We start from the raw sequence: 55,692 nt of genomic DNA, 5'->3' as shown, positions 1-55,692 counted from the left end.
GGCCGGCATGGTGTCGGTGTTCTCGCGCCGCGCCGACGTCGACGGCCCCGATGGCTACGTGTGGTTCGCCGCCGAGAGCAGCCACCCCGCGTACAAGCTGATCGGCAACGTCGTGCACGGCCAGATGTACGTGAGCAACTTCCGGCTCGAGGACTATCCGGTCCGCGAGGAAGACATCCTCTGCACCGGCCCCGACGCCTTCTCGGTGGCGTTGAACACCGTCAACGTCGGCAAGTTCAATCTGTGCACCGCGTCAATCGGCATGTGCGAGCACGCGTTCTACGAGGCGATCACCCACTCCAACAACCGGATCCTCTACGGCAATCCGGTGACCGACTTCCCGCACGTGCGAGCGAGTTTCGTCGAGGCCTACGTCCGGCTGGTGGCGATGAAGCTGTTCAGTGACCGCGCCATCGACTACTTCCGCAGCGCCAGCCTGCAGGACCGGCGCTATCTGCTGTTCAACCCCGTCACCAAGGCGAAGGTGACCTCCGAGGGTGAAGTGGTGGTTCGGCTGCTGTGGGATGTGTTGGCGGCCAAGGGTTTCGAGCGCAACACCTACTTCGCCGAAGTGGCGCGGCTCATCGGTGCGCTGCCCCGTCTGGAGGGAACTGTGCACGTCAACGTGGCACAGATCCTGAAGTTCATGCCGAACTACCTGTTCAACCCTGCCGACTACCCGGCGATCGGCACCCGAGACGACCCCGCCGACGACGTGTTCTTCTGGTCCCAGGGGCTGGCCGGCGGTGCGTCCAAAGTGCAGTTCGCCGACTGGACCCCCGCCTACGAGAAGTTCTCGGGGGTGCCGAACGTGGCACGGTTCTTCGAACAGGCCAAGGCGCTGCAGCATCTGTTCGCCACGGCCGCACCGGATGCCGATCAACTGCGCGACCTTGATTTCATGCTCGTGGTCGGGCACCTGTTCACCCTGGTGGTCTACGGTCAGCTCATCCTGGAGCAGGCCGACCTGCGTGAGATCGACCTCGACGTCATCGACCAGATCTTCGACGTTCAGGTCCGCGACTTTTCGGCGTATGCCGTTGCCCTGCACGGTAAGACGAGCTCGACTCAGGCTCAGCAAGACTGGGCCTTGGCCGCGGTGCGCAAACCGTTGACCGACACCGATCGTTTCGATCGGATGTGGGAACAGGTCAAGAGCTACGACGGCGCCTACACGATGCGGCCCTAGCTGACCGACACCTCGGCGGTGAAGGTCCAGGCGTTCTTCTGTCCCCCGGGCCAGGGCTGGCCATAGCTGGTCGTGACGGTCGCCGCACCGGGTGCCTCAGCCTCGAACGTCCATTCTTCGGTTCCGGACGCACCCGGCGGCCCGCCGGTCGGGGCCACGGCGCGGTGGCCGGCCTGGGTCAGCACGGCGCCGTTGCTGATCTGTGCCTGCCCCGCCCACTGGTAGCCGGTCGACGGGTTGGCGGCCAGGGAGACCTTCAGGGTGTCGCCGACGCGCAGGCTGGCCTGGCGGGTGATGTTCTTCTGGCTCAGCAGGTCGTCGTAGGACACCGATACCGTCACGGTCTGGTGCGCTGGGGTATCGGCACGGCTGCAGGCCGACACGACGCCGGCCGCCGCCAGTGCGGCAGCCAGGGTCAGCACCGGTATCCGGTAGACGGCGATGTCAGTCGACAAAGGGGGTGAACTTCCTGCTGCGCCACAGATAGGACACCAGCCGCCGGGCAGGTACCGACCGGGGCCAGTCGTCGGAGCGGAAATAGGCATCCGATCCGCCGTCGACGAAAATGACGCTGCCACAAAGGAATTCAGCGGAATCGGACAGCATGAACAACACCCAGTCGGCCAGCTGTCCCGGGTCGCCGAAACCACCGATTGGGACCGGGAAGGCCCGGATCAGCTTGGCCTCCTTCGGGGTGGCCAGTTGCCGCTCGAGCAGCGGCGTCAGGATGGCGCCGGGAGCAAGGGCGTTGAGGCGGATGCCGGCCCCTGCCCAGTCCCGGGTCACCGCGTGCCTGCGCACCCACCGGCTCACCGCGATCTTGGAGGCCGCATACGCCATCGACGGGGCATTGCGGCCGAACAGGCGCACGGCCCGCACCGCCTTGTCGCTGTCGCCGGCCAGCAGGGCGGCGACAGCGCGCTTGGGCACCGCCGGCACCGTCGTCGTCGAGTTGCTGGAGAAGACGACGACCTTGGCCTTGTCGGCGGCGGCCAGCGCGGTGCGCCACGCCTGCAGAAGGTCCACCACACCGAAGTAGTTGACCTGGGCGATCAGACGCGCCCGATCGGTACCGGGAGTGGGGCCCAGACCGGCGGCCAACACCGCGCCGTCGAGCCGGCCGCCGCTGGCGGCGAGCACCGCGTCGGCGGCGGTGCGCCGTCCGGTCGCGGTGGACAGGTCTGCTACCACCTCGGCTTCTTTGATGTCGACGCCGATGACGGTGTGGCCTTCGGCGCGAAGTTTGGCCACGACCGCCTGGCCCATCCCGGACGCGGACCCGGTGACTGCGTAGGTACCCACGTGTGCACCTTATGCGCAGGGCAGTCGCGTACTGTCCGCTGCGTGTACGTCGATGTGATGACCTCGGCCCTTCCCCTCGGCCAGATCGGTGCCCTCGCCGCCCGCACACAGGCCGCAGGGTTCTCCGGGATGCTGTTCACCGAGACCGGCCGCACCCCGTATCTCAACGCCGCGGTGGCTTCGCAGGCCGCGCCTGGCCTTGAGCTGTCGACCGGTGTGGCAGTGGCCTTCCCGCGAAGTCCGTTCATCACGGCGGCCACTGCGTGGGAACTGCAGGAAGCCACCGCGGGCAGATTCCGGCTGGGACTGGGCACCCAGGTCCGCACCCATGTGGTGCGGCGCTACGGCTCGGCGTTCGAACGGCCGGGTCCGCGTCTGCGCGACTACGTCCTGGCGGTCAAAGCTTGTTTCGCGGCGTTCCGCACCGGCACGCTCGATCACCACGGCGAGTTCTACGACCTGGACTTCATCACCCCGCAATGGAGTGCGGGCCCCATCGATGCCCCCGATCCCAAGGTCGACATCGCGGCGGTGAACCCGTGGATGCTGCGGATGGCCGGTGAGGTGGCCGACGGTGTGCACGTCCATCCCATCGGGGAGCCCGGCTACATCGCCCGGCACGTGGTGCCGAAAGTAGCTGAGGGGGCGGCGAAGTCGGACCGGTCAGCCTCCGAAATCGCACTGATCGTCCCGGTGCTGACGGTTGTCGGTGACACCGACGAGGAACGCGACGCCGACCGGGAACTGGTGCGGGCCAGCATGAGCTTCTACGGCAGCACTCCCAACTACGCCTTCATCTGGGACGAGGCCGGCTTCGAGGGCACCACGGCCCGGATCCGCGAGAAGCAGAAGGCCGGCGACGTCAAAGGCATGGCCGCGCAGATCACCGACGAGCACATCGCCACCTTCGCCACCGAATCCACCTGGGACGGCCTGGCCGACGCGCTGGCCGCCAGGTACGCGGGCGTCGCGACCCGCGTCGTGCTGTACAACGCGGCAAGCGCCAGCGAGGAGCGGTTCCGGCGCTACGGTGACGTCGCCCGGCGCCTCTCGGCGGGGTGATCCGATGACCGCGCATCTGACCGTCCTCGCCACGCTGGCGCTGGCGATTCTGTTCAGCCCCGAGACGCTGATCGTCGGGCTGATCATCGCCAGCGACAAGAAGGTTCCCAGGCAGGCGTCGCTGGCGTTCAGCCTCGGTGCCGTCGTCGGCATCGTCTTCGCCACCGGCATCGGCATGTGGATCGCCGCTCTGACCGGGATGTCGGAGGCGCCGCATCACCCGTCCTGGCCCGGGTTCATCGTGCGGGTGGTGATCGCGGTGGCGCTCCTGGCGATCGGCCTCTACCGGGCGGTGGCGGCGCTGCGCCACAAGCCCATCGCCGACCCGACCGAACCCGGATACACCCCCAGCCGGCTGCGGGAGGCGCTCGCCGAGCGCTTCCCGGGTCTGGCGCGCCGCCTTAATCCCGAAGTCGATCTGCCAGTGCGACAACGCATCGGCCGGGCCGGGCTGATCGGGTTCGTCGTCGGCGGCCTGCACCCCAAGGTGTTCCCGATCGCCATCGCGGCGGGCCACCAGCTGTTGGCGATCTCCGATCGCTCAGATCGGTTGGTGGGCATCGTCGTGTTCGCCGGAATCGCCCTCGTGCCTGCCGTGGCACCCACCGTGATCGAACTGGTTCGACCGGGCGCTGCCGGCCGCATCAAGGAAGGATACGAACGGCTGATGAAGGTGCACGGACGCTGGCTCGTCGCCGTGCTCCTGATCGCGGCGGCCGCGTTTGTGGGCCACAATGCGTTCGACCACATGCCGAGGTGATGATCGCGTGAGCCTGTCCAGTTCCGACACCGATTCGGTGCGGCTGGGCGGACTGCTCAGTGGCGTCCTGGTCACCCAGATCGTCAACAGTGCAGTGCATCTGGCGCAGCCGCTGCTGGTTGCCGACATGTCCGGATCGCTGGGCAACGCCGCATTCTTCTCGGCGTTCGGCACCGGCGTACACATGCTCGGGACCTACCTCGCCGGCTGGCCCACCGACCGGTTCGGCGCCCGCCTTGTGTTGGTGTTCTCGACGCTGCTGCGCGGTGTGGTCCTCGCAGGTATCCCGATCGCCATGGCTTTCGGTGTGGCCAGCCTGCCGTGGGTGATGGTCTGCTACACACTCGAGGCGCTGATCCGCGGCTACGTCGACACCTCGGTGCATACCGTCCCGCTGGATCTGGTCGGGCATCGCCGTAACCTGTTGGACCGCATCAACTCCCGCTACGAGGTGGCCTTCGAGGTGGGTGCAGTCGCAGGGCCGTTGATGCTCGGCGGCTTGATGCTGTGGTCGGACGGCATCGTGCCGCACATCGTCATCCCGATCGGTTTCGTCGCCTCGGCGGTCTGCTACCTGTTCATCCCGAAGACGACGCTCACCGGGCATCTCGACAATCCGTCGTCACACGGCGGCTCGTGGAGCGGGCTCAAGTACATCCTCGCCCACCGGTACCTGCTGATCGTGGTCGCCGCTCTGATGCTGTTCCACCTCTACGAGCTGCGCAAGCTGCTCAGTGCTTTCTTCGCCAAAGGCCTGCTGCACCACCCGGCCGCCGTCGGGCATGTCGGGTCGGCGTTCGCGTTGGGCGGTGTTGCCGGCGCGCTGCTCTATGCCGTGACGCGACACCGTGGTTCGGGCATGGGGTGGGTGCTCGGCGGCGCGGCGGGCACGCTGGTGCTGGCGGTCGGCTGGATCCCGGTGAACCTGCCGGTGATGATGGTGGCGGTATTCCTGTTCGGAGTCAGCAACGTCTGCGCCCGGCTGGTGCTGACGCGCTGGCGACAGGAGCTGACCCCGCTGGAGTTCGCCGGTGGTGTGACGGCGGCGTCGGAATTCGGTCGCACAGCCATTTCAGTGGGCATCAACAGCGTTGTGGGCGCGGCATTTTCGTCGGGCGGCAGCGTGTACAGCGGGTTCGGCATCGTGGGTGGGATGCTCGGGCTGTTCGCCGTAGCCCAGGTGGTGCTGGTGCGGCTGTTGGGCCGGCGGCACCGATAGCGTCAGGCTCCCGCGGTCCAGATCTGCACCGCCGCCTCGGCGCAGGCGACGTCGTCGGCGGTACTGGCGCCGCTGACCCCGACGGCCCCGACGATCACACCGTCGGCCTCCAGTGGGATGCCGCCGCCGAAGATGACGAAGCGGCCGCCGCCGTTGGCCTGCAAGCCGAACAGCTCGCCGCCCGGGGCGGCCAGCACGGCCAGATCCGCGGTGGCGATGCTGTTGGCGACGGCGGTGTAGGCCTTGTCGACGGCGAGCACCGGGCCGGCGATCTCGGCAGCGTCCATCCGGCCGAAGGCCACAAGATTGCCACCGGCGTCGACGACCGCGGCGGAGATCTTTACCGAGCGGCGGTCGGCCTCGGCGTGCGCGGCCGCGATCAGGGCCTGAGCGGTGGCGAGGGTGACAGTGGGCATGGGCGTCAACCTAGCGCGCGGCCGGGATATTGGCGCACTCTGCACTCTCCTGGTTGACGCCTTCTCGGCTGCGGCGCAGGCTTTGTTGGGGGTCGGGCATTCAGGGATCGAGAGGGAGCCGCCAGTGCCCACCATCACCACTTCCGACGGTGTCGAAATCTTCTACAAGGACTGGGGTTCTGGCCAGCCCATCGTTTTCAGTCACGGCTGGCCGCTGAGCGCCGATGACTGGGACGCCCAGATGATGTTCTTCCTCCAGAACGGATTCCGCGTGCTCGCCCACGACCGGCGTGGACACGGTCGCTCCGACCAGGTCGGTACCGGTAACGACATGGCCCACTGGGTGGCCGATCTGGCTGCGCTGACTGAACACCTGGACTTGCGCGATGCGATCCACATCGGGCACTCCACGGGCGGCGGCGAGGTGGCGCGCTACGTCGCGCGCTATCAGGACCGGGTCGCCAAGGCGGTGTTGGTGGCCTCATTGACGCCGAGCATGGTGCAAAGCGAGACCAATCCCGGGGGTCGGCCGCAGGAGTGGTTCGAGGCGGTTCGCAACGGCGTACTGGGTAACCGCTCGCAGTTCTTTCGCGAGGTGCCTGAAGGCCCGTTCTACGGGTTCAACCGTCCGGGGGTCGAGCCGTCTGAGGCGATCATCTCGAATTGGTGGCGCCAGGCCATGTCGGGCAGTGCGCAGGCCGCCTACGAGACGGTGTCCTCCTGGCTCGAGGACTACAGCGACGACCTGCGATCGATCACTGTCCCCGTCCTGGTGATGCATGGTGACGACGATCAGATCGTCCCGTTCGCCAGCTCGGTGCCCCGCGCCGTCGACCTCCTGCAGCAAGGCTCCTTAAAGACGTATCCGGGTTATCCGCACGGCATGTTGACGACACACGCGGACGTCCTCAACCCCGACCTACTGGCGTTCATCCGGTCCTGACCCACGACAACCAAGGCGTAAAGGCAACGTTCACCGACTATCGCGGGCGAGGCGGGCGACCTAAAATTCAGAGTCCGATACTCGGAAGGAGCGCCATGGCCGATGACCTGAAGGTTGATGTCGAGGGTCTGGTCCGTGGCGGGTCGGATATAGATGAGCAGGCGGCAGCATTGTCGGCCTCGCACCGGCGGTCGATGGTCGATCTCAGTGACTCTGAATCTGGGTGGGTGGGTTCATCGGCCGACGCACTAGTACGCATGGCGGCCACCTGGCAGCAGGTCGCCGATGCCCATCACACCGCTCTCACTGAACAGTCCACTCACGTCGCAGACGCGGCACGAGTCTTCCAAGCCGTAGAGGAGCGCAGCGCTTCTGAGTTGGAGCAGGTCGCCCACCAGGAAGACTCCCTGAGCTGGAACGCAATTCGCGAACTCTGTGCCCGTTCCGATCCGGCTCGTTCAGACCTGCTGCGTCAACTCAGCAAGAGCATCGGTACGAATGCAGCTTCGAATGCGACAACTCCCAAACACGCGTAGAACGCGCCACGCGCCACATACCAATGGTTCTTGAACGGGAGCACGGACGCCGCAGCCGCAACCGCCGCGGGAAACAGCGGGGCCAAGGGCCATAGAAAGCCGAACGTCAGAATCACCGATGCGAAGCCGACGAACAGGCCGGTCAGCATTGCGATGGGGTGCTGATCCTCGGGGGTCGGAGTATCTGAGACGTCCGGCATACTCATGGTCGTTCCTCACCTTCCCCAGGAGCTCGCGTGTGTGACTATGCCTGGGAGCCAAAGGGTTAGCATCGGCACCAAGCCGGTAATGGGAGCCAGAATCAGGCCAATACCTAAGGCGCGATTGCGCGGGTTGATACTGCGGCGAAACACGAACGCACCCGCGATCACCACGCCCACCGCGACGATACAAATCACGGTGATAACGCTTGGAGAAGCCTTAGAAGCCAGGACAGCACCTGCGGCCAGACCCCAGAAAAGTCCACCGATGACCGCGCCGACGAATGTGGCTCTCCGCCAGTCGACCTCACGTGCCATGGCAGCCCCTCCAAATCTGTCGAACGCGACGAGTGCTCGAGTTCAGATCGACTGTAGAACGTTTCATCATCAACCTTCCCCGGGACTTCTCAACAACCATTCCCCTGACTGGACGTGTGGCATCAGCGTCGGTGCGGAGGCGGGAACTCGGTGCCCTGAAAAGGTGTGATCGTCCGTACCACCGGTACCTCGCCTGCTGCCGCGGGACCGAAGGGCGTGAAGTTGCCGGGCGGAACAATCGACATCGGCGGCGCGATGGGCGCGGGTTGGGGTCCGTCCATCGGCCCACGCTGCGGGGGCTCGTACTGCGGAACGACACTGTTGAAGCTGGTGATGATGCTCGCGTCCCCCACTTCCTTATGAGGTACTAAACCGATCATCGGCCCGGAAGCGTCATCGGTGAAGCTTGGCCACGACTGCAACAGCGGTGTCGTGGTTCCATTCCGGTCACCGTAGATTTCCAGCGCAGGGAAGGTGGTGACGGTGCCCCCAACCCGTGGCCCGTCCGCGCCAGGACTAATACCGAGCGTTCCGTTGACGCTGAACGGGATCGATTTCGCCGGCCCTTCGCCGCCAGGGGAGAAGGGATCGGCCGCGTTGTAATGGAGCAACACCGCACCATTTGACTGTTGCACCGCCGAAACGCTGGGGGTGCCCGCCTTCACTGCTCCGGTATCCGCGTTCACCGATGGATTCTGGCGGGCGACGATGATTCCGTTTTCGAAGTCGGTGTAGATCGCGACCCGCGAGTCTTCGGGTCCGGCGTAGGGGGCGAAGCCGCGGTTGTCGCCAACGTTGTTGTCGTAAGGCAGCGAATGGCCGTTGTCGAAGGGCGGGAAATCGATTGTCGGAGCCCATACATCCTTACTGGGAATGAACAGATTCGTCCGCACGACACCTTGGCCGGGTACCGGCTTGATGCGGGCCACCGCGATGTTCGCTGCCACGCCGTTGTTCTTTGCGCTGTAGCTGTGCGGATCCAGGGCCGCAGCGGTCGCCCAGTCACTATCGCTGACGGGGTCTCGCCCGAATATGTTCCGAAAGGCAGCGATTTCGTTGCGCTTCTGGACGGAGTCGGGAGCCACCGGTGCTTCGGCGCTGTCGCCCTCAGACATTTCAGACATCGCCTTGTCAACCGCATTGGCGAGGCGTCGATCCGTGGAATCGGCTCGCCGGAGCAGATCGACGATCGCATCTTGAACGATTTGCAGGTGTCGCTCGTTCTCTGCCTGTTGCTCACGATCGGTTGAGTGAAAGCACTCCAACGTGCTGTTCGCTACGTCAATCGTGATCCCCCAGCGGTCGGCCATACGCTGAATCCGGGCCCATTCAGACTTGATCGACTCCACCTCGGACGCTGCGGCCGCGACATCACGCGCAGCGACCTCGCATTCTTCGGCGTGGGTGAGGAGGCTGTGGCTGATTGCCATGGCCCGGGCCGAGGCTGCCTCGTGGGAGACGCCCCGCCACTGCAGCTTCGCGATGATGGCACCCTGGTTGTGCGCGACGTCGCGAAAGTGGTTCGCGCGGTTGGTTGCCGCCGTGGAGACTCGGCGGACTGATCCAGGATCCCACCTGTCCAGATCGGCCAACGATATCCCCACGGAACGAAAACTACCGTTGCTGGCTCGATGCCGGAATTCACCCGGGGCTCTCCTCGACGTCGCACACCGCCGTCGGACTGGGAAGCCGAATGCAGCAATGTGCACCCGTCGAGGAACAAATCCGGAAGACCTGCCGTTGACCACTTCGACACTTGAGTGAACGAGGCTCAAGTCTGAGTTGACAGAAGACCGTCGACAGGAGCAGGCTTGAGTCTGGTCCGCTCAGACCTAAGACGTAACTATTCAGGAGGAACACAACATGGCTCGTGCGGTCGGTATCGACCTCGGGACCACCAACTCGTGCGTCGCGGTCCTCGAAGGTGGCGATCCCGTCGTGGTCGCCAACTCCGAAGGGTCCCGCACCACGCCGTCGGTGGTCGCCTTTGCGCGCAACGGCGAAGTGCTGGTCGGCCAGCCCGCCAAGAACCAGGCAGTGACCAACGTCGACCGGACCATCCGTTCGGTCAAGCGGCACGTGGGCACCGACTGGTCCGTCGAGATCGACGGCAAGGACTACACCTCGCAGGAGATCAGCGCCCGCGTGCTGATGAAGCTCAAGCGCGACGCTGAGAGCTACCTCGGCGAGGACATCACCGACGCGGTCATCACGGTGCCCGCGTACTTCAATGACGCCCAGCGTCAGGCCACCAAGGAGGCCGGTCAGATCGCCGGACTCAACGTCCTGCGCATCGTCAACGAGCCCACCGCCGCGGCCCTGGCCTACGGCCTGGACAAGGGCAACAAGGAACAGACCATCCTGGTCTTCGACCTCGGTGGCGGCACCTTCGACGTCTCGCTGCTGGAAATCGGCGACGGTGTCGTCGAGGTCCGCGCGACCTCGGGTGACAACCACCTCGGTGGCGACGACTGGGACGACCGGATCGTCGAATGGCTCGTCGACAAGTTCAAGGCTTCGGCCGGCATCGACCTGACAAAGGACAAGATGGCCATGCAGCGGCTGCGTGAAGCCGCCGAGAAGGCCAAGATCGAACTCAGCTCCAGCCAGAGCACCTCGATCAACCTGCCCTACATCACCGTCGACGCCGACAAGAACCCGCTGTTCCTCGACGAGCAGCTGACCCGCTCGGAGTTCCAGAAGATCACCCAGGATCTGCTCGACCGCACGCGTCAGCCGTTCCAGCAGGTAATCAAGGACGCCGGCATCTCGGTTTCTGACATCGACCACGTGGTGCTCGTGGGTGGTTCCACCCGCATGCCCGCTGTGACCGATCTGGTCAAGGAACTCACCGGCGGCAAGGAGCCCAACAAGGGCGTCAACCCCGACGAGGTCGTCGCAGTCGGCGCCGCCCTGCAGGCCGGTGTGCTCAAGGGCGAGGTCAAGGACGTGCTGTTGCTCGACGTCACCCCGCTGAGCCTCGGTATCGAGACCAAGGGCGGCGTGATGACCAAGCTCATCGAGCGCAACACCACCATCCCGACCAAGCGGTCGGAGACCTTCACCACCGCCGACGACAACCAGCCGTCGGTGCAGATCCAGGTCTATCAGGGTGAGCGCGAGATCGCCTCGCACAACAAGCTGCTCGGCAGCTTCGAGTTGACCGGTATCCCGCCGGCTCCGCGCGGCGTGCCCCAGATCGAGGTCATCTTCGACATCGACGCCAACGGCATCGTGCACGTCACGGCCAAGGACAAGGGCACCGGCAAGGAGAACACGATCAAGATCCAGGAAGGCTCCGGCCTGTCCAAGGAAGAGATCGACCGGATGATCAAGGACGCCGAGGCGCACGCCGACGAGGACCGCAAGCGTCGCGAAGAGGCCGACGTCCGCAACCAGGCCGAGTCGCTGGTCTACCAGACGGAGAAGTTCGTCAAGGAGCAGCGTGAAGCCGAAGGCGGATCCAAGGTTCCCGAGGACACGCTGACCAAGGTCGACGGCGCGATCGCCGAGGCCAAGACCGCGCTCGAGGGCACCGACATCGGCGCCATCAAGTCGGCGATGGAGAAGCTGGGCGTCGAGAGCCAGGCCCTGGGCCAGGCGATCTACGAAGCCACCCAGGCCGAGCAGGCCGCCGGTGGTGACTCTTCCAGCAGCTCGTCGTCCGACGACGTGGTGGATGCCGAGGTCGTCGAAGACGATCAGGAGAACAAGTGAGCGAAGGGCATGCAGACGAACCGGTGACCGTCACCGACAAGCGTCGCATCGACCCGCTGACTGGCGAAGTTCGCGAGTCCTCCGCCCCGGCCCCCAGTGGGCCGGGGTCGGAGGCTCCCGGGTCGGCGGGTGGCGAGTTGGCCGACAAGATCGCCGAACTCACGTCGGACCTGCAGCGTGTGCAGGCCGACTTTGCCAACTACCGCAAGCGTGCGCTGCGCGACCAGCAGGTTGCCGGCGAGCGGGCCAAGGCCGTCGTGGTGAGCCAGTTGCTCACCGTCCTCGACGATCTCGACCGCGCCCGCAGCCACGGTGACCTGGAAAGCGGTCCGCTGAAGTCGGTCGCCGACAAGCTGGTGGCCGCCCTCACCGGGCTGGGCCTGACTGGCTTCGGTGCCGAGGGCGACGAGTTCGATCCCTCGCTGCACGAGGCCGTCCAGCATGAGGGCGAAGGCTCCAAGCCGGTGATCGGCACCGTGATGCGGCAGGGCTACACCCTCGGCGATCAGGTGCTGCGACACGCCCTGGTCGGCGTTGTCGACGCGGTCGACGGCGACGCCGATGGGGCCGACACGCCCCCGAACGCAGGAGACTCCGGCGGTCAGAACGCAGAATCAGATCAGTAAGAACGACAACACGGTAAGGAGGTGACGCTGCATGGTTCAACGAGAATGGGTTGAGAAGGATTTTTACAAGGTGCTCGGCGTCTCCTCTGACGCCGACGAGGCGGAGATCAAGCGGGTGGCCCGCAAGCTGCTCGCCGAGAATCATCCGGACCGCAACCCGGACAATTCCGCCGCCGACGAACGCTACAAGGAGGTCGGCGAGGCCCGCGATGTGCTGACCGACCCGGCCAAACGCAAGGAGTACGACGAGACCCGTCGTCTGTTCGCCGGTGGTGGCGGCTTCGGCCGCCGGTTCAACAACGGCGGTGGTGCCGGCGCCGGTGGCGGCTTCGGCGGCGATGGTGGGGAGTTCAACCTCAACGACCTGTTCGGCCAGGCCGGCCAGGACGGCGGCGCCAACATCGGCGATCTGTTCGGCGGGTTGTTCGGCCGGGGCGCTCAGCAACGGCCGAGCCGGCCGCGCCGCGGCAAGGATCTCGAGACCGAAACCGATCTCGACTTCCTGGAGGCGACCAAGGGTGTCGCCATGCCGCTGCGGCTGACCAGTCCGGCTCCGTGCACCAATTGCCATGGCAGCGGGGCACGTCCGGGCACCAGCCCGAAGGTCTGCGCCACGTGTAACGGCTCCGGGATGATCAACCGCAACCAGGGCGCGTTCGGGTTCTCCGAACCGTGCACCGACTGCCGGGGCAGCGGCTCGATCATCGAGCACCCGTGCGACGAGTGCCGCGGCACCGGTGTCGCGACCCGGACCCGCACCATCAACGTGCGGATCCCTCCCGGCGTCGAGGACGGTCAGCGTATTCGGCTGGCCGGCCAGGGTGAGGCCGGGCTGCGCGGCGCGCCGTCGGGTGACCTGTACGTCACCGTGCACGTGCGCCCTGACAAGGTCTTCGGCCGCGACGGCGACGACCTGACCGTGACGGTTCCGGTGAGCTTCACCGAACTGGCTTTGGGTACAACACTTTCCGTGCCGACTCTGGAAGGCAAGGTCGGTGTTCGGGTGCCCAAGGGCACTGCCGACGGACGCATCCTGCGGGTGCGTGGCCGCGGTGTCCCCAAGCGCAGCGGTGGGCACGGCGACCTGCTGGTCACCGTCAAGGTCGCGGTTCCGCCCACCCTGGAAGGCGCCGCGCTCGAAGCGCTCGAGGCTTACGCCGCCGCGGAAAAGGCCAGCGGGTTCGACCCGCGAGCTGGTTGGGCAGGAAACCGGGCATGAGCGCATCGGAAGAGTCGCGCACATTCCTGATCTCAGTGGCCGCCGAGCTGGCCGGTATGCATGCGCAGACGCTGCGTACCTATGACCGGCTCGGCCTGGTCAGCCCACAGCGCAGCTCCGGTGGCGGGCGCCGCTATTCGGAACGTGACGTGGAGCTGCTGCGCGAGGTGCAGCGGCTCTCGCAGGACGAAGGTGTGAACCTCGCCGGGATCAAGCGCATCATCGAGCTGACCAATCAGGTCGAGGCGCTGCAGTCCCGCATCCAGGAGATGGCCAGGGAGCTGGACTCGTTGCGCGCCAACCAGCGTCGCGACCTGGCCGTGGTGCCCAAGAGCACCGCGCTGGTGGTCTGGAAGCCGCGGCGGTAGTCACCGGCCGCCCGCCGCTGCGCCGAGATTGAACTCACGCAGAAGAACTGCGAGTAGCGAGCTGCGCAGGATCAATCTCGGCGAGAAGTCAGGCGACGCGGATGGTGAAGACCGACGTGGCGGGCAGGCCCGGCTCCGCGACGGGATAACCGCCCGCACGTAAAGCGTTGGTGGGCGCCGCCATCGGTTCGATGGCCACCAGTTCCTCACCGAGGGGCGCGAAGACCTGCGCGGCGGGGTAGCCGCGGTCGAAGACGATCTCGATACGGCGGTCCCCGCCGGACAGGGCGAACACCGCCCCCGGCTCGACCCCGTCGAATCCGTCATCGAACGTCTTGTTGCCCAGCGGTTCCGAGAAGGCCGCCCAATCCTCCGCCGCTCCCGTGGGGATACCCCGCTCGTCGACAGGTAGGTGCCGCAGCCTTGGTGCCTGCAGCGTCCACTCGGCGCGCGGAACCTCAGGGATGGCGAAGTAGGGGTGGAATCCGTAACACAGCGGCACTGCCGCGGCGGTGGTCGGGTTCACCGTCGTCTGCACGGTCAGAGCCCGGTTGTTCAGCGTGACGTCCAGGGTCAGCTCGTGCGGGAACGGGAAGCTGGCCAGCAACCCCGGCAGGCTCCCGAAGTCGAGGTCGGCGGCCAGCCGATCGCCGGACTGTTCGGTGACCAGCCAGCCCGGGTATGCCGAGAGCACACCATGTATCGGCAGGCCGTTGCCGTCGGCACGCACCCCGCCAACCCCGGGTGTCACTGTCACCGCACCCCCGTCGACGCCATAGGTGTTGGCGCTCAACCGGTTTGCCCACGGGTAGAGGATGGGCACCCCCATCGTCTTGCCGTTGTCCAGATAGGCCTGCAGGCCGCGCCGCTGCCCGAGCAGTTCGACACCGCCGTCGGCCAGCGAGGTGCAGATCATTCCGGCCGACGGCACGAAGGTTGCGGTGAGCGCCGAGGTGGGATCGGTGAGGACGACAGACGGCAGCTGGGCCATCGTCGAAGTCTAGCGATGCGCGCCGATATAGCTCGTCAGGTCGTCGATGGTGCGCAGCGACTTGTACTCGGACTCCGGGATGTCGACCTCGAAACGTTCATGCAGGCGTACCAGGAAGTTCAGCCAGTCCATCGAGTCCAGGTCCACCTGGTCGCGCAGCAGTTCGCTGTCGGACAGATCGCCCTCCTCGACCTCGGGTGCGATCGCGAGCAGCTCGGCGACCACCTGGTCGCGGATGTCGGCGGTACTCATCATGGGCTCCTTAGTGCTTACAGTTCGGCGGGCTGCTGCAGCAGGCGGTCGATCTCGGCGAGGAACAGCGCGCCGCGCGCACCGTCGCTGGCGCGGTGGTCGGCGGCCAGACTGGCCTGCACCGTGGTCGCCACCCGGATGCCGCCGTCGACCACCACCACCCGCTGGGCGGGCTTGCCGAATCCGACGATCGCGACCTGCGGGGGATAGATGACCCCGAAGACGGAGTCGACGCCCTTGTCGCCGAGATTAGTGAGGGTGATGGTGGGATCGGACATCTCTGAGCTGCGCAGCGAGCCGGCCCTGGCGCGGGCCACCAGATCGGTCAGGTCGCGCATCAACTCGTCGAGTTTCTTCTCGTTGACGTCGTGGATCGCCGGGGCCACCAGGCCGCCGCCTCGCAATGAGATCGCCACGCCCACATGGACTTGCGTGGAGGCTTCGAAGCCGTCGTCGTGCCAGAACCCGTTGAACTCGCCGTAACGTTGGGCGGCCAGCGCGACCGCTTTAAGTTGCAGCACCGCCGCCAGCATTCGCTCGGTGATAGGCACCCCGGCGTTCTGCTCGGTGAGCCAGGCCAGCGCGGTGTCGAGGATGATCTCGTCCGACAGGTAGTAGTGCGGGATCTCGCGCTTGGAGCGGCTCATCGCCGCCGCGATCGACGCCCGCATGGCAGCACCGCGTTCACGGGCCTTCTGCGCCGCCGACTTGGGCTCAGCGGAGACGACGGGCTTCGATGCGGGCTTGGGCTTTTCGTGATGGGCGGTGGCCGCGGCGTGTTCGACGTCGTGCAATGTAATCGCGCCCTGCGGGCCGGTGCCGGTCAGCGTCTTCAGGTCGACGCCGAGCGACGCCGCCGTGCGCCGCGCCACCGGTGAAACCCAGAGTCGGTGCCCGACCGGCGGCTGCGGGTGCGCATCGGTAGGTGTGACAGCCGCCGCCGACGGGGCCGCCTCGCTGACCGCGGCGGGTGCGGCCGGGCGCGGCTGCGGGGACGCACCGGCTTCCAGGATGGTGGCCAGCGGTGTGCCCACCTCCACGGTCTGGCCCACCGGAACCAGTAATTCGCCGATAACACCGTCGTGCCAGCATTCGATTTCGACTGCAGCCTTAGTGGTTTCGACGACGGCGACGATCTGGCCGCGGCTCACGGTGTCGCCGGGTTTCACTAGCCACTCGTTGAGCGTGCCCTCGTCCATATCGGCGCCCAGCGCCGGCATCGTGAAGTCGATCACGATCTGCCCATTCCCGGGTCGCTGCGCTCCTGCCCGCCGGTGCTCACCCCGGCATCCCCGAACAGGCCGCGCACCGCAGCCACGATCTTGTCCGGTTGGGGCAGGGCGGCTTCCTCGAGATGCTTGGCATAGGGGATCGGCACTTCGACGGTGCAGACCCGGGCGATCGGCGCGTCGAGCTCATAGAACGCACCCTCGACGATGCGCGCACTGATCTCGCCTGCCAGGCTGCCCGTGCGCCACGCCTCGTCGACGATCACCGCACGATGCGTCTTGCGCACCGAGTCCAGGATCGTCTGGTCGTCCAGCGGGCGCAGCACCCGCAAATCGATGACCTCACAGTCGATTCCGGCCTGCGATAACTGGTCGGCGGCGTCGAGCGCCTTGGGCAGGCTGCCGCCGTAGGCGACGATGGTGACGTCGGTGCCCGCGCGCCGCACTGCCGCCCGCGCGATGTCAGTCGCCGAGAAGGACTCCACATCGGCGGCCAGGTTGTACAGGCCGACGTGCTCGAAGATCACCACCGGGTCGGGATTGTCGAGCGCAGTGCGCAGCATCCCGTAGGCGTCGACCACTGTGGCCGGGGCCAGCACCGTGATGCCGGGGATGTGGGCATACCAGTTCTCCAGGCTGTGCGAATGCTGCGCGGCCAGCTGGCGCCCGGCGCCGGTCGCCATCCGCACCACCAGTGGAACCGAGAACTGCCCGTTGGACATATGGCGAAGCGCCGACGCGGTATTCACGATCTGATCCAGGGCCAGCAGGCTGAAGTTGACCGTCATCACCTCGACCAGCGGCCGCAGCCCGCCCAGTGCGGCACCGATCCCGATCCCGACGAATCCCAGCTCCGAGATCGGGGTGTCACGGATGCGATCCGGCCCGAACTCCTCGAGCAGACCCTTGGACACCGCATAGGTGCCGCCGTAGCGGCCAACGTCCTCACCGAGCAGCACCACCCGCTCGTCGGTGCGCATGGCGTCGGCGATGGCGTCGTGCAGGGCACTGCGATAGGTCGCCTTCACGACACTGCCTGCGGCGTCATGACATCCCGGGTGAGGTCCTCGACGCTCTCCAAGGTCCCAGCCTCGGCGTAGGCCACCGCGTCGGCGACCTCGCCCGCGACCGCGTCCTCGATGGCCGCGATGTCCTCGGCGGTGACCAGGCCTTCGGTCAGGCAGGTGTCGGTGAACGTGCGAATGGGGTCGTGTTCACGCCACTTCTCGACTTCGGCCTTGTCGCGGTAGAGCTCCGGATCGAACATCGAGTGCGGCCGGAACCGGTAGGTCCGGAACTCCAGGAAGAACGGTCCGCCTTCGGTGCGCACATGCTCGACCGCCTGCTGCATCGCGGTGTGGCAGGCCAGCACGTCCATGCCGTCGGCGCTGGCGGCAGGGATCCGATAGGACTCCGCGAGCACGAGCAGGTCGACGTCGGAGAGCTCCCGCTCGATCGAGGTGCCCATCGCGTAGCGGTTGTTCTCGCAGCAGAACAACACCGGCAGCTTCCACAGCTGCGCCATGTTCATGGTCTCGTGGAAGGCGCCTTCTGCCATCGCACCCTCACCGAAGTAGCAGGCGGACAGCCGGTTTCGTTTCAGATAGGCGTCGGCGAAGGCCAGTCCGGCCGCGGTGGGCAGGCCGCCCGCCACGATCGCATTGCCGCCGTAGAAGCGCCGGTCGGCATCGAAGAGGTGCATCGAGCCGCCGCGGCCGCCCGAACAGCCCTGCTGTTTGCCGAACATCTCGGCCATGATCTTGGTCATCGGGATTCCGCGCAGCAGGGCGTGCGCGTGCTCGCGGTAGGTCGCGATCACCGCATCCTCGGCGCCCAGGACGCGCAGTGACCCGGCGGCCACGGCCTCCTCCCCGACATAGAGGTGCAGAAAACCGCGGATCTTGCCGGCGCTGTACATCTCGGCGCACTTCTCCTCCATGCGCCGCACCCGGATCATGTCGGTCAGCAGCTCCCGCGCCAACCTCGGGTCGGTCATGCTTTCACCCCCGCCGGGCTTTCCACGGTCGAGATGTCGCCCTCGGGCAGGCCCAGTTCGCGGGCCTTGAGAAGCCGGCGCATGATCTTGCCGGATCTGGTGTGCGGCAACGAGTCCACGAAGTCGATCTCCTTGGGCGCCACCGCCGCTCCAAGTCGCTTGCGGGCATGCCCCATGAGGTCGCGGCGCAGCGCCTCGTCACCGGTGTAGCCGGACTTCAGCGTGACGAACGCCTTGACCAGTTCGCCGTAGGTCGGGTCGGGTTTGCCGATCACCGCTGCCTCTGCCACGGCAGGATGGTCGGTCAGCACGTTCTCGACCTCGAACGGTCCGATCAGGTGCCCCGATGCCTTGATGACGTCGTCGGCTCGCCCGACGAACCACAGGTAGCCGTCGGCGTCACGCTTGACCAGATCGCCCGACAGGTAGAGGTCCCCGTGCGGATCCGGGTGAAAGCACTTGCGGTAGCGCTCGTCCTGGTTCAGATAGCCGCGGAACATCGACGGCCAGCCCACCCGCAATGCCAGCTCGCCCTCCACGTCGGGTTCGTCGATGATGCGCACGCACCCGGTCTCCTGGTCGTGCTCGACGACGCAGGCGTCCACACCCGGTAGCGGCCGGCCCATCGAGCCGGGCTTGATGTCGAAGGCAGGGGTGTTGGCCACCATGATGCCGCCGGTCTCGGTCTGCCACCAGTTGTCGTGAATCGGCAAGCCCAGCACACGCTTTCCCCACCAGACCGCCTCGGCGTTGAGCGGCTCACCGACGCTGGCAATGAAGCGCAGCGCGGGGAAGCGGTACTCGGCGGCCAGTTCCGGCCCGGCTTTGATCAGCATCCGGATCGCTGTCGGCGCGGTGTACCAGACGGTGACGGCCTCGTCCTGCAGGATGCGGTACCAGCGCTGCGCGTCGAACTCGGCCTCGTCGATGATCGACGTGACCCCGTGCAGCAGCGGCGCGATGATCCCGTAGGAGGTCCCGGTGACCCAACCGGGATCTGCTGTGCACCAATAGATGTCGTCGGGATGAAGGTCCAGTGCGTAGCGGCCGGTGATGTAGTGCATGGCGACGGCACCATGTATGTGCTGGGCGCCTTTGGGCGTGCCGGTGGTGCCGCTGGTGAAATGCAGCAGTGACGGGTCGGTGGCGGTGGTGTGTTCGATGGGCGCTTCCTCGGGTGCGTCATCCATCAGCCGGTGGAAGTTCTGGGTGCCCGGGACGTCGTCGCCGACGACCAGGACGTGCTTGACTGAGGTCAGTTGGTCGCGGATCTTGGCGATCTTGCGCTTGTAGATCGCCGCGGTGGTGACGATGACGTCGGCCGAGCCGATGTTGACCCGAGTGGCGATCGGCTCGGGGCCGAAGGCGGAGAACAGCGGGGAGACCACGCTGCCGTTGCGCAACGCACCGAGCATGCTGACATAGAGCTCGGGGACGCGACCCATGATCACGAAGACCCGGTCGCCTTTGCCGATCTGCAGCCCGCGCAGCACGTTGGTGAACTTGCGGGTCAGCCGGCCCAGCTCGGCGTAACTGACATCGTGGGTGACCAGCTCGTCGCTGTCCGGGGCGTCAGCGACGAACCGCAGGGCGGTGCGTTCGGCGTGCGGCCCCTCGGCGTGGCGGTCGACGGCCGCGTATGCGATGTTGCAGCCCCCCTCGCCCATTCCGGCGCACAGCTCGGGCACCGCCGACCAACTGAACGACGCTCGGGTCTTCTCGTAGTCGGTCAGGTTCGGTGCGACCTTGAAGTCGCCCACCCCCTTGTGGATGACGTCCATGGGCCCCCCTAGAACTGCGGCGGGGTGAGCACGCCGTCGCGGCGTGCCCGCCCCAGGTTTGCCATCACCCGTTCGATCAGCGCGGCGTAGGCGGCACCGTCTTTGAGAATGTCCCCGTGGCCGTGATGACGCAGGTACGCGTCCAGCCGCCGCTCGAGCGAGTAGTCCCAGTACTCGCGCCCGGTGAAGCGCGAACAGAGGAATTGCCAAGCGACGGAGTCGAGTTCGCGGTCCACGGCCTCGTCAGCCGAACCGGTGGTCGTCATCCCAGCCCCTTATTACCAACCCCATGGACTGTGATGGTCGTCGCATGCAGAGGTGTACGTAAGGGACGAAAGTCACAGAAGTCGTGGCCCGCGGCCTCAACCCGAGAGCGGATCGTGCTGGATGCGATCCGGTGGTGCGCCCTTGCTGATCAGGGCTTCGCGGGTGGCGCGCACCATGTCGGGTCCGCCGCAGATCAGTATCTGCCGATCACCCCAGCCGCCGTACTTCGTCACCACCTCGGGCAGCCGCCCGGTCTGGCGAACGTGCAGTCCGCGCGGCGGTTGCACGTCGGGGTAGTCCGCAGCCCACGGCGGGTCGCCGGGATACTCCGACACCGGCGAGACCGACAGCCACGGGCTGGTGGCTGCGATCTCCCACAGGGTGCGCAGGTCGTAGAGCTCGCAGGGATAGCGGGCACCGAAGAACAGGTGGACCCGCGGGTTGTCGCCGAACCGGCACAGGTCCATGATGATCGCCCGCAGCGGGGCGAGGCCGGTGCTGCCCGCCACCATCAGCACGTCGCCGCCGTCGCGGTCGACCTCGAGTGCGCCGTGCGGGCTCGACAGGCGCCAGCGGTCGCCGGGGCCGCACTCGGAGACCATCGAGTTGCTGACCATCCCGCCGAGCACGGACCGGACGTGGAACTCGATATAGCCGTCCGGGTCCGACGGCATGGCGGGGGACAGATACCGCCAGCGCCGCGGCCACTGCGGAATCTGGACGTTCACGTACTGGCCCGGGTGGTAGGGCATCGGCCGATCCAGCTTCAGCCGCACCACCGCGAGGTCACGGGATACCCGGTGGTGTTCGACGACCGTGCCGTCCCACCAGGCCGGGCCCTCCTCGGCGTCGGCCGCCCCGGACATGATCCCGATGATCAGGTTGATCGCCTGGGTCGCGGCGTCGTCGACCGCATGGCTCCAGTCGTCGATGAGGTGGCTGCGCATCGTGGTGTACCAGGCCTGCCGCAACGTCGCGTAATGCCCTTGCGTCACACCGTATTTGCGGTGGTCCCGGCCGAGCTGCGCCAGGAAGGCCACCGGGGCCTGTGCGCGTTGTGCCACGAACTCGCCAAACACCCAGTGCATGGCCTGCCCGAACACCGCGCGCTGGTGGCCCAGCTCGGGCGGGAACAGGTCCCGCACCCCGGTGTCGATGGCGAACCACCGGGTGTACAGGCGGCGGATCAGCTCGTCGGAGCCGGCCGCGTGCGGGTCCAGCGCAGCCTGCAGCACCAGCAGTGCGTCACGATCCTCGAGGCCCACGGCGCGATCTTAGGCCCACCATCGAGGGGCGGTAGCGGAGTGGGAGTCACCTGCGGCTAGAGGCCGTGAACGCCCTTGTACAACACCATCACACCGATGACGATGAGGATCCCCGCCACTAGGACCGCGTGCTTTTCTTCCATCCAGTTCTTCAGCTTGGTCAGCGGCTCGTCAAGTCGCTCGCCGGCCACCAGGTAGGCCAGCACCGGCAGCGCGACCGACGACGCGGCGACCGCGGTGAACACCAGGTCCGCGGTCCACGCACCGGTGGCACCCAGGCCGGCTGAACCGATGGCCAAACCCGCTGCGGCACACATGAACAGAACCTTCGGGTTGATCACCGCGAGGACGACCGCGGTGACGAAAGCGCGTGGGGGCTTGATGGTGGTCATCGACGTCAGCCAGGCCGGAGTGTGCGCGGAGCGGTTGCGGGTGAACCATCGGTAGAGCCCGAACACGATGAGCGCGACACCGATCGCGATGCGAACGTAGGGCGCCCACTGCGGCTGCTTGTTGAGCCCGCCGAGCGCGTTCGAGATCGCCACGAACCCCGCCGTCAGACCGCCGATGCCGACAATCCAGCCGAGCAGGAAGGCCATGCTGGTCGGGCGCGGAGCGGGTGTGTGCAGCATCAGGATGCCGGGAATGATCGACAGCGGCGAGAGCGTGATCACCAGCGCCAGCGGGATGAGTTCGGCTAGCTCTGAGCCAAGACTGCTCGTCACGGGTGTCTCCTGCCGTAGTCGGACAACGTGCGGCCACGGCTGACCGTACTATCTGTGCCCGTGGGCACGGATGCCGACGAGGAAAAGGGTGACGACGGCCACGGTCGCCGCCAGAACGCCCTGATCTACGTCTCGGGGATAGCAGCGGGGCTGTTGTTGCTGATCTTGCTGTTCGCGGTGATCCACACCGCGCAGAGCTCACGGCACCGCGAGAGTCCTGCGACGCAGTCGTCGGTGACTCGAACCACGTCGACGACGACCTCCAGGACGCCCACGACAACGACGACAACACGGCCGATCTCCACCACGGAGTTGAACCCCACCGTCGGGCCGCCACCACCGCCGCCTGTCGAGACCGCTGGCGAGTTGACGCCGCCGCCGGAGAATTCCCCCACGCCTACTCCGACGACGACCGTCACGGTCACCAATCCGTACGCCACGACATCGCCACCGAACGCCGGCGCGTACTGAGCGCTCGGGTTGCGCGCGCACACCGAAGCGCTACGGTAGCGGCTGAATCCGAAATCGGTTGTCGGCGGAGGGAATCGATATGAGCCCTGACGAGCTGATGGTCGAGGCGTGCCGGCTGGCCAAGGAGTCGGTGGATAACGGCTGGGGCGGGCCGTTCGGGGCGGTGATCGTCAAGGACGGCGAGATCGTTGCGCGCGGCCAGAATCGGGTACTGCTGACCGGTGATGTCACCGCGCACGCGGAGATCGAGACCATCAGGAGGGCATGCGCCACACTCAATCCGGAGGCGCCCACGATTGCCGTCGACCGGGTCAACGAGTCGCTCCTCGAACTTGTCCCACGTCCACCTGGATCGGCTGACAAGGTGCCGATGAGGGCGAAAATGCTTATGGGACATGAGATTTATATCAGCGGTGCACCTTGTCCGATGTGTATGAGCGCCATCTACTGGGCCCGAATCGACGCCGTGTACTTCGCAAACGACCTCGCCGAGACGAGCCGGATAGGTTTCGACGACGAGTTTCAGTACGACGATTTCGCCAAGCCCTATGCGCAGCGCAGCATCGCCATCCGGCAGTTCCGGCCCGACCTGGCGGCGGCTGCCTACGAGGCATGGCAGCACCGCCCCGGCAAGCATCCCTACTGAGGTGAGATCCTGACGGCCATGAGCGCAGCGACGGTCGTCACGATCTTTCACCCGACGAACGACTCGGCCGGCTTCACCAAGTGGGCCGGTGATCTGCAGGCGACGGCCGGCGAGGCGACCGACTTCCGCGTCTCGGTGCTGGGGGAGTCGCGCCTGGACTGGGGCATCGCGGCCAGCTTCGGCACTGAACGGGCGCTGCACGCGTGGCTGGACAGCGACGCCCGCCGAGCAGTGCTCGATCTCGGTGAGGCGCGGGGCATCCTGCGCGCCACCGCTGATCTGGTGATCACCGAGGACGGTCGGGTGCCCTCCGGTGTGGGCCTGTTCAGGCACGCCGTGTCGGCCGGCAGGGAAGCCGAATTCATCGCTGCGCAAGCGCAATTGGCCGGAGCGAGCTCTCGGTTCGGTGGTTTCGAAGGGTGCTGCGCCTTCGCCCCCGGCGCGAGCGGTGAGTCGTTTTCGGTGTTGCGATTCCGTACCGATGATCAGCTGGTGACCTGGCTTGGGTCGCAAGAACGGATCGACGCGCTCGGCCCGCTGCGTTCGAGTCTGAGCCGGGAGTTCTCCCAGGTGTTCGCCACGACGGCCTTCGGTACGACGATTCGCACCGAGAACGGCCGCACGGCGATCACCCCGAAGTGGAAGACCGCGATGCTGATCCTGTTGGTGCTGTACCCGACGGTGATGCTGTTGTCGCGATTCGTGGGTCCGCTGCTCGATGGTTCGGGTGCCCCGCCGTGGCTGGCGATGTGGCTGAGCCAGGTGGTCAGCGTTGCCGCGCTGCAGTGGGTGCTGATGCCCTGGGCCGGACGGCGGTTTCGCCGGTGGCTCGACCCCGTCGACGGGGCCGGGGTGCGCACCACGATGGTTGGTGCCACCGTGCTGGTCGCCGGCTACCTGGCGACGCTCACGCTGTTCGCGGCTGTGCAGTGGCTGCAGTACTGGGACTACTCCCACAGCTAGGTTGCCATCTATGTGATGCCCGTCACGTCAGGAATCTCGGCCTCTGCTGCCACGCTTGACCCGAACGAAGCCACGACAACCCTGGGAGCATCGACCATGAGCACAGCATCACTAACTGGGCGGCGGGCACTGGTGACCGGCGGATCGCGCGGCATCGGCGCGGAGATCGTGCGGCGACTGACCGCCGACGGAGCTGCCGTGGCCTTCACCTATGCCAATTCGGCAGCCGTGGCCGAGAAGCTGGTCGCCGATGTGGCGGGCAACGGCGGTAAGGCGGTGGCGATCCGCGCCGACGCCGCCGATCGGTCCCAGATCGCAGCTGCGGTCGAGCGCAGCATCGCCGAACTCGGCGGCCTGGACGTCCTGGTGAACAATGCGGGCGTCGCCGAGATAGCCGCCATCGAGGACCTCACCGCCGAGCAGTTCGACACCATGGTGGCGATCAACATCGGTGGCGTGTTCTGGGCGACCCGCAGCGCGATTCCCCACCTGGGTGAAGGGGCACGGATCATCAACATCGGCAGCGTCAACGCCGACCGGGTGCCAGGCCCGGGGCTTTCGGTGTACGCGATGACCAAGGGCGCGGTGGCGTCGTTTACCCGTGGGCTGGCCCGCGAACTCGGCCCGCGCGGGATCACCGTCAACAACGTCCAGCCCGGGCCGGTCGCCACCGACATGAATCCCGACGAGGGCGAGTTCGCCGACAGCCTGCGCAGCATCATGCCGCTGGGGCGGTATGGCCACACCAGTGACATCGCCGCCGTGGTGAGTTTCCTGGCCGGCCCCGAGTCCGCGTTCATGACCGGGGCCCATGTCACCGTCGACGGCGGGTTCGTCGTTTAGCTCATCAGCGGGTGCCCGATGTCCTGGTGCTGGGTTTGAGCATCCAGGCCGGCACCCAGTGCGTCCACCGGCTTGCGCTTGGCTCCGTAGGCGATCTCATAGGTGACCAGACCCCACCAGTCGCCCTGCTCGCACAGACCCCAGCAGCTCAACGTTCCTTCTACGACCTTGTGCATCTGTAGGCCGTGCGGGTGATAGTGCCCGGTGCGGTGCGGCGCGCGGGGAAACAGCGCGGTCAGGTCGACGAGCACGGGCTGCGGTGGGCGCACCGGCCGAAACGGCGCCGGCACGGGCTGGCCGTTGTAGCCGATCGACGTACGCTCACCCATTGATCGATCATATGTTCGAGTGAGGGGCGGAAAAAGATGTGCCGGAAGGCCCTACCGTAGATCCGTGGAAATTCGTAGACTTGAGCGGAACAGACTCAACATTGGCGGCGTTGTAAACCTCGACAAGCTTTTCTAGACGAAATGGAGGTGTCGTGGATTCTTTCAACCCGACAACCAAGACTCAGGCGGCACTGACCGCCGCGTTGCAGGCTGCCAGTGCGGCCGGTAACCCGGAGATCAGGCCCGCCCACTTGCTGTTGGCGCTGCTCACGCAGGCCGACGGCATCGCTGCGCCATTGCTCGAGGCTGTCGGGGTCAATCCGGCCACGATCCGCACCGAGGCGCAACGGCTGGTCGACCGACTTCCCACGAGCAGCGGTGCGACCTCACAGCCGCAGCTCTCGCGTGAGTCGCTTGCCGCGATCACCGCTGCTCAGCAACTGGCCACCGAGATGGACGACGAGTACGTCTCTACCGAACACCTGATGGTCGGGCTGGCCACCGGCGACTCCGAGGTCGCCAAGCTGCTGACCGGAGCGGGTGCGTCGCCGCAGGCCCTGCGCGAGGCATTCGTGAAGGTGCGCGGCAGTGCCCGGGTCACCAGTCCCGATCCGGAAGCCAGCTACCAGGCTCTGGAGAAGTACTCCACCGACCTGACCGCGCGCGCCCGTGAAGGCGAGCTCGACCCGGTCATCGGGCGCGACAACGAGATTCGTCGCGTCATCCAGGTGCTCAGCCGGCGCACCAAGAACAACCCGGTGCTCATCGGCGAGCCCGGTGTCGGCAAGACAGCCATCGTCGAAGGCCTGGCGCAGCGCATCGTGGCAGGCGACGTACCGGAAAGCCTGCGCGACAAGACCGTCGTCTCCCTGGACATGGGGTCCATGGTTGCCGGCGCGAAGTACCGCGGTGAGTTCGAGGAGCGGCTCAAGGCTGTCCTCGACGACATCAAGAACTCGGCCGGGCAGATCATCACCTTCATCGACGAGCTGCACACCATCGTCGGTGCCGGAGCCACCGGTGAAGGTGCGATGGACGCCGGCAACATGATCAAGCCGATGCTGGCCCGTGGTGAACTGCGGATGGTCGGTGCCACCACGCTCGAGGAGTACCGCAAGTACATCGAGAAGGACGCCGCCCTGGAACGTCGCTTCCAGCAGGTTCTGGTGGGTGAGCCCTCGGTCGAGGACACCGTCGGAATCCTGCGCGGTCTCAAGGACCGCTACGAGGTGCACCACGGCGTGCGGATCACCGACTCCGCCCTGGTGGCGGCCGCGACACTGTCCGACCGCTACATCACCTCGCGCTTCCTGCCGGACAAGGCCATCGACCTGGTCGACGAGGCCGGATCGCGGCTGCGCATGGAGATCGACTCCCGTCCCGTCGAGATCGACGAGGTCGAGCGTCTGGTGCGCCGCCTGGAGATCGAGGAGATGGCGCTGGCCAAGGAGGAGGACGCCGCGTCCAAGGAACGACTGGACAAGCTGCGCGCCGAACTGGCCGACCAGAAGGAGAAACTCGCTGAGCTGACGACCAGATGGCAGAACGAGAAGAACGCCATCGACATCGTCCGCGACCTCAAGGAAGAGCTGGAGCACCTGCGCGGTGAATCCGAGCGGGCCGAGCGTGACGGCGACCTGGCCAAGGCCGCCGAGCTGCGTTACGGCCGCATCCCCGAGGTGGAGAAGAAGCTCGACGCGGCGCTGCCCCAGGCGGAGGCGCACGCCAACGTCATGCTCAAGGAAGAGGTCGGACCTGACGACATCGCCGATGTCGTCGCGGCGTGGACCGGAATTCCGGCCGGCCGGCTGCTCGAGGGCGAGACCGCCAAGCTGCTGCGGATGGAGGACGAACTCGGCAAGCGAGTCGTCGGACAGAAGAAGGCCGTGCAGGCGGTGTCGGACGCGGTCCGTCGCAGCCGGGCCGGGGTCGCCGACCCCAACCGCCCGACCGGGTCGTTCCTGTTCCTCGGTCCGACCGGTGTCGGCAAGACCGAACTGGCCAAGGCGCTGGCCGACTTCCTGTTCGACGACGAACGGGCAATGGTCCGCATCGACATGAGCGAGTACGGCGAGAAGCACTCGGTGGCCCGGCTCGTCGGCGCCCCGCCCGGGTACATCGGCTACGACCAGGGCGGTCAGCTCACCGAGGCGGTGCGTCGCCGGCCGTACACGGTGGTGCTGTTCGACGAAGTCGAGAAGGCCCACCCGGACGTGTTCGACGTGCTGCTGCAGGTCCTCGACGAGGGCCGGCTGACCGACGGTCAGGGCCGCACGGTCGACTTCCGCAACACCATCCTCATCCTGACATCGAACCTCGGTTCGGGCGGCAGCGAGGATCAGGTGATGGCGGCGGTTCGGTCGGCCTTCAAGCCGGAGTTCATCAACCGCCTCGACGATGTGCTGATCTTCGAGGGGCTCGATCCGGACCAGCTCGTGCAGATTGTTGATATCCAACTGGCCCAATTGCAGAAGCGGCTCGCCCAGCGCCGCCTCGAACTCGAGGTGTCGCTGCCCGCCAAGAAGTGGCTGGCCGACCGCGGTTTCGACCCGGTTTACGGTGCCCGGCCGCTGCGGCGGCTGGTGCAGCAGGCCATCGGAGACCAGCTGGCGAAGCTGTTGCTCGCCGGTGATGTGCACGACGGCGACGTCGTGCCGGTGAACCTCTCGCCGGACGGTGACTCGCTCATTCTGGGATGAGCGCTCGCGCGAAGACCGCGGGCCTGGGATGAGCGCTCGCGCGAAGACCCTCGAGCTGGGATGAGCGCTCACACAAGGTCCCCGCACTTCGGTGCGGGGACCTTGTGCGTTCAGGCGTCGGGCATGCCCAGCGCGGCGAGCGCACCGGCGACGGTCGCGTCCCGCAATCGCCGACGGGCACTGTCGGGGAATTGCAGGCAACAGTCCTGCAGACCGCCGAATGCGATGACCCCGCGGGCCGACTGCTCCAGGGTGGGCCGGGGCCCGAACACCAACCGGCACAGCCGTTCTCGCCAGGCCAGCAGTGTGTCGATCAAGCCGAGGTCGGCCAGAGTGGTCAGTTCGGTGACCACTAGCATCAGGTCGGTGCGGTGGCGGTAGTGAAAGTCGAAGTAGCCCTCGAGCAGCTCGCGCGGCGTGGCCGGATGGTCGACGGCGCGAGCCTCCTGCTCGGTGACGAAGCGCTCGCCCTCCTCGATGAGCGGCTGCAGAATGCTGCGCACCAGGTCTTCGCGTGAGTTGAAGTGGTAGTAGAGCGCGGGTTTGGTGATGCCGAGCCGGTCGGCGATGTCCTGCAGGCTGGTGCGCTGCACGCCCTTCTGCCCGAACAGTTCACGGGCGACGTCCTGGATCCGTTCACGGGTTCCTGACGACGGCCTGGTCACGTAGCCACCCTAACTGACCGATCGTTAAGTAAGCTGCGTGATGTGCTTACCGACCGTTAAGTAAGGAGATTCACCGTGCGTGTACTCGTTTCCGGCGCCAGCATCGCCGGACCGGTGCTGGCCTATTGGTTGACTCGCCGCGGATTCGACGTCACGGTGGTCGAGCGCGCTCCGGAACTGCGCAAAACTGGCGGCCATGCCGTCGACCTGTTCCGTCCGGCGATGGAGATCTCCGAGCAGATGGGCGTGATCGACCAGATTCAGGCCTGGGCCACCGGCACTACCCGGATGGTGCTGCACCGCATCGGGGCACGGCGCCCGGCTGATCTCGACTACCTCAAATTGGTGTCGGTGATGTCTGACCGGCACGTCGAGATCATGCGCGACGATCTGAGCCAGATCTATTTCGACGCCGGCCGTCAACACGTCGACTACATCTTCGGCGAACAGATCACCGCGATCGCCGACGACGGCACCGTGGAGTTGGCCCGATCGGGGCGGCGACGCTACGACATCGTCATCGGGGCCGACGGCCTGCACTCGGGCGTACGACAGCTGGTCTTCGGTCCCGACGCCGGGCACAGCCGCTTTCTCGGCGGCTATCTTGCTGTGCTTTCGGTGCCGAAAAGCCTTGCCCGCGAAGGCGAGTTGACGGGCTTCCTGGACGCCCGCCGATGGGCGATGATCTACACCGCTGATCATCTCGACGACGCTCGCGCGGTCTTTCTGTTCTGCCCCGAGGCTCCGCTGGAGTATCACCATCGTGACTACGCGCGGCAGCGCGCACTGTTGCGAGGCGTGTTCACCGGTCTGGGCGCCACCGTCGATCGCTGGCTTGCCGAGCTCGACGGTCCGGGCACGTTCTATTTCGATTCCATCACTCAGCTCGAGTTGACCAGCTGGTCGCGCGGCCGGGTCACACTCGTCGGTGATGCGGGCTACTGCCCGGGGCCGGGCGTCGGCGGCAGCACCAGCCTCGCGGTGCTGGGTGCCTACGTACTGGCCGGTGAACTCGGGCGGGCAGGCGGCGATCACACCGCGGCCTTCGCCGCCTACGAGTCAGTGATGGCCGATCCGGTGCGGCACAGCCGTGCGTTCGCCCGGACCGTCGCCAAGTCGCTGGTGCCCAGATCGCAGCTTGGAGTCCGCGCCCTCGTCGGCGCCGGCTGGGCGCTATCGGCGTTGCCGGGCCGGTTGACCAGTGCCGTCGCCCGGTTCAGCGATAAGGGCGTCCGGCTCTACGACGGCATGCAGTACCCGGACTACCCGCTGCCCAGGGCCATCGGGTGAGGGTCCACACCTGGTCGCGGTACCCCCGATGCGAGGATCCCGGCCTGTAATCCGCTTGTGACCTGCTGGAGTTCTCGCTTCTGGCGGGTGAGCAGATACGCTAGGGCTAATGGTTCCGTTCTGGTTCACGCTGTCCGCGCTCTGCTTCGTAGGCGCGGCGGTGCTGCTATACATCGACCTCGGCCGACGCCGCGGTCTCGGCCGTCGCCGCAAGTCCTGGGCCCGGTCGCACGGCTTCGACTACGAGCCCGAGTCCAGCGAGATCATCAGCCGCTGGACCCGCGGCGTGATGTCGACTGTCGGTGAGGTCACCGCCCGCAATGTGGTGCTCGGCCAGATCCGCGGTGAAGCGGTGTACATCTTCGATCTCGAAGACGTCGCCACCGTCATCGCATTGCATCGCAAGGTCGGCACCAACGTGGTGATGGACTTGCGGCTCAAGGGCATCGCCGAGCCGCGCGAGAACGACATCTGGCTGCTCGGCGCCATCGGCCCGCGGATGGTGTACTCCACCAACCTCGACGCCGCCCGTCGCGCCTGCGACCGCCGCATGGTCACCTTCGCCCACACCGCACCCGACTGTGCCGAGATCATGTGGAACGAACAGAACTGGACGTTGGTGTCCATGCCGATCACCTCGAGCCGCGCCCAGTGGGACGAGGGGCTGCGCACCGTGCGGCAGTTCAACGACCTGTTGCGCGTGCTGCCCCCGCTGCCCCAGCAGGGTGCGCTCACCCAGTCCGCGGGCCGGCGCAACGCATCGCCGGGCCGTCCGCTGGCACCAGCAGGTCGTCGGGAGCTGCCGACCGGCCGCAGCGACTCGCCGCCCCCGCTGCGTCCGCAGCAGCCGCGCGGCTCAAGCCAGGCCGGCACGCAAGCCCCCAATTACCAACGCTGAACTTTCGATAGGGTCACGTCGTGTCCCGTCCCGTCGCCCTCGTCACCGGGCCCACCTCAGGTCTCGGCGCCGGCTATGCCCGCCGCTACGCCCGTGACGGCTACAACCTGGTCCTCGTCGCCCGCAACGCGGAGCGCCTCGAGGACCTTGCCGCCGAACTTCGCGCAGCCCACGGTGTCGACGTCGAGGTGCTGGCCGCCGACCTCAGCGTTGCAGCCGACCGCGCCACGGTGGCCGACCGGCTGGCCGCCGGGGTCGCCGTGCTGGTCAACAATGCCGGCTTCGGCACTTCGGGTGAGTTCTGGACCGCCGATCCGGCGATGCTGCAGGCACAGCTCGACGTCAATGTCACCGCGGTGATGCAGCTGACCAGAGCCGCGCTGCCGCCGATGCTGGCCGCCGGTTCCGGCACGGTCATCAACATCTCGAGTGTGGCCGGGCTGCTGTCCGGCCGCGGCTCGACGTACTCGGCGTCCAAGGCGTGGGTGGTGTCGTTCAGCGAGGGGTTGGCCAACGGTCTGGACGGCACCGGCGTGAGCATTCACGCGGTATGCCCAGGCTTCGTGCGCACCGAGTTCCATCAGCGCGCCGGTATCAACATGACGTCGATTCCGAACATCATGTGGCTCACCGTCGACGACGTGGTCGCCGAAAGCCTGGCCGATGTGGCCAAGGGCAAAGTCATCAGCGTTCCCGGCCTGCAGTACAAAGTGCTGACGACCGGCGGGCGTCTCGTTCCGCGCGGGCTGGTCCGCGCGCTCACAAAGGGATTTGGACGTGGCCGTGACCGCACCTGACATCAACTCCGATCAACGCGACGAACTCGCCCGACTGGTGCGCGAGCTCTCGGTGGTCTTCGGCCGGGTCACCCTGTCCTCGGGTAAAGAAGCCGACTACTACGTCGACCTGCGCCGGGCGACTCTGCACCACCAGGCCGCACCGCTCATCGGCCGTCTCATGCGTGAGCTCACCGCCGACTGGGACTACGCCGCGGTCGGTGGACTGACCATGGGCGCCGACCCGGTGGCCAGCGCCGTCATGCATGCACCGGGCCGGCCCATCGACGCCTTCGTCGTACGCAAGTCGGCGAAAGCCCATGGGCTGCAACGCCAAATCGAAGGGGCCGACGTGGCGGGTAAGCGCGTGCTGGTCGTCGAGGACACCAGCACCACCGGCGGCTCGGCCCTGACAGCGGTGCACGCCGTCCGCGACGCGGGTGCGACGGTGGTGGGTGTGGCGACCGTGGTCGACCGGGCGACGGGTGCCGCCGAGGCGATCGAAGCCGAAGGTGTGCCCTACCGCAGCATCCTCGGGCTGGCCGATCTCGGTCTGGCCTGAGGCAGGGATAACCAGGGTCATGGAGCGGCGACGGCAGGGGCGGTCCGGGCAGTCACCGCTGGAAACCCTTCAGCAGATGCCTGCGCTCGTGGTGCTCGAGCGGCTGCCGGTGCCGGTGCTCGCAGTCGGTGAGGACGGGACGATCCTGTTCGCCAACGAGGCATTCGGTGTGATGGTCGGCTTCGACGTTCACGACGTGCTCGCGATGAAGTTCGACGACATCTTCGGCACCGTGCCGGACGCGTCGGTCGTCTCCGTTGTTCGGGCGCACGCCGATCTGCTGGTGGAGCTGCGACACGCAGACGGCTCGACGGTACGCGCGAAGCTCAGTAGGTCGGCTCTGTTGCGTGGCGACGACCCGGTGGCGCTGGCGACTTTTCAGGACCTCACCGAACAACTTTGGGAAGACGAGGCGTAGGCCTCATTGCGGCTGGGGTTCGCCCGGGTTGAACCGCACCGCTTCCCGTGCCAGGTACTGCTGGAAGTAGGCAAGTGACTCCTCGGCGGCGATCGAGGGCAGCAGCAGCTGCCAGGCCCACGACAACCGCACCAGCATGTCGGAGCCGGCGCTGAGGGCTGTCGACAACTGCTCGACACCCAGCAGCACCGCGATGATCGTCGCGGCGACGACGTCGGGGTCGGCTCCGTCCCGCAGGTCGCCTTCCTCGGCGGCCTTGTGGGCCTGACCGGACACCACGGTGGTCCAGTCCTGGTAGGTCTGCGCACCGGCATCGCTGAACTGGCCGAGAGCCCGCGCGAGTTGGCGTCCGATCCGGGCCAGCTTGTCGTGGGCGATGAGTCCGAGGACGACGAACGAGCCGTGCACCATGTTCTCCAGCGCCGGCGACGACGAGCTGGCGATCTCCCGGAAGGTTCCGATCACCCGCTCGGTGGCCTCCTCGATGATGGCTGCCGCAAGCGACTCCTTGGATTCGAAATGGTAGTAGAGCGCGCCTTTGGTGATGTCGGCTCGTTCGATGATGTCACCGAGACCTGTTGCAGCGAAGCCGATTTCGTCGAAGAGCTCGACGGCGGCGTCGATGATCCTGGCGCGGGTTGCCTCTGCTCTAGCTTGACGGCCCATCGGGTGGGGTCCTCCAGTTCTTCAAGGCTTGGACGGTCCGGCGCCGGATGAACTGGCTGAAGTAGTCGATCCGGTCCGGGGCCGCGAACCCGGGCAGGATGAGGTTCCAGTTCTTCTCCATGTTGCGCAGGAACTGCTCGGCGTTGTTTAGTTCGGTGGTCAGCCTGGTCCCGGTGTACATCGAGATGATAAGGCGGGCAACGTCTTCGGGATCGCGGCCTTCGGCGATGTCGCCTTCGTGGACGGCGCGTGCCACCGCCGCGGCCATGCCCCTGATCCACTCGTCCAGTCGTTTGGCTTGCACACCCTCGATGCGGCCGACCGAATCCATCAGGTTCAGCCCGGCCTGGCCGATCTCGGTCGTGTAGTCCTGGGCGGCGACCAGGTAGACGATGTCGACGATCGTCTCCAGTCCGGAGAGCTTGCGGCCCATGATCTCGTGGATCGAGCCGCGGGTTATCGCGGTGCGTTCGTCGATGATGGCCTCAGCCAGAGCATGCTTGGACCGGAAGTGGAAGTACATCGCGCCTTTGGTGACCTCGGCGTTGGCCAGGATGTCGTCGAGGCTCACCGAGCTGTAGGCCTTGCCGGCGAACTCACGGCACGCGGCGCGCAGGATCTGCGCACGCGTGGTGTCGGTCGCCTTGTCGCCCAGCTGCGTCACCAATGAATCCATTTCATCCGTGTCCCCCGCGACTGTCGATTATGCAGCAACCCTGACGCGTAACCCGTTTCTAGGGGTGTTTCCCGACGGATAAATGTAGTCCAGCGCTAGAGTATGACCCTAGGTCATACAGACCGTAGTAAATCAGCGGAAAAGTATGTAACAATCTCCCAATGCGTACTCTCGGTTCGGGGTCCGAAGGTGGCTACTCCAGGCTGGCGGCGATGACTGCTGACGACAACGTCGAACGGTTCTCCAACTTGTACTGGGATGACGTCGTCGACGTCATCTGCGCGGGCAGCGGTCCCGGCGCGCTGGCCCACGCGATTCTGTGCGCCGATCTCGGTCTGAGTGTGGTCTTCGCCGACGCGGTATCGCCGGCCGATCTTGCCGATGAGGACACGCTGGAGTATCTGCAGGCGATGATCGATGACCTCGGATCCCTGCCCCGCGTCCCGGGGAACCTGGAGCTGCCGCTGACCCGGGCGGTGCCCGAACCGCCGGTCACCCCGAAGAAGGGTAAGCACGCCACCATCGCCCCGTTCGTCGGCTCGAGACTGCGGGACTGGGCTCTCCAGTGCGCGGTGTCGCCATTTGGGGTGATCTACAGCGGGGTGCCCGACGGCATGATCCCGATGCGCAGCGAGTCCGGCACCGCGATCCGTGCGGCGGTGCTCGGGGGCTATCGGCCGAACGCCGACCGGCCGGGTCCGGCATTGGCGGCCTGGCTGGCCGAGCAGGCTCGCGAGCGTGAGATCGAGGGCGACGGAGCGGCGATCCAGCGGTTGGTGTTCGAGGACGGCCGGGTGGCCGGAGCGGCCATCGAGGGTCCGTCGGGTGTCAGGCTGGTGCGGGCGCTGGAAGGTGTAGCGCTGTCCACCGGACCCATGCCCGGTGGTGCCGAGTGGCCCGCCCAACCCGAGTTGCGCGACATCGACGTACAGGTAGCCATTGTCAGCCGGTCAGCCAGCCGATTCGGCCGGGTCGAACTGCTGCAGCAGAGCTGACTCAGCGCCCCTTGGCGGCGCCGAAGTCAACTGAGACAAACTTTTTCGCGAACAGCTCGGCCATCGCATCGGCGGGCAGCGGGCGGGAGAGCAGGAAACCCTGCGCGCGATGGCAGCCGTGCTGCAGCAGGGTCAACGCCGCGGTTTCGTGTTCCACCCCCTCGGCAACCAACTCCAGTTCGAAGGCTTCGGCGAGTGCGATGACCGCGCGGACGATCGCCAGATCGCCGGGGTTCGAGCCCAGGTCCAGCACGAAGCTCTTGTCGATCTTGAGGGTGTCGACCGGCAGGGACTTGAGGTGGGTCAGCACACTGTAGCCGGTGCCGAAATCGTCGATCGCGACCTGCACCCCGACTTCCTTGAGCCCGGCAAGCGTGGTCCGTGTGGTCTCGATGTCTTGCACCACAACACTTTCGGTGATCTCCAGACATACCGACTTGCCGTCGAGCCCGAACTCCTCGATGGATTCCCGCACCGTTTCGACGAATCCGTCCGTGACGAGCTGAACCGGTGAGACGTTGAGCCGCAGCGTCGCGTTCTCGGCGAGGCCCTGGGCCTGCCAGCGGCTGAACTGCTCACATGCCGTCCGCATGACCCAGCGGCCCAATTCGCCTGCCAGGTTGATGGATTCGGCAACATGGATGAACGAGTCGGGAAGCAGCAGTCCCCGGGTCGGGTGCTGCCAGCGCACCAGAGCCTCGGTCGCCAGCACCTCACCGGTACGCATGTCGACCTCGGGCAGGTAGTGCAGGATCAGCGAACCGGTCTCGATGACACCCTGCAGATGCAGCTCGATATCGTTGCGGAACTCACTGCTCAGTGACATCTCGTCGGTGAAGACCGCGATCTTGTTGCCGCCGGCGTTCTTGGCGTTGAGCACCGCCTGATCGGCGCGGCGGAGCAGATCGGAGGTGGTGTCACGTCCCGGTGAACCCAGTGCGACACCGATACTGACTGTGCGGGTGAGCATTTCGCCACCGATCGCAACGCGTTCGCGCAACAGCGCTTGCAGGCGGTACGCCAGTGACTCGGCCTCAGCGGCACCCATCGGAGCCGCGGGAACGACCACGAACTCGTCGCCACCGAGGCGTGCGATCACGTCGGCCTCGTCGGTCTCTTCGCGTAGACGCTCGGCGAAGGTCCGGATGAACCAGTCACCGGCGTGGTGGCCGAGATAGTCGTTGATGGCCTTGAGCCGGTCGAGATCGAGGAACAGCGCCGACACCGGGCCCGGCCTGCCCGTGCGCAGCCGCTCGTCCAAGTGCGCCAGCAACGCCCGGCGATTACTGAGGCCGGTCAGGTCGTCGTGCTCGGCGAGATAGCGCAGTTGGTCTTCGGCGACCACCCGCGCCTGAACCTGGGCAAACAGTGAGGCAATCGCCTTGAGCGCGTTGAGTTCTTCCGGCGACCAGTCCTTGATGCCGAACTTGATGAATCCCAGGGCTCCGGTGGTGACGTCGCCGGACAGCAGCGGCACCGAGGCCAGCGAGGGCAGCGCATAGCCGGCTTCCGCGACGCGGCGCTGGTAGTCCTCCGCCTCTTCTTCCACCGGCTCGGGGGAGAAGAACACCGGTTCCTTGGCGTGTTCGGCGGCGGCGAAAATCGGATCCGCGTCGGCGAAGTAGACCACCCCGAGTGGATCCGGATCCGGAACCTCGGGCCGCTGCGGCCACTCGGCGACGAGCTTGGTGGCCCGGATCGAGTGGTCGTTGTAGCGAAGGAAGCTGACATCGACACCGAAGGTCGTCACCAGCTCGGCGAGCACGTCACGGCTGACCTCCGACGACGTCGCCGACGTGGCCGCCATCAATCGGGTGGCGACCTCGGTGACGAGGTTGTCGAGGCGGTGCGGGACGTTCATCGGATCCGTTCGCCATCCATTGATCGGCGCCGGCTCCGTACAGACGGCTTAGGAGCGTGGATGAATCGCAGGACCAGGGCCTGTCCTTCGGTGGGGTCGGTGCCGGTCAGATCGCGGAACTGCTGTTGCAGGGAGCGCAGCGCAGGCACGTGCTCGGCGGCGAGCTCGGCCAGGTCGCCGTCATCGTGGGCGTACAGGAAGACCGGCGACACCGGCTGAATCCCGATCCGGTGCTGCTCGGCGGCGATCCACACCGCCTCGACGGCCGCGCCACCGCGCGCGTAGTCGGTGAGCGTGTGGCCGGTCATCGTGACCACGCCCAGGGCTGAACTGCTGCGGACCCGTTTGGTGACGTCTTCGCCGAGGGCCTGGCCCGCATTCCACTCGGCTAGGCGAGCCATCACGTCGCCGCGGCGCAGGATGTCCAGGGTGGCGATGTCGGCCGGGTCGAGCTCGAGTCCGCGGATGTCGAGCCCGTCGCTGATGTCCTCGTCGGGCCAGCGCAGCTCGGAGATCATCTCGGCGTGCAGACGGTGCTGGAGGTAGCGGATCCGGTCGGTGGCGGCGAGGATCTCGGCGGCGCGCTCGATGTCGGCGCGCTCGGTCAGCAGTCGCAGGACACCGCCCTCGGCCTGTGCCGCACCCTTGAGCGCCGCCACAGTCGCCGCGTCCAGGGGCGTGGGTATGCCGCGGTGCCGATTGGTCTCCCGGTCGAGCATCGGGCCGTACAGCGCCGCCAACGCGTCGTCCCGCCCGTCGGCGAGCTCGATTGTGGCCCGCAGCGGAACCCTCGGGGCGTCCTCGGTGAAGGTGACCGGACCCAGGGCGCCGCGAGCGGCGGCCACCACCCGCGCGTTGAACGTCGAGGCGCCGATCGCGACCGCGCTGCCCCGGTAGGCGACGTCCATCGTCGAGGTGTACTGCGTTGCCATCTCGACGGTCACCGAATCATTCTGAGCCACAATGTGCCACGGTTGCATGTTGCCCCCCGAAGGGGCGCGCTGCACGGCGGCGGCGATGGCGACCTGCACCGGCTCCAGACTGTGGTCCTGGCCAGGTGCGATGTCGGTGGCTGGTGGGACCGTCGGTGGCCGTGGAGGTTCGGCGAGCTCGTCGAGGGCGCGGGCGACGTCGATGCGAACCCGCCCCGACGGCAGGGGCTCGCCGAGACCGATCCGGCGGACCGCCTCGGCGACGCTGGCCGCCCCGACCGCGATGTCGCCGGCCACCTGCGGCCAGGTCGACAAGGTGCGGCCGACCTCGACAAGCGATGCCGCTCCGCGGTCGGACAGCCGCGCTGCGTCGACGATCCGCAGCACGTGCGGAACCTTGTCGCTGCTGCTGAGTCCCGCCAGCTCGGCGGTGCTCACATCGCCGAGGAGGCCGTGCAGGATGGGCCGTTGCGGGTCCTGGTCGTAGCGCTCCACGTCGATCAGCCCGCGATCGCTGCTGGCCATCAGCACCGGGATGCCGCGGGTACGGGCGGCCTCGCGTACGGCCGCCTTGATGTCCAGCGAGTCACACTCTTCGACCACGATGTCGAGGCCGTCGAGAAACGCGTCGATCGAATCCGGGGTGATCCCGGCGGTCGAGACGCGGACGGTTAGGTAGGGGTCGAGCTCGGCGATCCGCCGGGCGGCGACGACAGCTTTATTGACGCCGATGTCGAAAACCGTTGCAGGAACCCGATTCAGATTCGACAGCTCCATGGTGTCGAAGTCGGCCAGGCGCAGTTCGCCGCACAGGCCCTGCGCGGCCAGGGTGTGGGCGATTGCGTGGCCCACCGACAGCCCGATCACTCCGATACGCAGTTCGGCCAGCCGGTCCTGTTCCTCGGCGGTGATCATGTTGCGGTTGCGGTCGAGTCGCAGCCGGCGAAACGCCAGCGGACCCGGTATCGCGACAACCGCCCGTCGCCACGGGTAGTAGGCCCAGCGCATCGGCTCGGCGAGCAGGTTCGAATCGGGTGTGGGACGCAGCGCCTGCAGAGCCTCCGCGAATCCGGCGGTCTGATCGAGGATTTCGATGGTGGCGTCAGACCGCAGCCGGTCCAGTGCGGAGGTGTCGTTGGGGTTGTCGCTGTGCAGGAGGTGTGCGCTGTAGGCGTCCGCGCCGATACCGGCGGAGACGTCGAAACTCACATGCCACTCCCGTACTGCATGCCGAAGCCGCTGAACTCGTCGGACAGCGTAGCCAGCATGCGCATTTCCTTGACGATCTTCGCCAGCTGCCGCGGGGCAGCGTGGTTGGCGAAGGTGCGCCGGTCCCAGAACATCAACTTGGTGCGATAACGGTCACTCGGGTACGCGGCGGCCGGGACCTTGCTCGCCACGACGCCACCGGACGAGCTCCACCGGTCGAGCACGTGGGCTGCGGCCGTGGCCATGATGAACTGCGCGCCGAGCAACGACATCGTGGGGAACGCAGTGCGCGCGAACGTGTTGGTCAGTGAGCCGGCCCGCTCAGGGTCGTCGGACACCCATGCGGACTTCATCTCGACCACGCCGAACGGCAGTCGGTCGGTGATCATCTTGCGGACCATATCCTGCCCGGGCTGTCCTTCCCATTCGACGATCGCGTGCGACTCGTCGGCGTCGAAGTACGGACCCTTGGCGCGCAGGCCGCCCACCACGCGGCCGTCGGCGTCCAGCGCGGTGTAGAACAGCGTGGTGTCGCGGCCGTCGCTGAACGAATCCAGGTCCAGGGCGGCTTCCACACCGTGTTTGCGGTAGTTGCGCTCCGCTCCCTGGAGGTAGTCTTGCCAGAGAGTGGGTTCGCTGTCGGGCTGAGCAAGCACGATGGTGCACCCCGTGTCCTCGTCCTGCCAGCTAATCGTTTCAGGCAGGTGGTAGAGGGTCTCGTCAGGAACGGCCAGCACGGAAGTGTTCATCGTTTCCCATCCATCAGACGGCTTGCGTACGGGGTTGCCGCAGGTCACGCCACGGTTGCGTAGCCCCCAGTTATGGGATTACGCAACTATTAGTATCTCGCTCATAGTGGCCAAGACTCCAGCCGTCAGCCCGAAAAACATTCGCTACTGGGCAGTAGGGCTTGCCGGCGATGGCAAACCCGTGCTGGCGAAACCCCGAACTTGATGTCCGGAATCGACAATGACCGAGGTCACAGGTGGTGGGGTCGCACAGGGGGCGCGAGACCCTACACTTTTGATCGCCGGGAGGGAGATTGGCGTTACCGGTGAGTTGGGTGGTCTTCGACACGTCCAAAGCGGGGTTGACGGGCCACAACGGACCGAGAACGGCCGCTGCGGACGGCGTATCGCGAGCCCTGCGCGGGCGTTGCGAGACGGTGTCCGAAGGGTCTGTGGCGGTGCGTCCCCAGCACCCGTCGAATCGATTGCCGGCGCTGCCGCAGTTGATTCGTCTAGCAAACAATCGTGCGGGGGCGCGCAAGGCCGCGCAGGGCAGCGGGCAGCCCGCCTCGGTGGGTGCGGTCGGTAGCCAATGCGCGAAGCGGTGATGCCCGGTGTGCGGGCGAGCATTCGCAGGACGGACCCGGGCAGCGGCGACCCGCATATGGTGCTCGAGTGTTGGTTTCTTCCCGCCCCTGCAGCGTGGGTCGCCCGTGACTGACGCCGGTCCCACCGAATGGAGCACCGGGGCGCCCGGAGTCGGGCCGTGGCCTACAGATCCGCCCGACGATCCGCGCTACGACCCACAGCTGCTACGCGACGGCGACGCGCGCAACGTCGTCGACGCCTACCGGTACTGGACTCGGGAAGCGATCATCGCCGATATCGACCGTCGCCGACACCGGCTACACGTGGCGATCGAGAACTTCGGCAATGACGCCAACATCGGCGCCGTCGTCCGCACCGCGAACGCGTTCGCCGTCGACACGGTGCACATCGTCGGGCGCAGGCGGTGGAATCGCCGCGGTGCCATGGTCACCGACCGCTACCAACGGCTGACCCACCACGACAGCACCGAGGCGCTGCTGGGTTTCGCCGCTGAATCCGGGTTGACGGTGATCGCCGTGGACAACGTCCCCGGCGCCGTACCGCTGGAAACGACTGCGCTGCCCCGAGATTGCCTGTTGGTGTTCGGACAGGAGGGTCCCGGGATCTCCGAGGCGGCCCACACCGGCGCCGCGCTGACGGTGTCGATCGCCCAGTTCGGCTCCACCCGCAGCATCAATGCCGCGGTGGCGGCGGGAATCGCCATGCACGCCTGGATCAGGCAGTGGGCCGACCTTTCCCGCGCCTGGTAGGGCAGGATTGCAGACCATGGACCAGCTGTGGGCGAACCGGGCGGCTAGCGCCGAGGCCGCCATCGCGAAGCGACACCTCAAACGACTTTGGCAGCTGCCCGGCACCCAGCTCGGAGTGGTCGGTTGGCCGCCCACCCGCCGTGACTCGTCCTACGGGACATGGCACTACTGGTGGCAGGCACACCTGCTGGACTGCCTGGTCGACGCGCAGGTGCGCGATCCGCAGCCGCAGCGGCTGACCAGTATCTCCCGGCAGATCCGCGGGCACCGAATCCGCAACAACGGCCGCTGGACCAACAGTTACTACGACGACATGGCGTGGCTGGCGCTGGCATTGGAACGTGCCGGCCGGCTCGCCGGTGTCGAACGCGAGCGTGCTCTCAAGACCCTCTCCGAGCAGTTCGTGAAATCCTGGGTCCCCGAGGACGGCGGCGGAATCCCCTGGCGCAAGCAGGATCAGTTCTTCAACGCGCCCGCCAACGGCCCGGCCGGAATCTTCTTGGCCCGCTTCGGCGACCGGTTGCGTCGTGCTCAGCAGATGGCCGACTGGATCGACGAGACGCTGATCGATCCCGAGACCCATCTGGTGTTCGACGGCATCAAGGCGGGCTCGCTGGTGCGCGCCCAGTACACCTACTGCCAGGGCGTGGTGCTGGGCCTGGAAACCGAACTGGCGGTGCGAACCTCCGACGCGCGGCACCCGGCCCGGGTGCGGCGACTGGTCGCGGCGATCGACGCGCACATGGCCCCTGGCGGCGTGATCAAGGGGGCGGGCGGCGGCGACGGCGGCCTGTTCGCCGGGATCACCGCCCGCTATCTGGCGCTGACGGCGACCGACTTGCCGGGTGACTCCGCCGAGGACGTCGCTGCCCGCGACACCGCCCGCAGGATCGTGCTGGCGTCGGCGCAAGCGGCATGGGACAACCGCCAGAGCGTCGAGGGGTTGCCGCTCTTCGGTGCCTTCTGGGACCAGACCGCCGAGGTCCCCGCCGTCGGTGGCAAGGAGGCGCAGTTCGTCGAGGGCGCGGTGAACTCGTCGGCGACACCGGAGCGCGACCTGTCTGTGCAGCTGTCAGGATGGATGCTGATGGAGGCCGCACACACGGTGTCCCAGTGAGGGCATCACGAGTCGGTCGGGACCCGACCGCCAAACGCTTCGGCGAGAATGCCGCAGCCGCGCTACTGCTGACGTTCACCCTGGTGGCCGTGCTGTGGGCGAATTCGCCCTGGGCGCACACCTATTCAGAGTTCTGGGAGACTTCGGTAGGGCTCAGTGTCGGCAACATGCACGCCGAGCTGACCGTCAAGGAGCTGGTCAACGACGCCCTGATGGCGTTCTTCTTCTTCATCGTCGGCCTGGAGGTCAAGGCGCAGTTCACCATTGGTGAGCTCACCGAGCGTTCTCGCGCGATGGTTCCCGTGGTGGCCGCGCTCGCCGGGCTGACGTTGCCCGCGTTGATCTTCCTGCTGTTCAACCCGTCCGGAGACGACGCCCGCGCGTGGGGTGTGGTCATCTCGACCGACACCGCCTTCCTGGTCGGTGCGTTGGCGATCATCGCCCCGAAGTACCCGGCGCGATTGCGGACCTTCCTGCTGACGTTGGCGGTCGTCGACGATGTCGGCGCCCTGGTGGCGATCGCGCTGTTCTACTCCGAGAAGATCCGGGTGGTTCCCCTGCTGGTCGCCGTCGTGCTGCTGGCCGGCCTGATCGGTGTGCGGTATCTGCCCGCGGCGGCGCGCGGGCCGGGGTATTCCGTCCTGGCCGTCGGGCTGTGGCTGGCGTTGTTCGCCGGGGGAGTGCACCCGACGCTGGCGGGAGTTGCCGTCGCCCTTGTCATCCCGGTGTTCACGCCGGAGCGCCAGCGGGTCGAGGCGGCCGTCGAGGTGATCCGGGCGTTCCGGCAGTCGCCCAACTCGCAGTACGCCCGGGCCGCCACCCGCAGCCTGCGCGACTCCATCTCGATCAACGAGCGACTCGTGACCGCGTTCGGCCCCTACGTGTCGTTCGGGGTGCTGCCGGTCTTCGCGCTGGCCAACGCGGGAGTCCACCTGGATTCCTCGACCATCGCCGAAGCCGTGGGTTCCCCGTTGACCTGGGGTGTGGTCGTCGGCCTAGTGGCCGGCAAGCTGATCGGCATCACCGGCGCCACCTGGTTGGTCCAGCGCTCCGGATTCGGCCGGTTGGCGCCGGGGCTGAGCCTGCGGCGGGTCGCAGGCGGCGCCGCGCTCTCCGGTATCGGATTCACCATCGCGCTGTTCATCGTCGACATCGCCATCAAGGACCCGAGGTCGCAGGATCTGGCCCGGGTGGGCGTACTGGTCGCGTCGGTGTTGGCATTCACGTTGGGCTGGGCCATCTTCCGGCTCACCGACCGGCTGAGCCCCCCGGTCCCGGTGGGGCTCAAGCTGGTGCGCGACGTCGAGCCCGGGCGCGACCACATCCGCGGCCGCGTCGATGCTCCCCTGACGTTGGTCGAGTACGGCGACTTCGAATGCCCGTTCTGCAGCCGGGCGACCGGTTCGATCGACGAGGTCCGGGCGCACTTCGGCGACGAATTACGTTACGTATGGCGGCATTTGCCGTTGGAGAGGGTGCATCCGCGATCGGGGGATGCCGCACGCGCCAGCGAAGCGGCCGCGTTGCAGGGCAAGTTCTTCGAGATGGCCAGCACGATGTTCGAGTTCCAGGACTACCTGGAGTGGCAGCACATCTATCGCTACGCCGACCAGGTCGGCTGCGACATCGCACAGTTCGACGACGACGTGCACTCGGCCAGGGTGTTGCACCGCGTCGAGGACGACGCACAGGACGCCGAGGTGATGGACCTCAATGGGACGCCGACGTTCTTCGTCAACGGGATCCGGCACAAGGGTCCCTATGACTCGGCCAGTCTGATTCGCGCGCTGGAGGCCACCCGGGCCCGCTGAGCCGGAGTTGCCCGAGTGCGCCATCGGCGCACAGCTCTGCCCGTATGCTCCTGCACGACCGGTCCGGATGACCCGTGGAGCACTGACATGCGGCGAGCGACATCCAAGTCGTGGTTGTACGCCGCCGCCGTGACGTTCGGGCTGGGTGCGGCCGTTCTCGCGACCGGCCACGGGGCCGCAGCAGCAGACGTTGGCTCGGCGTCGGGCTCGTCGGTCGGCGCCGCGGCGCATTCGGCAGGTCCGACCGCCAGAGCCGCCGCTGCGACCGCGCGTACCCGGCGCACCACGGCTGAGCCTGCCGCAGCGGTCGCGCCGCCCTCCCGGACACCCGTCGTCGCGGGCGGGACCCGCAGAGCCCCGTCGGCGTCGGTGGTCACCGCCGTCCACGCCACGACGACTACCGCCGCCCGCGCGGCTCCGCGGGTCAGCGGGCCCACGCCCAGCGATATCTCGGAGGCCCTCGACTGGGTCGCCAGCTGGCACGTGCCTGCCGGCGGGGTCGTCACCGTCGAGCCGCCCTCGGCCACCGACGCCGCCCACACGCCGTACGGCGACATCGGGAAGTGGATGCTGCAGTCCGGCAACCAGGTCGCTGACTGGGGCGGAGTAAAGCACGGATGTAAGACGCTCTACGAGCCGATCAACATCGTCATCGTCGATTCGACGTCGACCTCGGTGGCGCAGTCCATCCAGCGGCTCGATGCCGCGATGGCCGCGGCGGGGTTCCCCAGCGTGTCGATCCACAGCACCGGCTTCACCGGAATCATCGACGGGGTCGTCTACACCCAATTGCCCGCCGCCACCCTGCAGGCGTATTCAGACGGAAACTTCCTGCTGCCCAACAACCATGGCCGGGTTTTCGGTCCTGCGCCGCTTCCCGGCGGGACAGGGTATGTGTGGACGGCGTCGTTCAGTCGCGAGCGGGTCGGGCTGTATCAGCTTCTGCCCAAACATCTGTACGTGTCGTTCCGCACTGCACGGGAGGCATTGCGGGCCGGTCTGGTCCGCGCCGGGGGTACCGATCTGGGTCTGGTGAACCTGGGCAACACGTATTCAACCCGGGCGGCGAGTACCGGTGATCACGACGGCTACGCCGCGGTGGTCATGCTGGCGTGATCATGACCGAGGCGGTGCCAGACCCCGTAATCCGGCTGAGATTTCAGCACTTCGCTTAGGATTTCGCCGACCCCGCGGGTGCCGGGTCCGGGGTCCGTCGCCTACGTTTGATGCCGTGCAGGACGTCCTCGCGGAACTCGTCGCGATCTGGCGGTCCGGCGAAACCGCCGGCCTGGCTACTGTCGTGCGCACTTTCCGTTCGGCGCCACGGCAGCCCGGTGCCGCGATGGTGGTGGCGCCCGACGGCTCGGTCGCCGGGTCGGTGTCCGGCGGCTGCGTGGAGGGTGCGGTCTACGAGAGCGCCGTGGAGGTCGTCGAGACCGGTGTGCCCCGACTGCAGCGCTATGGTGTCAGCGACGACGACGCCTTCGCCGTCGGACTCACCTGTGGCGGAGTTCTCGACGTGTTTGTGGAACCGTTGTCGCGCAATACTTTTCCCCACATCGACAGTGTCGTCGACGCGATCAACGGTCATCGCCCCGTCGCGGTCGCGACTGTGATCAGCCACGACGACGCCGCGCGGATCGGCCGGCGGCTGGTCATCGAGCCTGAGCGGGTCGAAGGGACGCTGGGATCGGAACGCGCCGACAACGCGGTCACCGACGACGCACGGGGGTTGCTGGCGGCCGGACGGAGCGAGGTGTTGACCTACGGCCCCGACGGGCAGCGCCGCGGCGAAGGGATGGAGGTGTTCGTTGCCAGCCACGCACCGCGCCCGCGGATGCTGGTCTTCGGCGCGATCGACTTCGCCGCCGCGGTGGCTCAACAGGGTTCGTTCCTCGGCTATCGGGTGACGGTGTGCGACGCGCGGCCGGTTTTCGCGACCAGTGCGCGATTCCCCACCGCCGACGAGGTAGTCGTGGACTGGCCGCACCGCTACCTGTCGGAGCAGGCCGACGCAGGGGCCGTCGATGCCCGCACGGTCATCTGCGTGCTCACCCACGACGCCAAGTTCGATGTCCCACTGCTGGAGGTGGCGCTGCGCCTCGACGTGGGCTACATCGGGGCGATGGGCTCGCGCCGCACCCACGACGACCGGCTGGCCCGGCTGCGTGACGCAGGCCTGACCGACGCCGAGCTGAGCCGGCTGGCGAGCCCGATCGGACTGGATCTGGGCGCGCGCACACCACAAGAGACCGCGGTGTCAATCGCCGCGGAGATCATCGCCCGGCAGTGGGGTGGCGGCGGGCGTCCACTGTCAGACATCGCAGGCCGGATTCACCATGACGACGACACCACCGATGAGGAGACCCCATGAAGATCGCCAACGAATTCACCGTCAGCGTTCCGATCGAGCAGGCCTGGGCCGTGCTCAGCGATATGGAGCAGGTTGTCCCGTTGATGCCTGGCGCGCAGTTGGTGGGCCGCGAGGGTGACGACTTCATCGGCAAGGTGAAGGTCAAAGTGGGTCCGGTCACCAGTGAGTTCAACGGCAAGGCGCACTTCCTGGAACGCGACGAGGTCGCACACCGCGCGCTGATCGACGGACGCGGCAAGGAGGCGCGTGGGACCGGCAATGCCGCGGCGGTCGTCACCCTTCAGCTGCACGAGGCGGGTCAGAGCACCCGTGTCAGTGTCGACACCGACCTCAAGATCGTCGGGAAGCTCGCTCAGTTCGGCAGCAGCATGCTCCAACAGGTTTCGGAGAAACTGCTCGGACAGTTCGTCGACGCGCTGGAGGCCAAGCTCGGTGAAGGTAAGGCGCCGGCCGACGCGGTCGTGGAGCCCGTCGCCGCGACCACCCCGGCGGCCGAGCCGGCCCCGCGTCCGACGCCGGCCGCTGCCCCCGAACCGGAGCCCATCGACCTGCTGGAGTTGGCAGGGGGTACTGCCGCGACGAAGTACGCCGTGGCAGGCCTCGCCGCGCTCGCCCTACTCATCCTCGTTGTGGTCTTGGGCCGGCGACGCACCGCATAGCCGCTCAGCCCAGAATCGGGGGCACCAGTTCGCACGGCACCTCGCGCGGGCCGTGCGCGGGATCGGCACTGCCGTCGAGGGCGTTGAGCACCATGGTTGCCGCACGGCGGGAGCCGGCAATGGCCAAGTGGTCGCTGAAGTCGTCGGAGCAGGTGTCCTGGACTACGACGTTGACGACGTCGTCCTTGGGTCCGCCCGGAACCTGGCCGCTGGTGTAGGGCCGGACGAACTCGTCGTAGCGGGTGGATATGTTGACGTAGCGGATACCCGGAACATACGGTCCGCCATGGGAATTGAGCTTCTCGATGAATTCCGACCCGCGGATCATCTGTTGCGCAGAGGCGAAATGCACGTGGTGGGCGGCGTCGAGTGCGACGTGGAACTCGACCGTCCCGATCAGCTTGTTGGTGAACACCTCGGTGCCCTGCCATAGCGGTGCCAGCGAGACGTAGGTGCGGATCTTGGCGGCTCCACCGAGGAATTTCGCGTAGTACTCCGGAACGATTGTGCCCTGCGAATGGCCAACGACGTCAACCTGTTTCGCGCCCGTGGCCTTGAGCACTTTGTCGACGAACACGCCGAACTCAGCCGCCGAGTCCTCGATGGGCGCCATCCCGCCCAGCGCCGACAGCGGCCAAGGTGCGCCCTTGGCCGCGCCGAACGTCATCGTGAACGGCGAGAAACCCTGCTCGACGAGCAACGGAACATAAGCACCCCAGTTGGTCTGGGCGCCGCCGGCGGTGCCGTGCATGAGTACAACCGGGTTGGGATGTGTCTTTGACATTGGACGATCCCACTCGTTGGCGCCGGGCAGCGTTCCACCGGGGTTGATGATCTCCGGTGTCACCCCGGCGAAGAAGTCGTAGTCCACCTTTGTGCCGCCCGCGGTCAGCACCGAGTCGGCCTTGATACCCGCGGCCCGCATCGCCGCCACCGCGGGCCGTTCGACCTCTTCGCCGACTTTCACGCCGGCTGCCACCACATTTGCACCGAGATGTAGTCCGGTCTCGACTCCACTGCGGGCCGCGTGAGCCCCGATCCGCAGCGGAAACTTGGCGATATCGGCCAGCACGTGCGCGGCGGCGGACTCTGCGGTCATCAGAGCTCCCCGCCGCGCTGCAGGGTGCGGATGGCCTGGATTGGCATGCGTCATGACCTCCGATCGCCGCCATCGTAGTTGACGATCTCGTCAATTCAGACGACCGAGCTGCGCCTTGCTGAGTCGTACGCGCCGGGCTCATGCGACAGGCGTAGCGGGTGAAGGGAATGGGACGCGATTTGCTGGTCGAATCCGCGCGCCCCCCAATGTGATTGCGCTCGAAACTACTGCCGGGAGCAGGCGGGAAATCCGGCCAGTCCTGCCTTGTCGTTGCCTATTCTCTGCTCAGCACGCGACCGAAGGAGAAGGCGACCGATGAAGAGCATTGCGGCCGTGACGACCATGGGACTCGCAACCGTATCGGTAGGTCTCCTGCTGGTCGGTTGTTCGTCCGCCACTAAGACCGAGAAGACCGAGACGGCGTCGACCTCGGCCACTGTGGTCGCATCATCGAGCGCAGTCCCGAGCTCCAGTGCCGCGCCCGCCACCGGTGCCGCGATGACGATCAACGAGTACATCACCCAGAACAACATCGCTGAGACGCCGATAAAGCCCAACCAGGCCGGAACGCCGAAGTTCGATTTTCCGTTCCCCCCGGATTGGAGTCTCGCCGGTGACAAGACGCCGGACTGGGCGTACGGGGCGATCATCTACGACAAGCCGCAGGACCCGAACGATCCGCCGTACATGTATGCGATCGCCTCGAAGCTGACCGGAAACGTCGATGCCGCAAAGATTCTCGAGTACGCGCCGAACCAGTTGAAGGCTCTGCCGGACTACAAGCCGGTGACCGAGCCGACCAAGACCTCGCTGTCCGGATTCGACGCGGTTCAGTCGGCGGGCACCTACACCAAGGATGGTCAGCAGCGCATCGCCGCACAGAAGACGGTCGTGGTCCCCGCCAAGGACGGGTTGTTCGTCCTTCAACTCAATGGCGATGCCATCGACGGTCAGCAGGGCGTGATCATCGATGCTGCCAACCTGATCGACGAGAAGACCAAGATCACTCCGCCGGCGTGACCGTCACCCCCATCAGACCTACGTAGCACTGCTCATCGACGGAGAAGCATCGACATGAACATCCGACTCACGGCACCAAGCTTGCTGTTGGCTTCACTCTGCGGCGCGCTGCTGATGTCGGCGCCGCTGGTTACCGCACCGGCGGCGCACGCGGCGTGCGCGGGTGGCCAGGTCCTCGACCCCACCACGGGAGTGTGCTGGTCTCAGTCGCAGACGCAGATTAGCGGGACGGGCGGCGTGTGCCTGCCGGGCAGGCTGGGCCTGTGCATGGCGGCGCTGCAGAACTCGCAGATGCCGGGAGCCAACCTGTCGCCCAAGCCTCCGGCCGGCCCGGCGCCGTCGTCCTGGCCGTGACGGCCTGACGCGGCTATCCGTTGTTTCAGTGCGCCTTGTCCTGGGGGGTGGCAACCATGATCGGGCCGGTCTGCGAACCGTCCATCGCCGCCTTGAAGCTGCCCTGCGTGCCGTCGGAGTCGATGGCCGCGCCGTCGGCACCGCTGTCGCCGTCCTGAATTGTCAGCGTGGATGTCGGGCTGGCGAGCGCGACCGCGGTCCCACCGAACAGGGTTGCCATGCCAATACCTGCTGTTACTGCCACGGCCTTGAGAATCAGCTTCATGAAACCTGTGTCCTTTCGTACAGTTTCCAGAAAGGTAGACGCGGTTTCTGGCAGAACTGCTGGACGTTTCCTGTGATCTAGCTGGACGAGGGGTCGGTCATCGTCGCCCCGACGGCGCCGGTTGAGGCCGGTTACGGCTCGGTGACCGGGTCGGTCTCCGTGCCGGCCGCTTTGCGGCGCCGGTACCACTCCCACACCATCGGTGCGATCGAGGCGACCGCGATCAGGATGAAGATCGGCTCGATCAGTTTCTGGATGATCTCGAACTGGCCGAGGCCATAGCCGAGCAGAGTCAGGCCGACACCCCACGCGATCGCGCCGATGACGTTGTAGAGCGTGAAGATGGCGTACTTCATCTTGGCCGCGCCCGCCGTGATCGGGGCCAGGGTGCGCACGATCGGGACGAATCGGGCGAGGACGATCGCGAACGGCCCGCGCTGCTCGAAGAACAGGTGGGCCTCGTCGAGGTAGCGCTGTTTGAGAATCCGCGCGTTCGGCTTGAACATCGCCGTGCCGAGGAAGCGGCCGATGAAATAGCCGGCCTGGCCGCCGAGAATGGCGGCGATCGGGATGAACACCAGCAGCTGCCACAACTGAAAGTTGGCGTCCACCGCGGCGCCGCGCGCGGCGGTTCCGGCGGCGAGCATGCCCGCCACGAAGAGCAGGGTGTCGCCCGGCAGCACCGGGAACAGCACCCCGGACTCGACGAAGACGACGACGAGAATGCCGACCAGAGCCCAGGCGCCGAACTGCTCGATCAGTTTGATCGGGTCGAGAAAATCCGGCATGAGCGCCAGGGTGGTGATGGTCACGACGCCCAAGGGTACCGGTGGTGGCCGAGCGCCCTGTGCCAGCCGACCGGCTTCTTGTCATACTGACTCGGTTGCCGCCGAACATGCCGAGAGGAAGTGCCATGCCCATCGCCACCCCCGAGGTCTACGCGGAGATGCTGGCCCGCGCCAAGGAGCACTCCTTTGCGTTCCCCGCCATCAACTGCGTGGGCTCGGAGAGCATCAACGCCGCCATCAAGGGCTTCGCCGACGCCGGCAGCGACGGGATCATCCAGTTCTCGACAGGTGGCGCGGAGTTCGGCTCCGGTCTGGGGGTCAAGGACATGGTCACCGGTGCGGTGGCACTGGCCGAGTTCGCGCATGTGATCGCGGCGAAGTACCCGATCACCGTCGCCCTGCACACCGACCACTGCCCGAAGGACAAGCTGGACACCTACGTGCGCCCACTGCTGGCCATCTCGGCCGAGCGGGTCGCCAAGGGCAATGATCCGCTGTTCCAGTCGCATATGTGGGATGGGTCGGCCGTCCCGATCACGGAGAACCTGTCGATTGCCCAGGAACTGCTGAAGCAGGCTGCGGCCGCCAAGATCATCCTCGAGGTGGAGATCGGCGTGGTCGGCGGTGAAGAGGACGGTGTGGAAGCCGAGATCAACGAGAAGCTCTACACCAGTTCTGAGGACTTCGAGGCGACGATCGACGCGCTCGGCGCAGGTGAGCACGGCAAGTACCTGCTGGCCGCGACGTTCGGCAACGTCCACGGCGTCTACAAGCCGGGCAATGTGGTGCTCAAGCCGGAGGTGCTCGCCGAGGGCCAGCGGGTGGCGTCGGCCAAGCTGGGCCTGCCGGAGGGTTCCAAGCCGTTCGACTTCGTCTTCCACGGCGGCTCGGGCTCGCTGAAGTCCGAGATCGAGGACGCCCTGAAGTACGGCGTGGTGAAGATGAACGTCGATACCGACACCCAGTACGCGTTCACCCGGCCGCTGGCCGGTCACATGTTCGCCAATTACGACGGGGTGCTCAAGGTCGACGGCGAGGTGGGCAACAAGAAGGTGTACGACCCGCGCAGCTACCTCAAGAAGGCAGAGGCGGGCATGTCCGAGCGGGTCGTCGAGGCCTGCAACGACCTGCACAGCGCCGGCCGTTCGGTCTCCGCGGGCTGACCCGCGCCGAACTCGCTAGGAGGCCTGGCAGATCTTCCACTGGTTGTCGCGGAACTGCAGGTCGAAGCTGCGGGTTGAGCGGGTCGAGGGGTCGAACGCCATGAACGAGGTGACATTGGCTTCGGCGTGCTCGCCGTTCACCACGACCTCGTCGATGCTGGCCACCACCGGGTATTGGCGGGCGGCGGCCACCCGCGCGTGGGTGTCGGTCCAGGCCCGTTCGTCGTAGTTGACGTAGCTGTCCCGGGTCGGCCCACAGGTGATGGTGCGCAGCGTCGCCAGGTCCCCGCTCTGCACGGCGGTGTCGAAGTTCTCGATTGTGGTGCGGACGAGCTCTTCCTGGGACACCTTGGGTGCGTTGCTCCGGGTGAACAGGATGACGGCCAGGATCGCCACGGCCGCCAGCACCGCGATGCCGGCGATGACCGCGATCACCAGACCCCAGCTGCGTCGCCGCGTCAGTGGCTCGCGCGGCAGGATCAGCTGCGGGCCGGTACGTACCGGTGTCTCGGCGACGGGGAAGACCTCGGTCGGTGTGGAGATGATCTCGGTCTCCGGGTCCGGCGGCGGGCGGTCGATGATCTGTGTGGAGCCGGCATCGAAACCTGGTGCGGTGTAACGACGTTCAGGGCTGGGGTCGGCCGCCGCGAACACCTCTGTGGTGCGTTCGGCTTCGTCGGGCGGCTGATCGCCGTGGTCTTCGACGCCGGGTTCGTCGGCGTCGTGGTCGGGCCCGGGCGGGTTCGACATGGCGTGCTGCGGTCCTCCTCGAGTGCTGGTGTCATTGACCCTATCGGTTGGGTGGTGCCGCCGGGCCGCGGCGGCACGGCACAATGGTCCGATGACGTCATTTGGGGATCTGCTCGGGCCCGCACCAGTCTTGTTGCCCGGTGACATCGAGGCCGAAGCCGAGCTGGAGGCCGGCGAGAACCCGGCGATCGTGGCGGCCGCGCACCCGACGGCCTCGGTGGCGTGGGCGTGCCTGGCCGAGGACGCGCTGGCCGACGACAAGGCGATCACCGCCTACGCATACGCGCGGACCGGATACCACCGCGGTCTGGACCAGCTGCGCCGCAACGGCTGGAAGGGATTCGGTCCCGTTCCGTTCCATCACGAACCCAATCGCGGCTTCTTGCGCTGCGTAGCCGCACTGGCGCGCGCGGCCGACACCATCGGTGAGACCGACGAGTTCGCCCGGTGCCTGGACCTGCTCGACGATTGCGACCCGGCGGCCCGTCCCGCTCTGGGCCTGGTCTAGTTCGGCGACGATGCCGCCGAGGAACGAGGCGGAGGAGGAGCCGGACAATCTGGTCTGAGCTACCAGTCCGTCTGACCGGGGCAGTCGTCGGCGCAGCCGGGCGGCTCGACCTGGACGGTCGCATGTTCGAGACCGCGGGCGGCCAGCACCGCCCGGGCGTCGTCGAGGACCCGGGCTGAGTTTCCGTCGCTGCTCAGGTGTGCGGTCACCATGTCCTTGCCGGGTACCAGCGTCCACACGTGCAGATCGTGAACCTCGGTGACCCCGTCGACCGCGGCCAGTGCGGAGCGCAGTTCGTCGACGTCGATGTGGCGCGGGGAGGACTCGGACAGAATCCGCAGGGCCGCCCTGGCGAGGGCGATCGCCCTGGGCAACACCCACAGCGCGACGAAGACCGCGACCACCACGTCGGCGTACGGCCACCGGGTGGTGACGGTGACGATACCGGCGATTAGCACCCCGATGGAGCCGACGGTGTCGGCCACCACCTCCATGTAGGCGCCTTTGACGGCCAGGCTGTGTTCGGACTGAGACCGCAGCAGGAGCACGACCACCGCGTTGGCGATCAGGCCCGCGATAGCCACCACGATCATCGGCACACCGGGGACCTCGGGCGCATTCCCCAACCGCTCGAACGACTCGTAGAGGATGAACACCGCGAGGCCGATCAGCAGCACGGCGTTGGCAACGGCGGTGAACACCTCGGCGCGGTGCCAGCCGTAGGTGCGAGCCGCGGAGGCTGGCCCGTGTTTGGCCAGCAGCACCGCGGTGAGGCCCATGAACATCGCGACCAGGTCGGTCAGCATGTGTCCGGCGTCCGCGAGTAGGGCGATCGACCCGATCATCAGCGCCGTCGTCAGTTCGATGGCGAAGAACACGGTCAGGATCGCCGCCGCGATGAGCATCCGGCTCACCCGGGTATCTGCGCCGTGGCTGTGGTCGTGTCCTGCTCCCATGCCGAGCAATATATGCATGAAGATGCATATGTCGCAAGCGGCGAGCTGGCGCGAGTTCCTCCGCTGCCGGCGACATTTACGTACCATTGGGAATGTAACTTCCCTTCGAAACCGACCGTGAGTAGGATTCGAGTCGTGCCGACAGCGCAGAACAAACCCAGGCGGACCCAAGAGGAACGCAGCGCCGCGACCCGCGCGCGGTTGCTGGACGCGACGGTCGAGTGCCTGACGACGCACGGATACGCCGGCACGACCACTCCGCGCATCGCCGAGGTTGCGGGCCTGACCCGCGGCGCGCAGATCCATCACTTCGGCTCCAAGCACGAGTTGATGACCGCCGCGATGCACCACATGACGGCCAAGACCGTCACCACCGTGGTCACCGGCTTCAGGGACGGCTTCACTCGGGCCGCCGACCCGATCGGTGCGGTCCTGGAACTCATCTGGCAAGTGCATGTTGCACCGGGATTTGTTCCGGTAGTTGAACTTTGGGTCGCCGGGCGCACCGATCCCGAGCTCGCCCGCGAGGTGGCGAAGTTTGCGCCGATCGCAGCCAGTGCGGTGACGGCGGCAGTGCTCGAGCCGGTGCCGCACCACTTGCACTCGGCGATGCTCGAGTTCGTCTACACCGCGATGGACACCCTGCGGGGCATCCTCATCCCGAGCTTCGTCGATGCCGACAAGGCCCAGGCCCGGCGTCGCTGGGAGACCGCCACCACTGTCCTGCGCAGGACGGTGCACGAAGACCTCGCCGCGTGGCTGGCGTCAGCGAATGGCTAATTAATGACGGTCTCGTAAATAGGGACAAAAGTCACTTCTGCACTCACATACATGCCGGTATGTTTATCCATGCCTACCGGGGTATGAAGACCGGGGTTGAGGTGGCAACGAAAGAGGGGGTCGTTGCGGCCACGCCCCGGTCTTCGTTTATGTCCAGGCCGACCAGAACCGCGTCAGCTGAGCACCGATCGCCGCGAGACCACCGGGAACGCCGGAGACGTCGAACACCCCGTAGACCAGGGAGAAGAACCACCGGTTCGGCCCGGGCGCCAGCAGCACCACGAGCAAGATCAGGAACCCGAACTGTTTGGCCGGTGCCACCGCCCGCTGGGTCTCGGGGCTCAGATGCGGCTCCAGAGCCCCGTAACCGTCGAGGCCGGGGATCGGCAGGAGGTTCAGCAGCAACGCCGTGATCTGCAGAAACGCCAGGAATGCGACGGCCGACCAGAAGACGCCGTGGTCGGGGTCGTAGAACAGCCGGGTGGCGGCCAGCAGCAGCACGCCGAGCATCAGGTTGGCGAACGGGCCGGCGAGGCTGACGATCGTGCGTTGCCGCGGGGTCATGAACCCGGTGCGCACGTACACCGCTCCGCCCGGCAGTCCGATGCCGCCCAGCGCAATGAACAGCAGTGGCAGGCCGATCGACAGCAGCGGACTGGAGTACTTCAGCGGGTTGAGCGTG

At 66.8% G+C, this 55,692-nt stretch carries 58 protein-coding genes and 1 pseudogene (2 of these 59 only partly in view); 31 read left to right on the top strand and 28 right to left on the bottom strand.

The window, feature by feature from the left end:
• Positions 1 to 1,189 carry the 3' portion of an acyl-CoA dehydrogenase family protein gene (locus tag HBE64_RS22155; RefSeq protein ID WP_167107180.1) on the top strand. It extends 551 nt beyond the left edge of the window, so 1,189 of the gene's 1,740 nt are visible here — the last part of the coding sequence; its start codon lies beyond the left edge, outside the window; it ends in the stop codon at positions 1,187 to 1,189.
• Here HBE64_RS22155 and HBE64_RS22150 read toward each other — a convergent pair.
• Positions 1,186 to 1,644: a protease inhibitor I42 family protein gene (locus tag HBE64_RS22150; RefSeq protein ID WP_167107177.1), complete on the bottom strand. Its 459-nt coding sequence runs from the start codon at positions 1,642 to 1,644 to the stop codon at positions 1,186 to 1,188. The two genes, HBE64_RS22155 and HBE64_RS22150, sit on opposite strands and share 4 nt — an antisense overlap.
• Entirely contained in the window at positions 1,634 to 2,491 is an 858-nt protein-coding gene (locus tag HBE64_RS22145; protein ID WP_167107175.1) for an SDR family oxidoreductase, read from the bottom strand. The genes HBE64_RS22150 and HBE64_RS22145 overlap by 11 nt, the downstream gene beginning before the upstream one ends.
• Before the next feature lie 42 nt (positions 2,492 to 2,533).
• Here HBE64_RS22145 and HBE64_RS22140 point away from each other — a divergent pair, with 42 nt between their 5' ends.
• Genes HBE64_RS22140 through HBE64_RS22130 form a run of 3 tightly spaced genes read left to right on the top strand, consistent with a single transcriptional unit; the run spans position 2,534 to position 5,532 of the window.
• Positions 2,534 to 3,553 carry a TIGR03617 family F420-dependent LLM class oxidoreductase gene (locus tag HBE64_RS22140; protein ID WP_167107173.1) on the top strand — a complete coding sequence of 340 codons (1,020 nt, stop codon included), beginning with the start codon at positions 2,534 to 2,536 and terminating at the stop codon, positions 3,551 to 3,553.
• A gap of 4 nt (positions 3,554 to 3,557) precedes the next feature.
• The gene (locus HBE64_RS22135; protein WP_167107171.1) at positions 3,558 to 4,313 is read left to right on the top strand and encodes a GAP family protein; all 756 of its coding nucleotides are present in this window, start codon (positions 3,558 to 3,560) and stop codon (positions 4,311 to 4,313) included.
• A 7-nt stretch (positions 4,314 to 4,320) separates the two neighbouring features.
• Positions 4,321 to 5,532 (top strand): MFS transporter, encoded by a 1,212-nt coding sequence (locus HBE64_RS22130; RefSeq protein ID WP_167107169.1) that lies wholly within the window; start codon positions 4,321 to 4,323, stop codon positions 5,530 to 5,532.
• A gap of 2 nt (positions 5,533 to 5,534) precedes the next feature.
• Here HBE64_RS22130 and HBE64_RS22125 read toward each other — a convergent pair whose 3' ends face one another.
• The gene (locus HBE64_RS22125; protein ID WP_167107167.1) at positions 5,535 to 5,948 is read right to left on the bottom strand and encodes a heme-binding protein; all 414 of its coding nucleotides are present in this window, start codon (positions 5,946 to 5,948) and stop codon (positions 5,535 to 5,537) included.
• A gap of 124 nt (positions 5,949 to 6,072) precedes the next feature.
• Between HBE64_RS22125 and HBE64_RS22120 the strand changes: the two genes are divergently transcribed.
• Both HBE64_RS22120 and HBE64_RS22115 read left to right on the top strand, forming a co-directional pair.
• Positions 6,073 to 6,891 carry an alpha/beta fold hydrolase gene (locus tag HBE64_RS22120; RefSeq protein WP_208300525.1) on the top strand — a complete coding sequence of 273 codons (819 nt, stop codon included), beginning with the start codon at positions 6,073 to 6,075 and terminating at the stop codon, positions 6,889 to 6,891.
• 95 nt (positions 6,892 to 6,986) lie between these two features.
• Entirely contained in the window at positions 6,987 to 7,427 is a 441-nt protein-coding gene (locus HBE64_RS22115; RefSeq protein ID WP_167107165.1) for a WXG100 family type VII secretion target, read from the top strand.
• A 215-nt stretch (positions 7,428 to 7,642) separates the two neighbouring features.
• Here the strand turns inward: HBE64_RS22115 and HBE64_RS22105 are convergent, their stop codons facing one another.
• Together HBE64_RS22105 and HBE64_RS24500 are read right to left on the bottom strand one after the other, a co-directional pair.
• The gene (locus tag HBE64_RS22105) at positions 7,643 to 7,945 is read right to left on the bottom strand and encodes a hypothetical protein (RefSeq protein WP_167107163.1); all 303 of its coding nucleotides are present in this window, start codon (positions 7,943 to 7,945) and stop codon (positions 7,643 to 7,645) included.
• Between the two features lie 122 nt (positions 7,946 to 8,067).
• The gene (locus tag HBE64_RS24500; RefSeq protein WP_208300524.1) at positions 8,068 to 9,537 is read right to left on the bottom strand and encodes a hypothetical protein; all 1,470 of its coding nucleotides are present in this window, start codon (positions 9,535 to 9,537) and stop codon (positions 8,068 to 8,070) included.
• Between the two features lie 271 nt (positions 9,538 to 9,808).
• Between HBE64_RS24500 and dnaK the strand changes: the two genes are divergently transcribed.
• The 4 genes from dnaK to HBE64_RS22080 are packed head-to-tail and all read left to right on the top strand — an operon-like array spanning position 9,809 to position 13,875.
• Complete coding sequence (gene dnaK, locus HBE64_RS22095) at positions 9,809 to 11,662, top strand: molecular chaperone DnaK (protein WP_167107161.1); 1,854 nt, start codon at positions 9,809 to 9,811, stop codon at positions 11,660 to 11,662.
• The gene (grpE, locus tag HBE64_RS22090; RefSeq protein WP_167107160.1) at positions 11,659 to 12,288 is read left to right on the top strand and encodes a nucleotide exchange factor GrpE; all 630 of its coding nucleotides are present in this window, start codon (positions 11,659 to 11,661) and stop codon (positions 12,286 to 12,288) included. The genes dnaK and grpE overlap by 4 nt, the downstream gene beginning before the upstream one ends.
• A 31-nt stretch (positions 12,289 to 12,319) precedes the next feature.
• Positions 12,320 to 13,507, top strand: a complete 1,188-nt coding sequence (gene dnaJ / locus HBE64_RS22085) for a molecular chaperone DnaJ (protein WP_167107159.1) — start codon at positions 12,320 to 12,322, stop codon at positions 13,505 to 13,507.
• The gene (locus HBE64_RS22080) at positions 13,504 to 13,875 is read left to right on the top strand and encodes a heat shock protein transcriptional repressor HspR (protein ID WP_167107158.1); all 372 of its coding nucleotides are present in this window, start codon (positions 13,504 to 13,506) and stop codon (positions 13,873 to 13,875) included. The genes dnaJ and HBE64_RS22080 overlap by 4 nt, the downstream gene beginning before the upstream one ends.
• 88 nt (positions 13,876 to 13,963) lie before the next feature.
• Here HBE64_RS22080 and HBE64_RS22075 read toward each other — a convergent pair whose 3' ends face one another.
• The 10 genes from HBE64_RS22075 to HBE64_RS22030 all read right to left on the bottom strand — a co-directional run bounded on the left by HBE64_RS22075 (position 13,964) and on the right by HBE64_RS22030 (position 22,875).
• Entirely contained in the window at positions 13,964 to 14,866 is a 903-nt protein-coding gene (locus HBE64_RS22075) for an aldose 1-epimerase (RefSeq protein WP_167107157.1), read from the bottom strand.
• Between the two features lie 9 nt (positions 14,867 to 14,875).
• Positions 14,876 to 15,118 (bottom strand): acyl carrier protein, encoded by a 243-nt coding sequence (locus HBE64_RS22070; protein WP_208300523.1) that lies wholly within the window; start codon positions 15,116 to 15,118, stop codon positions 14,876 to 14,878.
• 17 nt (positions 15,119 to 15,135) lie between these two features.
• The gene (locus HBE64_RS22065) at positions 15,136 to 16,353 is read right to left on the bottom strand and encodes a dihydrolipoamide acetyltransferase family protein (protein WP_167107155.1); all 1,218 of its coding nucleotides are present in this window, start codon (positions 16,351 to 16,353) and stop codon (positions 15,136 to 15,138) included.
• On the bottom strand, positions 16,350 to 17,375 hold the full coding sequence (locus HBE64_RS22060; protein WP_167107154.1) for an alpha-ketoacid dehydrogenase subunit beta: 1,026 nt from the start codon (positions 17,373 to 17,375) through the stop codon (positions 16,350 to 16,352). The genes HBE64_RS22065 and HBE64_RS22060 overlap by 4 nt, the downstream gene beginning before the upstream one ends.
• A complete protein-coding gene (pdhA, locus tag HBE64_RS22055) occupies positions 17,372 to 18,343 on the bottom strand; it encodes a pyruvate dehydrogenase (acetyl-transferring) E1 component subunit alpha (protein ID WP_167107153.1) in 972 nt (323 codons plus the stop codon). The genes HBE64_RS22060 and pdhA overlap by 4 nt, the downstream gene beginning before the upstream one ends.
• On the bottom strand, positions 18,340 to 20,124 hold the full coding sequence (acsA, locus tag HBE64_RS22050; RefSeq protein WP_167107152.1) for an acetate--CoA ligase: 1,785 nt from the start codon (positions 20,122 to 20,124) through the stop codon (positions 18,340 to 18,342). Before acsA ends, pdhA begins: the two co-directional genes overlap by 4 nt.
• Before the next feature lie 8 nt (positions 20,125 to 20,132).
• Positions 20,133 to 20,390, bottom strand: coding sequence for a hypothetical protein (locus HBE64_RS22045; protein ID WP_167107149.1), 258 nt, complete (start codon positions 20,388 to 20,390; stop codon positions 20,133 to 20,135).
• A 96-nt stretch (positions 20,391 to 20,486) separates the two neighbouring features.
• Positions 20,487 to 21,656 (bottom strand): FAD-binding oxidoreductase, encoded by a 1,170-nt coding sequence (locus HBE64_RS22040; protein ID WP_167107146.1) that lies wholly within the window; start codon positions 21,654 to 21,656, stop codon positions 20,487 to 20,489.
• Positions 21,657 to 21,712: 56 nt separating this feature from the next.
• Entirely contained in the window at positions 21,713 to 22,381 is a 669-nt protein-coding gene (locus HBE64_RS22035; protein ID WP_167107144.1) for a GAP family protein, read from the bottom strand.
• Between the two features lie 125 nt (positions 22,382 to 22,506).
• A complete protein-coding gene (locus tag HBE64_RS22030) occupies positions 22,507 to 22,875 on the bottom strand; it encodes a hypothetical protein (protein WP_167107141.1) in 369 nt (122 codons plus the stop codon).
• Positions 22,876 to 22,931: 56 nt separating this feature from the next.
• Here HBE64_RS22030 and HBE64_RS22025 point away from each other — a divergent pair, with 56 nt between their 5' ends.
• From HBE64_RS22025 to HBE64_RS22015, 3 genes are all read left to right on the top strand, one after another.
• Positions 22,932 to 23,498 (top strand): nucleoside deaminase, encoded by a 567-nt coding sequence (locus tag HBE64_RS22025; RefSeq protein WP_167107138.1) that lies wholly within the window; start codon positions 22,932 to 22,934, stop codon positions 23,496 to 23,498.
• A gap of 18 nt (positions 23,499 to 23,516) precedes the next feature.
• Complete coding sequence (locus HBE64_RS22020; RefSeq protein ID WP_167107135.1) at positions 23,517 to 24,461, top strand: antibiotic biosynthesis monooxygenase; 945 nt, start codon at positions 23,517 to 23,519, stop codon at positions 24,459 to 24,461.
• 96 nt (positions 24,462 to 24,557) lie between these two features.
• On the top strand, positions 24,558 to 25,304 hold the full coding sequence (locus HBE64_RS22015) for a 3-oxoacyl-ACP reductase family protein (protein WP_167107132.1): 747 nt from the start codon (positions 24,558 to 24,560) through the stop codon (positions 25,302 to 25,304).
• 4 nt (positions 25,305 to 25,308) lie between these two features.
• Here HBE64_RS22015 and HBE64_RS22010 read toward each other — a convergent pair.
• A pseudogene (locus HBE64_RS22010) lies at positions 25,309 to 25,633 on the bottom strand (hypothetical protein).
• A gap of 152 nt (positions 25,634 to 25,785) precedes the next feature.
• Here HBE64_RS22010 and clpB point away from each other — a divergent pair.
• Positions 25,786 to 28,332, top strand: a complete 2,547-nt coding sequence (gene clpB / locus HBE64_RS22005) for an ATP-dependent chaperone ClpB (protein WP_167107129.1) — start codon at positions 25,786 to 25,788, stop codon at positions 28,330 to 28,332.
• A gap of 110 nt (positions 28,333 to 28,442) precedes the next feature.
• Here clpB and HBE64_RS22000 read toward each other — a convergent pair whose 3' ends face one another.
• Positions 28,443 to 28,997, bottom strand: coding sequence for a TetR/AcrR family transcriptional regulator (locus HBE64_RS22000; RefSeq protein ID WP_167107126.1), 555 nt, complete (start codon positions 28,995 to 28,997; stop codon positions 28,443 to 28,445).
• A gap of 75 nt (positions 28,998 to 29,072) precedes the next feature.
• Here HBE64_RS22000 and HBE64_RS21995 point away from each other — a divergent pair, with 75 nt between their 5' ends.
• From HBE64_RS21995 to HBE64_RS21975, 5 genes are all read left to right on the top strand, one after another.
• Positions 29,073 to 30,287, top strand: coding sequence for an FAD-dependent monooxygenase (locus HBE64_RS21995; protein WP_167107123.1), 1,215 nt, complete (start codon positions 29,073 to 29,075; stop codon positions 30,285 to 30,287).
• A gap of 109 nt (positions 30,288 to 30,396) precedes the next feature.
• Complete coding sequence (ttfA, locus tag HBE64_RS21990; RefSeq protein ID WP_167107120.1) at positions 30,397 to 31,185, top strand: trehalose monomycolate transport factor TtfA; 789 nt, start codon at positions 30,397 to 30,399, stop codon at positions 31,183 to 31,185.
• 20 nt (positions 31,186 to 31,205) lie between these two features.
• The gene (locus tag HBE64_RS21985; protein ID WP_167107117.1) at positions 31,206 to 31,982 is read left to right on the top strand and encodes an SDR family oxidoreductase; all 777 of its coding nucleotides are present in this window, start codon (positions 31,206 to 31,208) and stop codon (positions 31,980 to 31,982) included.
• A 1-nt stretch (position 31,983) separates the two neighbouring features.
• Positions 31,984 to 32,523, top strand: coding sequence for an orotate phosphoribosyltransferase (pyrE, locus tag HBE64_RS21980; protein WP_167109548.1), 540 nt, complete (start codon positions 31,984 to 31,986; stop codon positions 32,521 to 32,523).
• A 19-nt stretch (positions 32,524 to 32,542) separates the two neighbouring features.
• On the top strand, positions 32,543 to 32,941 hold the full coding sequence (locus HBE64_RS21975) for a PAS domain-containing protein (protein WP_167107114.1): 399 nt from the start codon (positions 32,543 to 32,545) through the stop codon (positions 32,939 to 32,941).
• 3 nt (positions 32,942 to 32,944) lie between these two features.
• Here HBE64_RS21975 and HBE64_RS21970 read toward each other — a convergent pair whose 3' ends face one another.
• The gene (locus tag HBE64_RS21970) at positions 32,945 to 33,607 is read right to left on the bottom strand and encodes a ScbR family autoregulator-binding transcription factor (RefSeq protein ID WP_167107111.1); all 663 of its coding nucleotides are present in this window, start codon (positions 33,605 to 33,607) and stop codon (positions 32,945 to 32,947) included.
• Positions 33,591 to 34,271, bottom strand: a complete 681-nt coding sequence (locus tag HBE64_RS21965) for a TetR/AcrR family transcriptional regulator (protein WP_243841418.1) — start codon at positions 34,269 to 34,271, stop codon at positions 33,591 to 33,593. Before HBE64_RS21965 ends, HBE64_RS21970 begins: the two co-directional genes overlap by 17 nt.
• Before the next feature lie 224 nt (positions 34,272 to 34,495).
• On the opposite strand from HBE64_RS21965, the gene HBE64_RS21960 reads away from it, so the two are divergent.
• Positions 34,496 to 35,278 carry an FAD-binding protein gene (locus HBE64_RS21960; protein ID WP_167107105.1) on the top strand — a complete coding sequence of 261 codons (783 nt, stop codon included), beginning with the start codon at positions 34,496 to 34,498 and terminating at the stop codon, positions 35,276 to 35,278.
• Position 35,279: 1 nt separating this feature from the next.
• Here HBE64_RS21960 and HBE64_RS21955 read toward each other — a convergent pair whose 3' ends face one another.
• The 3 genes from HBE64_RS21955 to HBE64_RS21945 are packed head-to-tail and all read right to left on the bottom strand — an operon-like array spanning position 35,280 to position 40,029.
• Entirely contained in the window at positions 35,280 to 37,139 is a 1,860-nt protein-coding gene (locus HBE64_RS21955; RefSeq protein ID WP_167107102.1) for a bifunctional diguanylate cyclase/phosphodiesterase, read from the bottom strand.
• Complete coding sequence (locus HBE64_RS21950) at positions 37,136 to 39,280, bottom strand: Rv1355c family protein (protein WP_167107099.1); 2,145 nt, start codon at positions 39,278 to 39,280, stop codon at positions 37,136 to 37,138. Before HBE64_RS21950 ends, HBE64_RS21955 begins: the two co-directional genes overlap by 4 nt.
• Positions 39,277 to 40,029 (bottom strand): hypothetical protein, encoded by a 753-nt coding sequence (locus HBE64_RS21945; protein ID WP_167107096.1) that lies wholly within the window; start codon positions 40,027 to 40,029, stop codon positions 39,277 to 39,279. Before HBE64_RS21945 ends, HBE64_RS21950 begins: the two co-directional genes overlap by 4 nt.
• A gap of 692 nt (positions 40,030 to 40,721) precedes the next feature.
• Between HBE64_RS21945 and HBE64_RS21940 the strand changes: the two genes are divergently transcribed.
• The 6 genes from HBE64_RS21940 (at position 40,722) to HBE64_RS21915 (ending at position 47,327) form a co-directional block, all read left to right on the top strand.
• The gene (locus tag HBE64_RS21940; protein WP_167107093.1) at positions 40,722 to 41,366 is read left to right on the top strand and encodes an RNA methyltransferase; all 645 of its coding nucleotides are present in this window, start codon (positions 40,722 to 40,724) and stop codon (positions 41,364 to 41,366) included.
• 16 nt (positions 41,367 to 41,382) lie between these two features.
• Positions 41,383 to 42,483 carry a glycoside hydrolase family 76 protein gene (locus HBE64_RS21935; protein ID WP_167107090.1) on the top strand — a complete coding sequence of 367 codons (1,101 nt, stop codon included), beginning with the start codon at positions 41,383 to 41,385 and terminating at the stop codon, positions 42,481 to 42,483.
• Entirely contained in the window at positions 42,444 to 44,294 is a 1,851-nt protein-coding gene (nhaA, locus tag HBE64_RS21930) for a Na+/H+ antiporter NhaA (protein WP_167107088.1), read from the top strand. The genes HBE64_RS21935 and nhaA overlap by 40 nt, the downstream gene beginning before the upstream one ends.
• 87 nt (positions 44,295 to 44,381) lie before the next feature.
• Positions 44,382 to 45,410, top strand: a complete 1,029-nt coding sequence (locus HBE64_RS21925) for a hypothetical protein (protein ID WP_167107086.1) — start codon at positions 44,382 to 44,384, stop codon at positions 45,408 to 45,410.
• 115 nt (positions 45,411 to 45,525) lie between these two features.
• Complete coding sequence (locus HBE64_RS21920; protein WP_167107083.1) at positions 45,526 to 46,668, top strand: XdhC/CoxI family protein; 1,143 nt, start codon at positions 45,526 to 45,528, stop codon at positions 46,666 to 46,668.
• Positions 46,665 to 47,327, top strand: a complete 663-nt coding sequence (locus HBE64_RS21915) for an SRPBCC family protein (RefSeq protein ID WP_167107080.1) — start codon at positions 46,665 to 46,667, stop codon at positions 47,325 to 47,327. The genes HBE64_RS21920 and HBE64_RS21915 overlap by 4 nt, the downstream gene beginning before the upstream one ends.
• A 4-nt stretch (positions 47,328 to 47,331) precedes the next feature.
• Here HBE64_RS21915 and HBE64_RS21910 read toward each other — a convergent pair whose 3' ends face one another.
• A complete protein-coding gene (locus tag HBE64_RS21910) occupies positions 47,332 to 48,426 on the bottom strand; it encodes a triacylglycerol lipase (protein ID WP_243841417.1) in 1,095 nt (364 codons plus the stop codon).
• 315 nt (positions 48,427 to 48,741) lie between these two features.
• Here HBE64_RS21910 and HBE64_RS21905 point away from each other — a divergent pair, with 315 nt between their 5' ends.
• The gene (locus HBE64_RS21905) at positions 48,742 to 49,446 is read left to right on the top strand and encodes an LpqN/LpqT family lipoprotein (protein WP_167107077.1); all 705 of its coding nucleotides are present in this window, start codon (positions 48,742 to 48,744) and stop codon (positions 49,444 to 49,446) included.
• An 87-nt stretch (positions 49,447 to 49,533) separates the two neighbouring features.
• Positions 49,534 to 49,800 (top strand): hypothetical protein, encoded by a 267-nt coding sequence (locus HBE64_RS21900; protein ID WP_167107074.1) that lies wholly within the window; start codon positions 49,534 to 49,536, stop codon positions 49,798 to 49,800.
• Positions 49,801 to 49,825: 25 nt separating this feature from the next.
• Here HBE64_RS21900 and HBE64_RS21895 read toward each other — a convergent pair whose 3' ends face one another.
• Positions 49,826 to 50,020 (bottom strand): hypothetical protein, encoded by a 195-nt coding sequence (locus tag HBE64_RS21895; RefSeq protein ID WP_167107071.1) that lies wholly within the window; start codon positions 50,018 to 50,020, stop codon positions 49,826 to 49,828.
• A gap of 176 nt (positions 50,021 to 50,196) precedes the next feature.
• Complete coding sequence (locus HBE64_RS21890; protein WP_167109546.1) at positions 50,197 to 50,853, bottom strand: VTT domain-containing protein; 657 nt, start codon at positions 50,851 to 50,853, stop codon at positions 50,197 to 50,199.
• A gap of 125 nt (positions 50,854 to 50,978) precedes the next feature.
• Between HBE64_RS21890 and fbaA the strand changes: the two genes are divergently transcribed.
• Entirely contained in the window at positions 50,979 to 52,016 is a 1,038-nt protein-coding gene (gene fbaA / locus HBE64_RS21885) for a class II fructose-bisphosphate aldolase (RefSeq protein ID WP_167107068.1), read from the top strand.
• A gap of 15 nt (positions 52,017 to 52,031) precedes the next feature.
• Here the strand turns inward: fbaA and HBE64_RS21880 are convergent, their stop codons facing one another.
• A complete protein-coding gene (locus HBE64_RS21880; protein WP_167107066.1) occupies positions 52,032 to 52,766 on the bottom strand; it encodes a DUF4878 domain-containing protein in 735 nt (244 codons plus the stop codon).
• Positions 52,767 to 52,857: 91 nt separating this feature from the next.
• On the opposite strand from HBE64_RS21880, the gene HBE64_RS21875 reads away from it, so the two are divergent.
• Positions 52,858 to 53,274 carry a DUF3151 domain-containing protein gene (locus HBE64_RS21875; protein WP_167107064.1) on the top strand — a complete coding sequence of 139 codons (417 nt, stop codon included), beginning with the start codon at positions 52,858 to 52,860 and terminating at the stop codon, positions 53,272 to 53,274.
• Positions 53,275 to 53,333: 59 nt separating this feature from the next.
• On the opposite strand, the gene HBE64_RS21870 is transcribed toward HBE64_RS21875, so the two are convergent.
• A complete protein-coding gene (locus HBE64_RS21870) occupies positions 53,334 to 54,230 on the bottom strand; it encodes a cation diffusion facilitator family transporter (RefSeq protein WP_167107061.1) in 897 nt (298 codons plus the stop codon).
• Between the two features lie 135 nt (positions 54,231 to 54,365).
• On the opposite strand from HBE64_RS21870, the gene HBE64_RS21865 reads away from it, so the two are divergent.
• Positions 54,366 to 55,010 carry a TetR/AcrR family transcriptional regulator gene (locus HBE64_RS21865; RefSeq protein ID WP_243841416.1) on the top strand — a complete coding sequence of 215 codons (645 nt, stop codon included), beginning with the start codon at positions 54,366 to 54,368 and terminating at the stop codon, positions 55,008 to 55,010.
• Positions 55,011 to 55,157: 147 nt separating this feature from the next.
• Here HBE64_RS21865 and HBE64_RS21860 read toward each other — a convergent pair whose 3' ends face one another.
• On the bottom strand, positions 55,158 to 55,692 hold the 3' portion of the coding sequence (locus tag HBE64_RS21860; RefSeq protein WP_167107058.1) for a site-2 protease family protein. Its footprint extends 245 nt past the window's final position; 535 of the gene's 780 nt are visible here — the last part of the coding sequence; the start codon falls outside the window, past its right edge; its stop codon occupies positions 55,158 to 55,160.

It is taken from the genome of Mycobacterium sp. DL592, from assembly GCF_011694515.1.
Taxonomy (GTDB): Bacteria; Actinomycetota; Actinomycetes; order Mycobacteriales; family Mycobacteriaceae; genus Mycobacterium.
The sequence above is the reverse complement of the archived record's forward strand: the minus strand, read 5'-3'. Positions and strand labels throughout refer to the sequence as shown.

What these genes read in the sequence shown, in the direction of transcription:
- HBE64_RS22125 (WP_167107167.1), bottom strand. Translation starts at nt 5,948, where the DNA reads ATGCCCACTGTCACCCTCGCCACCGCTCAGGCCCTGATCGCGGCCGCG.
- dnaJ (WP_167107159.1), top strand. Translation starts at nt 12,320, where the DNA reads ATGGTTCAACGAGAATGGGTTGAGAAGGATTTTTACAAGGTGCTCGGC.
- acsA (WP_167107152.1), bottom strand. Translation starts at nt 20,124, where the DNA reads ATGGACGTCATCCACAAGGGGGTGGGCGACTTCAAGGTCGCACCGAAC.
- HBE64_RS22025 (WP_167107138.1), top strand. Translation starts at nt 22,932, where the DNA reads ATGAGCCCTGACGAGCTGATGGTCGAGGCGTGCCGGCTGGCCAAGGAG.
- HBE64_RS21895 (WP_167107071.1), bottom strand. Translation starts at nt 50,020, where the DNA reads ATGGCAACCCTGTTCGGTGGGACCGCGGTCGCGCTCGCCAGCCCGACA.
- HBE64_RS21880 (WP_167107066.1), bottom strand. Translation starts at nt 52,766, where the DNA reads ATGTCGAACCCGCCCGGGCCCGACCACGACGCCGACGAACCCGGCGTC.
- nhaA (WP_167107088.1), top strand. Translation starts at nt 42,444, where the DNA reads ATGGATGCTGATGGAGGCCGCACACACGGTGTCCCAGTGAGGGCATCA.
- HBE64_RS21925 (WP_167107086.1), top strand. Translation starts at nt 44,382, where the DNA reads ATGCGGCGAGCGACATCCAAGTCGTGGTTGTACGCCGCCGCCGTGACG.
- HBE64_RS21870 (WP_167107061.1), bottom strand. Translation starts at nt 54,230, where the DNA reads ATGGGAGCAGGACACGACCACAGCCACGGCGCAGATACCCGGGTGAGC.
- HBE64_RS22135 (WP_167107171.1), top strand. Translation starts at nt 3,558, where the DNA reads ATGACCGCGCATCTGACCGTCCTCGCCACGCTGGCGCTGGCGATTCTG.
- HBE64_RS22015 (WP_167107132.1), top strand. Translation starts at nt 24,558, where the DNA reads ATGAGCACAGCATCACTAACTGGGCGGCGGGCACTGGTGACCGGCGGA.
- HBE64_RS21970 (WP_167107111.1), bottom strand. Translation starts at nt 33,607, where the DNA reads ATGGGCCGTCAAGCTAGAGCAGAGGCAACCCGCGCCAGGATCATCGAC.
- HBE64_RS21915 (WP_167107080.1), top strand. Translation starts at nt 46,665, where the DNA reads ATGAAGATCGCCAACGAATTCACCGTCAGCGTTCCGATCGAGCAGGCC.
- HBE64_RS21945 (WP_167107096.1), bottom strand. Translation starts at nt 40,029, where the DNA reads ATGAACACTTCCGTGCTGGCCGTTCCTGACGAGACCCTCTACCACCTG.
- HBE64_RS21890 (WP_167109546.1), bottom strand. Translation starts at nt 50,853, where the DNA reads ATGCCGGATTTTCTCGACCCGATCAAACTGATCGAGCAGTTCGGCGCC.
- dnaK (WP_167107161.1), top strand. Translation starts at nt 9,809, where the DNA reads ATGGCTCGTGCGGTCGGTATCGACCTCGGGACCACCAACTCGTGCGTC.
- HBE64_RS22070 (WP_208300523.1), bottom strand. Translation starts at nt 15,118, where the DNA reads ATGAGTACCGCCGACATCCGCGACCAGGTGGTCGCCGAGCTGCTCGCG.
- HBE64_RS22105 (WP_167107163.1), bottom strand. Translation starts at nt 7,945, where the DNA reads ATGGCACGTGAGGTCGACTGGCGGAGAGCCACATTCGTCGGCGCGGTC.
- HBE64_RS21910 (WP_243841417.1), bottom strand. Translation starts at nt 48,426, where the DNA reads ATGACCGCAGAGTCCGCCGCCGCGCACGTGCTGGCCGATATCGCCAAG.
- pdhA (WP_167107153.1), bottom strand. Translation starts at nt 18,343, where the DNA reads ATGACCGACCCGAGGTTGGCGCGGGAGCTGCTGACCGACATGATCCGG.
- HBE64_RS21935 (WP_167107090.1), top strand. Translation starts at nt 41,383, where the DNA reads ATGGACCAGCTGTGGGCGAACCGGGCGGCTAGCGCCGAGGCCGCCATC.
- HBE64_RS22020 (WP_167107135.1), top strand. Translation starts at nt 23,517, where the DNA reads ATGAGCGCAGCGACGGTCGTCACGATCTTTCACCCGACGAACGACTCG.
- HBE64_RS21955 (WP_167107102.1), bottom strand. Translation starts at nt 37,139, where the DNA reads ATGAACGTCCCGCACCGCCTCGACAACCTCGTCACCGAGGTCGCCACC.
- HBE64_RS22075 (WP_167107157.1), bottom strand. Translation starts at nt 14,866, where the DNA reads ATGGCCCAGCTGCCGTCTGTCGTCCTCACCGATCCCACCTCGGCGCTC.
- HBE64_RS21905 (WP_167107077.1), top strand. Translation starts at nt 48,742, where the DNA reads ATGAAGAGCATTGCGGCCGTGACGACCATGGGACTCGCAACCGTATCG.
- HBE64_RS21960 (WP_167107105.1), top strand. Translation starts at nt 34,496, where the DNA reads ATGACTGCTGACGACAACGTCGAACGGTTCTCCAACTTGTACTGGGAT.
- HBE64_RS22080 (WP_167107158.1), top strand. Translation starts at nt 13,504, where the DNA reads ATGAGCGCATCGGAAGAGTCGCGCACATTCCTGATCTCAGTGGCCGCC.
- ttfA (WP_167107120.1), top strand. Translation starts at nt 30,397, where the DNA reads ATGGTTCCGTTCTGGTTCACGCTGTCCGCGCTCTGCTTCGTAGGCGCG.
- HBE64_RS22045 (WP_167107149.1), bottom strand. Translation starts at nt 20,390, where the DNA reads ATGACGACCACCGGTTCGGCTGACGAGGCCGTGGACCGCGAACTCGAC.
- HBE64_RS21875 (WP_167107064.1), top strand. Translation starts at nt 52,858, where the DNA reads ATGACGTCATTTGGGGATCTGCTCGGGCCCGCACCAGTCTTGTTGCCC.
- fbaA (WP_167107068.1), top strand. Translation starts at nt 50,979, where the DNA reads ATGCCCATCGCCACCCCCGAGGTCTACGCGGAGATGCTGGCCCGCGCC.
- HBE64_RS22115 (WP_167107165.1), top strand. Translation starts at nt 6,987, where the DNA reads ATGGCCGATGACCTGAAGGTTGATGTCGAGGGTCTGGTCCGTGGCGGG.
- HBE64_RS21975 (WP_167107114.1), top strand. Translation starts at nt 32,543, where the DNA reads ATGGAGCGGCGACGGCAGGGGCGGTCCGGGCAGTCACCGCTGGAAACC.